This window comes from Paenibacillus phytohabitans (assembly GCF_013141775.1).
Taxonomy (GTDB): Bacteria; Bacillota; Bacilli; order Paenibacillales; family Paenibacillaceae; genus Paenibacillus_AQ; species Paenibacillus_AQ phytohabitans.
Genome location: NZ_WHOB01000097.1, coordinates 1 through 57671, shown reverse-complemented (window position 1 = coordinate 57671; position 57671 = coordinate 1). Strand labels below are relative to the sequence as shown.

The window sequence follows — 57671 nt, the reverse complement described above, 5'->3', positions numbered from 1 at the left end:
GTGCGCCGAGTACATCCGCAACGACCTTCTTAGTGTCAGCGGAGAAGAGCAGAAGGTCGCCTTCTTCAGCACCCGTGCGTTCCTTCACGGCGGCAATTTCCTCTTCGGAGAAGAACTTCACAATCGGGCCTTTGAACTCGCCGTCTTTGACTTGAATCCAGGCCAGGCCTTTGGCGCCGTAGCGTGCAGCATACGGTCCGAGATCATCAATTTCCTTACGGGTCCACGTACCGCAGCCCTTGGCGTTAAGGCATTTCACTTCTCCGCCCTTCTCGATCACGGAGGCGAACACCTTCACACCGCTGGAAGCAACGATATCATTCATCTCTACCAGCTCAAGGCCAAACCGCAGGTCAGGCTTGTCCGAGCCGTATTTTCCGATAGCTTCGGCATAGGTCAGCCGCTGGAACGGAGTGGCAACCTCGACACCAATCGTTTCCTTCAGCAATCGCTGCATCAGGGTCTCCATCATGGACAGCAGTTCATCCTGCGGCATGAAGGAGGTCTCGATGTCGAACTGGGTGAATTCCGGCTGGCGGTCTGCACGCAGATCCTCATCGCGGAAACAGCGTGCCATCTGGTAGTAACGCTCGATGCCGCCGACCATCAGCAGCTGCTTGTAGATCTGCGGTGACTGCGGAAGCGCGAAGAATTCCCCTTCATGCACACGGCTTGGCACGAGATAATCACGTGCGCCTTCCGGTGAGCTTTTGGTCAGAATCGGAGTTTCCACATCGATGAAGCCTTCGCTGTCCAGGAAGTCACGGAAGATCTTGGCCGCTTTCGAACGGAGCAGCAGCGTCTTGTGCATTTCCGGACGGCGCAGATCCAGGTAACGGTATTTCATCCGCAGCGATTCATCCACTTCCACACCGTCTTCGATGAAGAACGGAGGTGTCTTGGCAGCATTCAGTACTTCAATATCTGTAATCTGTACTTCAATCTCACCGGTCGGCAGGTTGCGGTTGATGGTTTCATCATCCCGTTTCACCACTTTACCCGTTACGGCAAGCACGTATTCACTGCGCACCTTATCGGCAATCTGCAGCGCTTCTCCGGAATAGTCAGGGTTGAATACAATCTGTACAATGCCTGTGCGGTCGCGCAGGTCAATAAACAGTACGCCCCCAAGGTCACGGCGGGTCTGTACCCAACCGTTCAGTGTTACTGTCTCGCCGATGCTCGCCGTTGTTAATTGTCCACAGTTATGGCTTCTGGTCATCTTTTATCCTACCCCTTCATGGTTAAAATCACATATACTGACTGCCGCTTGTTTGCGGATACATCCATGCTTAAATTCTAATTCAGTAACTGCGCCAGCTCTTCCAGCTTAACGGTCCGCTGCTCGCCGGTTTCCATCGACTTCAGGGCGATAACGCCACTGTTCAGCTCATCTTCGCCAAGAATGGCCGTATACCGGGCCGACATGCGGTCCGCCGACTTCATCTGTGCCTTCATCTTCCGCCCCAGGTAATCGCGTTCTGCGGAGAAGCCCAGGCTGCGCAGATGGAACAGCTGCTTCGTGATCTCCAGATCTGCGGCTTCACCGAGTGCGACAAAGTACACATCCAGCGGCTTCACTGCTTCCAGCTCTACCCCCTGATTCTCCAGAATCAGCAGAATACGCTCAAGGCCGATCCCGAAACCGATCCCCGGCTGATCCGGTCCGCCGATTTCTTCCACCAGGCCGTTATACCGGCCGCCGCCGCCCACCGTGTCGATGGAGCCGATGCCTGCCGCTTTATACTCAAACGCTGTATGCGTGTAATAATCCAGACCGCGTACCAGACGGGGATTGATGCTGTACTCCACGCCCATCACGTCCAAATGGCCTTTTACCTTAGCAAAATGCTCTGTGCACTCCTCGTCCAGACTGTCCAGAATAGACGGGGCCCCGCCGAATTTATCCTGATCGACCTTGCAGTCCAGCACGCGCAGCGGGTTGCGTTCCATCCGGCGCTGGCAGTCGCTGCACAGGCTCTCTCTCATCGGTCTCAGGAAATCCAGCAGCTTCTCCCGGTACGCCGCGCGGCTAGGCGCGTTGCCCACGGAATTCAGCTCCACTCTGACATCCTTCAGCCCCAGATCAAGATAGAACTGGTATCCGAGCGAAATCACTTCCGCATCGATTGCCGGGTCCACTGCACCGAAGGCTTCAATGCCGAATTGGTGGAACTGGCGGTATCTGCCTGCCTGCGGACGTTCGTAGCGGAACATCGGGCCGATATAATACAGCTTGCTGACATCCGGCTCACCATAGAGCTTGTTCTGCACGTACGCCCGTACGACGCCTGCAGTCCCTTCGGGACGCAGCGCCAGATCGCGGTCGCCTTTGTCCTTGAAGGTATACATTTCCCCTTCTACAATATCCGTTGTCTCGCCTACACCACGCTCAAACAGCCCGGTGTGCTCGAACAGCGGTGTGCGGATCTCCCGGTAGTTGAAGCGGCGGCAGAGATCTCTTGCTTTGCCCTCAACGTACTGCCATTTCTCCACTGCACCCGGAAGCACATCCTGCGTACCGGTTGGTTTCTCGAATCTTTCTTTAGCCACAGCCTATCCCTCCTGAAAATAACCCCTCTTGCTCCTCATGGAACCCATTGTCTCTGCTTCTAAAAACAACAAAAAATCCCCCGCCCTGTTTAATTACAAACAGGGACGAGGGATTATCATAACCAATAATTCACCCGTGGTACCACCCACATTCCGGACTTAAGCAGCTGCGCTGCTCCAAATCCGCTCTAAGCGGTTAACGCCCGCCTACGCGCAATCGGCTACTGACTCTAAGGCAACCTGCTGCTGCCTGCTTTCGCCGTGCGTTCTCGGGGAGGTCATTCATCCGTTCATCAACAGAATCCTTACAGCCGTGCGGATCAGGTGTTGCCGTCCTTCACTTGGACAGCCGCCGGATCAGCGGGATTCCTCTCTGGGGTTGTGGGTTACGGATTACTTGGTCCCGTCATCAAAACAATATAACATACCGTATATTGTTAGATTCTACTGAACCACTGCGCTAAAGTCAAGGAATGAATTGAATTGAGTTAAGTATCGCAGGAGGACTGAGATTCCGTTATTTGAACAAATCCGGCAAAATCGCGGGGCAAGCGGACTCAGATTCCGTTATGTGTCCAGAGATGCCTCATTTCGAGCTCGAATGAACAAGATAACGGAATCTCAGTCCGTTTCATCCTCTAAAGTAAGCTTTTATGGAAAATAAGGGCCTCTCAGTCCGCTTCACGGCCCGCTAGACGATCCACTACACGGTCTGCTTCACGCTGCCAGTTACTGACGCCCTTCTGCTCCAAGCATGCCCGCCATAGTTGCAACAAGTCACAAATCCCCTCTAAAATCCCCCAGCAAAGTGGGGCTTAGGCGTAGAAAGATGAATCAGGTACTTTGCGGGAACCCCGAAACATATAGATTCTGATATTGTGAATAAGTGGAAACGGCTTTGCTGTCCTTGTATAAGGACAGAACCCTTTCAGCGAGAAAATAAGGATAATTTGTAGCGCTGAAGCATGTAAATTCTTAGATTTCAAAAAAAATGACCTGCAGCCGATTGCTGCAGGTCCATCATCATATATTATAAAAAAGGGGGTCATGCTTCTATTATAAACACGCTATATTAAGGAATCATGAATGTAATATTACAGTTGCATTACAGAAAAGAAAGCGTTTTATTGAGTCGTACATGCCTGTGCCCGAACTCTACAGATTAGGTTACACTACAACCCTATTCCCTGTCTAGAGAATTCATGCAGTTTCCGCTGCCCTGCGGGCAAATAAACAGCTCCAGCCTCTCCCTAAGGGAGGACTGGAGCTGAATTGGTTATCCGGATTAAGCAGGGCCTCCTGCTTAATCAAAAATCTCCACATAAGCCTGTTTGCCGCGCAGTACCTCAACAACCTCATTGTAATGATTCTCAGCCACTTTGAGATCCATGACGTAATGCAGGTTCTCCAGATCGCTGTTTTTCAAATCAGAGCCGCTGTGAACCTCTCCCGCCGTACGTTCATCATCTGTCCGGCCCAGATCATCATCAACAGTAACTCCAGGCACAATGGCTGCTCCGGTAAGCGGCCCTGTCGCGCCCCCTGCTGCGTAGACCCCTCCGGCAGCTGTAGCCGAAGTATTATAGGGAGCCAGCGGAATCAGAATATTGCGGCGGTTGTTTCCGCCCGTATCCAGAGGATCTGTCAGCGCCGACACTTCAATTCCTTCCACACCGTATGGAATCAGTGCAGTCTTGGCACCTTCCGCTGCATCTTCCGTGCTGAAATAGGCTTGGATTCTTTTAGTCATTGTCAATCCCTCCCAGTGGTTTGTTTAAATGTATTACAACACCTTAAGCAGCTCACGCACAAATGCGGGCTCATCCTTGGGTGTGCGTGAAGTAATATAATTGCCGTCCACGACGACCTCTTCATCCTTGAATTCCGCACCGGCATTGATAAGATCATCCTTCAGCGGCGGATAGGAGGTAAGCGTGCGGCCTTGTACCAGATTGGCACTGATCAGAATCTGCGGCCCGTGACAGATAGCAGCTATAGGCTTGCCGGCACTGTCCGCATCTTTTACAAATTGCAGGATATCCTGGTCAAGACGAAGGTTCTCCGGCGAAGATCCGCCCGGGATGACTACAGCATCATACTCTCCGGCTTTCACCTCGCTGACCGCTTTGTCGGCGGCATAAGACACGCTGCCTTTTTTACCGAGCAGGGTCTCATTTTTCTTCAGACCGATAATCTCTGCCTGATGTCCTGCCTGCAGTACTTCTTCATAAGGCACCTTCATTTCGGAATCTTCAAAACCATTAGCGAGCAGAAATGCTACTTTACTCATTGAGATTAATTTCTCCTCTCTACGCTATTCTGTTCTCGTCATTCTATTACCCGCATTCCCCGGCTTTCTAACGAGCCCTCACAGGTTTCGCAAATTCCCGCCGGCTAAACACCATTTGTACGCTCCAAAAAACAGAGAAATAAGCCGCCTTCCCCGCACTCATTACGTTCGCGGCAGAAGATTACGGCTTGTTCCCTTAAGCACCTGCAGATCCCTCTGCTCCCCGGCTCCCCTTGCCGTTGCGGAAGCTTCTGTCATCGACCCCGCCGTATGGCCTTGTATACTGTTCCATATCCATGCTTTCTGTGATTGTCTCATGCTACTGACTCCCCGCAACTTGTGAATATTATTCGTTCATCACTAGTTTATCCAGCAGGGCAGACCGCTATCCTATATCAAAAAAGACCCCACAACGTGGAGTCCTCACATCAAGCTGTAAAATTAGACTGGCATATTAAGCCCGCTCTGCTGCGCCTCATTCAAGGCCTATCCCCGGCTGTCCAGCAGCAGGGTAACCGGTCCCCAGTTCGTCAGGGAGACGTCCATCATCGCTCCAAAAATACCGGTCTCCACCTGAAGCCCGCCTCTGCGCAGCTCCTGGTTGAAGTAGTCGTAGAGCCGCTCGGCCTCCGCCGGAGCCGCCGCAGCCATGAAATTGGGCCGCCGGCCTTTACGGCAGTCCCCGTACAGGGTGAACTGGGACACGGACAGGATAGCGCCACCGGTATCCGTTACGCTGAAGTTCATTTTACCAGCCTCATCCTCAAAGATCCGCAGTCCGGCTACCTTGTCAGCCAAATACTTGGCATCCTTCTCCGTATCTTCATGGGTTACGCCGACCAGCAGCATCAGGCCCTCTCCAATCGCTCCGGTTACTGTTCCGTCCACCGTCACGCTCGCATCCCTGCAGCGCTGTACAACAACTCTCATAACATCCTTCAGCTCCTTGCCTTGTTGCCTTCATGCCTTATTGCATAATGCGGTTAACCGTATATACATCCTTCACGCGCTTCACCTTATCCACCACAGACTGCAGGTGATCGGTGTTGCGGATCAGAATCGTCATATGAATCATTGCCATCTTGTTCTTGTCGGAGCGTCCCGTAACCGCTGAGATATTGGTCTTGCTCTCCGACACCGCCTGCAGCACCTCATTCAGCAGTCCGTTGCGGTCATGGCCCGTAATCTCAATATCGACGCTGTAATTGGCCTCCATGCTGCCTTCCCACTCCACTTCGATGACGCGGGCTGATTCCTCCCCGTCCCCTTCGCCCGGAATGTTCGGACAATCCTCGCGGTGCACGGATACGCCGCGCCCACGGGTCACATAACCGATAATATCGTCGCCCGGCACTGGATTACAACATCGTGCGAAGCGTACAAGCAGATTATCAATTCCCTTAACGCGTACACCGTTGGTCGGCTGATTGCGCTTCTCCCCGCTGGATTTGATCTCCTTCATCTCAGAAGTCAGCTCCAGATGACCGGCAGCATCTTCCTGGTCCTTACGCAGCTTCTCGGTCAGCTTGGAGGCAATCTGCGCGGCTGTAATCCCGCCAAAGCCAACTGCAGAGAGCATATCCTCTACATCATTAAAGGCGAATTTCTTCGCCGCTTCTGACAATTTGTCTTCCGTAAGCCAGTCAGAGATCTCCACGTTCAGGCGCTTCAGCTCGCGTTCAATCGCTTCACGGCCCTTTTCAACGTTCTCTTCCCGCTTCTCTTTCTTGAACCATTGCTTAATCTTGCTGCGTGCATGTGAAGACTGGGCAATCTTCAGCCAGTCACGGCTCGGCCCGTACGAGTTCTTCGAGGTCAGAATCTCCACGATATCCCCGGTCTTCAGCTTATGGTCGAGCGGTACGATGCGCCCGTTGACCTTGGAGCCGATCGTCCGGTTGCCGACCTCTGTATGGATGCGGAACGCGAAGTCAAGCGGCACAGAGCCTGCAGGCAGCTCTACAACCTCACCCTTAGGCGTGAACACGAAGACGAGGTCGGAGAAAAAGTCCATTTTGAGCGACTCCACGAATTCCTCCGCATCCTTGGCTTCATGCTGCAGCTCCAGAATCTCCCGGAAGAACGGCATCCGGTTCTCCGGATTCACATTGTTGCTGCTGCCTTCCTTATACGCCCAATGCGCGGCTATCCCGAATTCGGCAGTGCGGTGCATCTCCCAGGTACGGATCTGCACTTCAGTAGGCTCCCCGCCGGGACCCACTACCGTTGTATGCAAAGACTGATACATATTCGCTTTGGGCATGGCGATATAATCCTTGAACCGGCCAGGCATCGGCTTCCAAAGAGTATGGATAATTCCTAACGTAGCATAACAATCCTTAATATTGTCGACGATAATGCGGATGGCCAGCAGGTCATAAATTTCGTTGAACTGCTTGTTCTTGGTGCTCATCTTGTTATAGACACTGTAAATATGCTTCGGGCGTCCCGAAAGATCGCCTTCGATGCCCATTTCATCCAGCTTGGCGCGGATCCGCCCGATAACGCTGTCGATAAACTGCTCACGTTCTGCCCGTTTCTTGTGTACAAGATTGGCAATCCGGTAGTACTGCTGCGGATTCAGATAACGGAGGGCAATATCCTCCATCTCCCATTTAATCGCAGAGATCCCCAAGCGGTCTGCAATGGGACAAAAAATCTCCAGAGTCTCATAGGAAATACGGCGCTGGCTCTCTTCCGACTGGTACTTGAGCGTGCGCATATTATGCAGACGGTCCGCCAGCTTGATCACAATGACCCGGATATCCTGAGCCATAGCGATGAACATTTTGCGGTAATTCTCGTTCTGCTGCTCTTCCTTGGAGCGGAACCGGATGCGTTCCAGCTTGGTCAGACCATCGACCAGCATTGCGCAGGTATCGCCAAATTTCGCGCGAATCTGGTCCAGTGACACCGTCGTATCTTCTACAACATCATGTAACAGCGCTGCAATAATAGATATAACATCCATTTGCATATTGACGACAATATCTGCGACCGCCAGCGGATGCAGAATGTATGGCTCCCCCGATTTCCGAACCTGCCCGTGATGAGCCTGATCGGCAAACTCATAAGCTTCCCGGATGCGGAGAAGATCTTTTTCTTTTATATAGGCGCCGGCCTTTTCGGTTAATTGCTCTATGCCCATTCTCGTCGTATCCGTTTCCCTTCTATAATAAAATGAACCCGCAAGCCGTGCAGAATTTGCAGGTTCCATATGTTCCAAACTGCACTACGCACAGATTAAAGTTGTCTATAATTATGACGCTTACGGAGGATTACGTCAACACTTGCCATAGCGTGGTATTCCTGTAAGGGAAAGGGACAAGAAAAGACAATTTTGTGGCGCGCGCAAAAATGTTGTTGTAAAAAGGCGCCGATCTATTTAATCTAGTAAAGGCGGTTTTTTAGCGCCAGGCTTACATCAAATTAGATCAGAAAGAGAAGTGAACTCCATTGCAACGCGAAATTCAAGTTAACGAAAGACTCCCTTGGGGCCCGGGTTTCCTCCTGAGTCTTCAGCATTTGTTCGCCATGTTCGGCAGCACAGTGCTTGTTCCCAACCTGTTCGGGGTAGATCCCGGCATGATCCTGCTGATGAATGGTATCGGCACCTTGCTTTACATTTGGATCTGCCGCGGCAAAATCCCCGCATATCTTGGCTCAAGCTTTGCTTTTATTTCGCCGGTACTTATGGTCCTGGCTAAACACACAGACGATCATGAGCATGGATATTCGCTTGCACTTGGCGCATTTATTGTTACTGGTGTTATTTTTATTCTAGTCGCTTTGATCGTGCGTTATGCGGGCACCGGCTGGATTAATGTCGTATTCCCTCCGGCGGTTATGGGCGCTATCGTTGCCACCATCGGACTGGAGCTCGTTCCTGTGGCAGCACGCATGGCCGGACTGATTGCTCCTGAAGGTGTGGCCGTCACAGACTGGATTCCGGATGGCAAAGCTATTACCTTGTCCATGGTCACGCTTGGCGTTACCGTACTCGGCTCCGTGTTATTCCGCGGCTTCCCCAAAATCATTCACATCCTCATCGGTATCGTTACCGGTTATGTACTCGCTTATATCCTGGGCCAGGTAAATACTGGTGCTATCTCTGAAGCCCATTTCCTGTCCCATCCAACGATTATCACCCCGTCTTTCGAATGGTCGGTAATTTTCACAATCATCCCTGTATCGCTTGTTGTAATTGTCGAGCATATCGGACACTTGCTGGTTACCAGCAACATTGTCGGCAAAGACCTCACCAAGGATCCCGGACTGGACCGCTCACTGATGGGCAACGGGATTTCCACGGTACTCTCCGGATTCCTGGGGTCCACCCCGAACACCACTTATGGTGAAAATATCGGCGTTATGGCGCTGACCAAGGTGTACTCGGTATATGTAATCGGCGGCGCTGCAGTGATTGCCATCCTGCTCTCGTTCTCCGGAACGTTCTCCTCCGTCATTGCCAATATCCCGCAGCCTGTCATGGGCGGTGTATCACTACTGCTGTTCGGTGTAATTGCCGCATCGGGTCTGCGTATTTTTGTAGAACAGAAGGTCGATTTCTCCAAAGCCACCAACATGATTCTGGCTACTCTGGTACTGGTGGTAGGTATCAGCGGCATCACATTAACGGTTGGCGGTGTACAGCTGAAAGGGATGGCATTGGCGACTATCGTCGGTATGCTTCTCTCCTTGCTCTTCAAGCTGTTTGAAGTTCTCGGCCTGTCCAATGAACAGGAAACAGAGAAATCCGCTCATTAAGCTCCTTACCATTTACCACGTTCAACCTATAATACAAAAAGCGGACTGCTGTCCTTAAATCGACAGCAGTCCGCTTTATATTTCCCGGGAAAAGTTGTCCGGGCGAATTAATCCTCGTAAGTCAACAGGGTAACCACTTCAATATCCGACAGCTTATTGCGTCCGGCCAGAGCCGTTAGCTCAATCAGGAAGGCAGCGCCGACAACTTGTCCGCCAAGCTGTTCCACCAAGCTTACCGAAGTAGCGATCGTGCCGCCGGTAGCGAGCAGATCATCGGCAATCAGAACCTTCTGTCCCGGCTGGATAGCATCAGTGTGTACAGCAAGGGTATCTTTGCCGTATTCCAAATCGTATCCCACTTCAATCGTCTCGTAAGGAAGCTTGCCGCTTTTGCGGATAGGCACGAAGCCAACGCCCAGTGCGTACGCCAGCGGTGCGCCTACTACAAAGCCGCGTGCTTCCGGTCCGGCAATGACATCAATCTCCAGATGGGCAACGAGAGCCTTAAGCTCATCAATAGCCGCACGGTACTTGGCCCCGTCTTTAAGCAGGGTAGTAATATCCTTAAAGCTGATTCCCGGCTGCGGGAAATCCGGAATCACACGAATACTGTCTTTGAAATCCAAAAGTATCATCTCCTAAAAGTTATGAGGATAGGCTATCCTCACCTGAATTCTCTGTAAAAGCTCTTACTCGAAAGCACGCTACACCCGTTACGAGGCGCCTAACCGGCGTGACAGCATGAATTCCTGCAGTTCGCCGCGGCTGCCCTCCATGAAATACTGCTCCATTTCAGCAGTCTTGCCCAGCCTGATGAAGTGCTCTGATGCCGTCAGGCTCTTGGCGGCCGGCTGTGTGACAAAGGTAATGCTGCCGCCGCTGCGTTCAATGAAATCAAGCTCAGCGAACACATCAAGCATCCTGCCCAGCATGCGCACACCCAGTGCAGACTGGCGGCTGAGCCGCAGCAGCACTTCATGCTCGGGGGTTGCGGTTGCTGCGATCGAGGCGATCAATTTATATAATGACTTGAAATGATCCCGCGTAGGAACCTGCAGCCGGTCACGGCCGTCGCGGATCGAATGCAGCAGGGCAATATTCTCTGCGTGGGGAAACGCAGTGAACAGTGCTTCCAGCTGCTCCGGCGTTTCCGGCATATCCAGCAGACAGAGCAGGGTTATCTCTGCTTCGTCATTCCCCGGCTCACCCTGATGCAGCGGTGAAATTCCGGCATCCTCATCGTAGACCCACAGCGACATGCCCTTCAGCTCGCGCAGTGGAGACCTGCGGCTGTTCTGAAATACCGCCGCTGTCTTAACCGGGCTGCTGCCGTTATACGAACGGAGCAGCTCCTGAATATGCGCTGCCTGCTTAACTGCATCGGCAGCACCGCGCAGGTCGAACAGCTGCGCGGCAGGCACTGCAAGATCCTGCAGCATCAGCTGAGGCTTGCGTGAGCCGTTCCATTCATTGACCGACAGCTCCGCCAGTACATCAATGACTGTCCCATCAGGCAGCAGATCAGCCAGGGATCCCTTGCCGAAGGCCACCGCTTCGATCGTTACCTTATCCTGCTGCAGGACAAGCTTCAGATGTTTGCCGTCCTGGCCCATCTTGCGGGTCTCCTTCACAGCAGCTCCGCGCAGTATGAATCTCGGCAGCGGGTTAGCCATCCCGAAGGGGGCAAGCCGCTCCAGTTCAAGCGCAGCCTGCAGTGACAAATCAGCAACCGAGACCTCACCGTCTGCAGCCGTCACGGCTACAAAGTCCTCCGGTGTCAGGATAGATGCAGCATATGCATTAAGCGCTGCATCAAAGTCTTCAAGCTTGTCCTGCGGCAGGCTCATTCCGGCCGCAGCCGGATGCCCGCCGAAATGGTCCATTAGTCCGGCGCATGAGGATAACGCCGCATAGATATCCAGTCCGGGGATCGAGCGGGCAGAGCCTTTGCACATCCCTGTATCCGGGTAAATATCCAGAATAATAACCGGACGATAATATTTTTCCAGCAGCTTAGAGGCCACAATCCCGACAACACCGACATTCCAGCCCTGCTCAGCCAGCACAATAATATCCGGAAGCCCGGTTTGACTGATTCTCTGCTCCAGCTTGGCCGTAGCTTCCCCTACAATTCTCTCCACGACCAGTTGACGTTCCTTATTCAGGAGGTCAAGCTCTCCGGCAAATTGTTCTGCCTCTTCAGCATCTGCGGTAGTGAGCAGTGTGACCGCCCGGCCTGCATGGTCCAGCCTTCCGCTGGCATTAATGCGCGGCGCCATGCCGAAGGCAATATTAACAGCGCTCACGGTGCTCATCGTAATCCCGCTGACAGAGAGCAGCGCCCGGATTCCCGGAAACGGCGAATTCCGCATGCTGGTTAGCCCCCGGCGCACTAGACTCCGGTTCTCTCCAAGCAGCGGCATCAGATCTGCAACGGTACCGATAGCGGCAATCTCACACCATTCTTCAGGAACTTCGCTGCCAAGAAGGGCCTCGGCCAGCTTGTAAGCTACCCCCACTCCGGCCAGCCCCTTGAAAGGATACGGGCAGTCCGGCAGCTTCGGGTTAATGAGTGCATAAGCCTCAGGCAGCAGCTCCGGCGGCTCATGATGATCTGTGACTATGACATCAATGCCCAGCTCTGAAGCGTAGGCAATCTGATGGAAGGCACTGATACCAGTATCCACAGTAATAACGAGAGATACTCCCTGCTGCAGCGCCCAGTCGAGCGCATGATTATGCAGACCGTAGCCTTCATTGGAACGATGCGGGATATAAATGTCAAAAGAAGCGCCCAGATGACGCAGAAGAAAGATCATCAGCGAAGTACTGGACACCCCGTCTGCATCATAATCGCCATACACCAGAATATGTTCTTCATCTTGCAATGCCTTTCGAATCCGTGGTACAGCCTCGGCCATTCCTTTGAGCAGGAATGGATCATGACTATCCTCCGCTCCGCCATCCATGAATACCAGCGCCTTATCGGCAGTATCCATGCCTCTTTGCACGAGCAGTGAGGACAGAAGCGGAGAAATAGAAAGGCTCCGGGCCAGTTCCCGGTTTTTCTCGGGATCGGCTGCCGGAGATTGCCATCTTGTTTTTGAATGAAGCAATACAGCTCACCTTTCTCTCACCTTGCAGACTACTGAAGCAGCGTGGGAATATCATTATCCACGAGCTCATGGTTGCTTTTATAGGGATAACCCGGGTCATACGGCACAACATCCATTTGAACCTCGCCTACATGAACGAACCGGTGCTGCAGCAGCTTCCGGGCGCATTCCGAGATATCCTGGGCTTCCATCACACTAATCCGCGGATTTACGCTGATCTTGACATGAAGATTCACATAACTGCCTTCCTCGATTGCTTTGAGCTGCTCCACCCGGATGACTCCATGCACACGCTGGACGGTCTCAATGAAGCTGGCGGCCTCCTCGGAAGGAAGCTCCTGAATCTTTTTGCTGTAGACAGAGGAAGTAATCAGAGAATAGCCTTTGCGGATAACCAGACATCCGGTCAGCAGTGCGGCAATCGGGTCCATATACAGCATTGGATGCCAATTGAAATACCCGCCCGTCATGGCCAGAGCGATACCTATAAATACGGTTATGGAAGTATATAGACTGAAACGGTGGGTATCCGCATACGCGGCATGACTGCCATCGTTCTTTTTTTTATAATAACGGTACTGATATTGAAAGATAGCCTCTTTGAACACAATGCAAATCAAGACGGTTACAAGTGCCGACTGCCCAGGTGCCGATAAATGTCCTCGGGTTAAATCACGAATGGCCGAGAAAGCAATCTGCAGCCCGCCCATAAGAATAAGCACAGAAAAAAGAATGGCCGCCATCGGCTCTTTATTTCGTTGACCGGCCCGGCTGCCCAATGATCCTGCATACTTGTGACTCTGCTTCGAGTTCCACGGAATAACCCCTGCCAGCTTGGCGGCGGCATCTGCTCCGGAATAGATGGCATCCCCCATCAATGCTTTGCTGCCTGAAAGATAGCCGAAGGCGCCTTTGGCCAGAGCCAGCATAATATCACTGAGTATTCCGGTCCAGGCAACGGTGTCTCTTGCAGCTAATTGTTTGTCATTCATAACGAGGCCCTCCTTACCACTAGCAAGTAATCTCATGATGATGAAACCGGCTTAAGATGCTGATCCAAAGATTCCGAAAAGCCGCGTCGCTTGTGACGCGGCTTTCCTGAAACTTAAGTTTTAGGCTTTGGCCGGGTTGCTCTTTACCGGTGTCTTCTGGCGTTTCTTGAGCAGCAGCCAGAGCGGACTTGCAATAAAGATCGAAGAATAGGCTCCGAAGAGCAAGCCGATTACCATGGCAAGCGAGAACATTTTGATCGACTCTCCGCCCATAATCAGCAGGAAGAATGCGGCAATAAATACCGTAAAGGCTGTATACAGGGAGCGCATAAGGGTCTGGGACACACTCTTATTGACCAGGGCCTTAAGATCCTCATACGACCTCTGTTTACCGAACCGCAGGTTCTCGCGGATCCGGTCGAAGATAACGATCGTATCATTAATGGAATAGCCGATAATGGTCAGCACCGCGACAATGAAGGTTATGTCTACCTCCAGACGGAAGATGGAGAAGACCGCTACAACCATAAATGCATCATGGAGCAGCGCCACGATGGATGCCAGTGCGAACCGCCATTCAAAACGGATACTCACATAAATAATAATCCCGATACTGGACAGAAGCACCGAATAGATCGCATTGCGGGCCAATTCCTTAGCCATCTCTGTATCTACTGTGTTGACTTCGAAGGATGCCTGATCATCAATCTTGGTGATTGCTGCTTTCAGGGTTTCACTCTGAGTATCATCCAGCTCTTCATCGTAGCGGATGTTAACCCGCTGATCCCCGATGGTAATGGTAGGATCATGACCAATCCCGGCTTCATCTAACGCCGGCTGCAGCTGAGCCAGCGTGATGCTCTTGGAGAGGGCGACGTCCACGTTGGACCCGGCCTTGAAATCAACGCTGTAATTCAGGCCGAAGGTCGCCAGAAAGACCAGACCAGCCACCGTAATGGCGATGGAGAAGATATAGAAAAACTTGCTTAAATGTACGAAATCAAGCTCTTTCTTAAAGCGCACTGATGTCACTCTCCTTTACCCCAAATTGCTTCGGCTTTTTGAGTGCGCCGGCTTTAACCAGCACTGTCAGCAGCCAGTGGGCAAAATAAAGGTTTGTTACAATACTAAGTACAATTTCCACGATCAGAATCAGCGCGAAGCCTTTAACCGCACCTGTACCGAAGGCGAACATGACAGCCGCTACAATGATCGTAGTGACATTCGCATCCATTACGGTACGGAATGAAGTTTTGTTACCTGCTTTGACGGAAGACAAAATACTCTTACCGCTGCGCATTTCTTCCCTAATCCGTTCATTGGTAATGATATTGGCATCGACCGCCATCCCTATACCGAGAATGAACGCGGCAATACCGGGAAGGGTCAAGGTAAAATCAGCTATAACGAACACCAGAATCAGCAGCCAGGTATGAAGAATCAGCGCGAAGCTGGCCAGTACACCCGGAAGACGATACATAAACATCATGAAGACCAGAATGATCAGGGAACCTACAATACCTGCTCTAACCGTTTGGTCAAGAGACTGTTTACCAAGTGTTGCCCCTACGCTCTGGGAATATTTCTCCGTAAGCTTCAGCGGCAATGCACCGAGATTGATCGTATCGGCGATCTCACGGGCTTCATCTAATGTATATCCTCCGGAAATAGAAGCTTTTCCATCGGTCAGCACTGCCCTAACATAAGGAGGATCGGACAACAATGTCTCATCCAGATAAATGGCGAGCTGCTTACCCAGCAGACGCTCGGTAATTTCCGCAAACTTATCTTTGTCCTTAATAGAGATGCTGATCTCCGGACGGTTGAGGTTATCGCGTTGCACGTCTGCCGCGCCTTCAACAAAATCACTGCCTACCAGTTCAATCTTGCTGAAGACTCCGGGTGCATCACCATCAGCGGCACTGCGGAAGGTCAGAACTGCCGGTTCTTTCATTTTCTTGCGGACCTCGGCTTCGTCAGTAACGCCCGCAATCTTCAGACGGATGCGGTCCGTACCTTCGGTTGTAACCTCAGGCTCGCTTGTTCCGAGTGCATTCGCCCGTTTTTCCAGGCTCTCCGCTGTTTTTTGCAGCGAAGCACGGGTCAGGGTTCCTCCCGTATCCATAGGCTCGGCGTGGTACAGAATCTCAAATCCGCCCTTCAGGTCAAGACCTAGACGGACCTTGTCCAGCAGCCCGGGAGTTGTAAATCCCATGACGCCCGTTAGAACGACCACGGTAATGATAAAGCTCAACATTCTCTTCATGCTCTAGCTAGTTCCCCTTTCATTACTCAATATTCCTATTATAGCTACGTGCGAAATCACCGTCAATTCAGGAGGAATGACGGTGCCGGATTCACACAAAGAAACGGCCGGTTCAGCTTCTGGGCGCAAACCATCCGTTTGGATAGGAACTGTTGAATTACTCTTCTCTTACTTTACTGCTTCCTGTAGCCGTTTGCAAAAGAAAATCGTTCCTTTTGGCAAATTAGGCCGTCAGTTCAACCCCCGGTAGGCCGCAATGGTCAGGTAATTCATGTAACTGCCTGATTTCAGCGAATAAATATCATTGACCAGTTTATGCAGAGGAGGTCTTCCTTCCTTAACATAATTACGGCTGACACAATCCCAAATATCCTTACCGGTCACATATTCATAGCCGAGGAGGCGGAATTCCTCCGCTTTGCTGATGCACATGGCTTCGATTTCTTCACTAAGCTCGTCATATCTCCATTGTTCCGATTCCACGTGTTGACACCTCCAAAGATTCCCCGTTACGTATGCTCAGAGATAAATATTCGACCCCTCTGCCGCTCTTTCCTTCTTTCGGCCAAAAACTTGTCATATGGAAAGCTTGTCATGGAGTTGACCTGTAGCAGCATATCCTTATACAAGCCTGCTTGGGAGAGGAACAAATTCACCGGAAGTTTTCATCTAATTTGGGAAGAAGGAGTGCCCTTTGAGGAAACAGACCTTTATACAAGGAACATTAATCCTGTTATTTGCAGGCATCATTAACCGGATGCTTGGTTTTATTCCCCGGATTGCTTTGCCGCGGATCATCGGCGCCGAAGGAGTAGGACTATATCAGCTTGGATATCCGTTCTTTATCGTACTGGTAACCGTTATTACCGGCGGGCTGCCGCTGGCAATTGCCAAAATGGTTGCTGAAGCAGAAGGAGAGAACCGGCCCGAGGAGTCCCGCAAAATCCTGCATACGGGCCTGGCAATCAGCCTGACGCTCGGTATTTTTTTCACCATTGTAGCTCTGCTCAGCGCCTCATGGGTATCAAGCGTTATTCTGACCGACCAGCGGGTATATTACACCTTTGTCAGCATGACTCCAATGATTGCAATCGTGGCCGTTTCGTCCATCTACCGCGGATATTTCCAGGGCAGGCAGAATATGCTTCCCTCGGCGTTTTCCTCTGTGCTGGAATCATTCATCCGGATCTTCTTTATGCTTTGGTTTTCCTGGCTGCTGCTCCCGAAAGGAATTGCTTTTGCGGCGGCAGGTGCGATGCTGGGCGTTACTGTGGGTGAGATTGGCGGAATGCTGGCCCTGCTGCTGCAATATTATTATATCGTCAAAAAGGACAAGAATGAGGCTCCGCCTCCTGCCGGAACGGCTGTTTCCGGTAGCTCTGCTGAGTCCGGAGATGAACCGCAGAGACAACCAGGGAGTGTGCTTAAGCGGCTGATCGGCATCTCTGTACCTGTAACCGCCGGACGTTTGATCGGATCCTTCTCGTATCTGCTGGAATCCATCATTACCGTGCGCAGCCTGGCCCTTGCCGGAATAGCCGCCGCGGCTGCAACTGCACAATATGGTTCTCTGCAGGGAATGGTTATTCCGCTGCTGCTGCTGCCGGGTGTGCTCAGCTCCTCGCTGGCCGTGTCCCTCGTCCCTTCCTTATCCGAGGCAGCTGCCAGAAATGACCTGCCCACGATTCATAAAAGAATGCATCAGGCCCTGCGGCTGGCTATGGTAACGGGCGCTCCGTTTGCTGCTGTTATGTACGTTCTTGCCGTACCGTTATGTACACTGATGTACGGCAATGCAGCGGATACGGCACCTATGCTGCGGATGATGGCACCGTTCGCTTTATTCCTCTATGTCCAGGCCCCGTTGCAGGCTGCCCTTCAGGCTATGGATCGCCCCGGCAAGGCACTGATTAATACACTGATTGGTGCGGTCGTCAAAATCCTGCTGATTCTGCTGCTCGCCTCCAGGCCGGAATACGGGATTCAAGGAGCCATCATCGCCATTATTGTCAATAGCCTCCTTGTGACTATACTGCATGGATACAGTGTTATCCGGCTGACAGCCATGTCCTTAAGATGGTCGGATCCGGTCAAAATTATAGCGGCTACGATCATCATGGCTGCCGGAATGTCTTACGTCTATACCTCAGTTCACGTCTCCTCCTCACAGTGGATACAGTTTCTGGAAGCCGCTGCCTGCGGGATGGGCGTATACTTTAGCATTTGCCTGTTATCAGGCCTGATCTCCAGGCGTGATCTGGAGCGAGTACCTTTCTTCAAACGCTGGCGCAGCTAACATCTTCTCCTTATCTGGAGCCGATCGGGTCAATATATATCTGCCCCTTATGATCAATTGAGCATAGGAAAACATCACGGAAATCGGAGACACCCTTCTGGCGGATCTGGGTTCTGAGCCAGAATCTATTCTTGCCGATCATCTCCAGATTGTCGTCCTGCACCTTTCCGTCCATAATCAGCGGAATCGGGAGACCTTCGTAGCGGATTTTGTGCTTCGGAAGCTTAACCGTACTTGAACTGTCTGATTTATCAGAATTATCTGAACTGCGGGAGCTCTGCTGGTCTCCGCTGTTCTGTTCTTTCTGCTCCGCGCCTGAACTGCTGTTTCCTGATTGATTGCTTGAAGATACCCCTTTGTTCTTTTCAATTACAGTAAGCTGCCCGCTGGTTTCAAGAATGGCGAACTCTACATCAGCCGGACTGTCGATGTTCTGCCCTCGGAGCTGCAGCAGCAGGTCATCAATATTATATCTCTGTTTACGCATCTCGCCCCGGTGCAGCTTGCCGTCCGAAATAAGAATACTCGGCTTGCCATCCACCAGCAGGCGAAGCTTCCGGCTCTTCAGACTGAGCTGTGCGACCAACACCTGAATCAGAACCAGCGTTGCCATGGGCACGAACCCGTCATAGATGGGCCGCTCGATATCTTCAATTACAAACACAGCAATCTCAGCAATCATAATTGAAATCGTGAGGTCAAACACCGACAATTTGCCGATCTCCCGTTTGCCCATGATCCGCATACTCAGGAAAATGAAGATATACATCAGCACGGTCAGAAAGATGTGGGCAGTAATATGCTGGAACAACATATTCTCTTCGCTCCCCTTCCGCTTCTCACCCGGCGGCTGAGAGCCATAACGGGCGGATTAATGTACCCCTATTCTGACCTGCCTGCCAAGGGAACATTCGGAAGCCTGCTGATTAATTACTGGTAAAAGTCCTGTCTGCCATTCTTGTACTATTGGGGCAAGCCTTCCCATACAATGATTAGTACCAGCTCAGGCAGGACACTTTTTTCAAAGCCCAACCAGAAAGTACCGCAAGCAAACTTAGCGTATGCTTTCCAAGCCAGTTTGTAAGGAGCCCGTCCAGGAAGTAACGCAAACAAACTTTTAGGAGGTTTTACCCATGTCGTTAATTAGGCGTCTATTCTCATGGAAAATATCTAGTCCTGTATTGTCGGGTTTATGCCGGTCGTTCCTGTGGATGCTGCTGGGCGCATTCGTTCTCTCCCTGCTGCTCTGGGGCAGCGGACTGCAGGAACAGGATCTTACCATGTACACCTATATTGTACACGGCATAGCTGCCGCTTTCGGAGGCTTGACCGCAGGCGGCAGAGCTTCAAGCAAAGGCTGGTATCAGGGAGCACTCACTGGCGCATTCTATGGATTGATAGTTCTGCTGATCGGATTCCTGGCGCTGGACAGCGCACCGGCAGGGATTGATTTCCTCTGGGTACTGGCTGCAGCAGGCATTGGTGCACTCGGGGGAATATTTGGGGTTAATTTGCAGAAATCCTAATTAATATAATTTTTCGAAATTTGAAACCTATCCTTGAAAATATGTTACACTGAGTGCATCTGACTTCATATGAGGGATTTATCAAGGAGGCTTTGAATGCTTTGCTTTACCAGTCCATGAATCTTGTAGTTGTATACACCGTTGCCATTGTAGTGGTATTGATTTGGATCGGCGCCCGGCGCAATCCGCTAATGGCCCTAGTTGAAATCGGGAGAGAGCTGCTGCGGTCCTATAAATTCACTCTGATTATTATAGGAATGTTCAGCGTGCTTGCTCTGAATAAATATGAGCTGCAGATCGAGCGGAAGATGCACCTGACTTCGGATTACACAGCCTTTGTCTTTGGTCTCGAGGGCCACTTTGTCAGACATGTGCAAGAGCTGTTCTATACGCCTTGGCTGACCCCAATCATCGTCTTCTTCTATATCTTCATGCTGCAATCGGTGCTCGCCGCCTCGCTCGGTATCTATCTGCTGGATAAGAACCGCGTGATGCTCTATGCGACCTGCTACACGATCATGATAACCTATGCCGTTGCTATTCCCTTCTATCTGTATTTTCCGGTAAATGAAGTGTGGTCCTATCTGCCCGCAGGGGTGCGATTTACCATGCTGGATGTTTTTCCGAAGTTTGAACAGGAGTACCGGCCGCTATCGGGCCTTAACAACTGCTTCCCCAGCCTGCATACTGCCATTTCCGTATCCATGGCGCTGCTGGCCTACCGTTCCGGCAACCGCCGCTGGATGGTGATTAGTACAATTTCGGCCGTTGCTATCGTCTTCGGAATATTCTATCTCGGTATCCACTGGCTGACCGATATGCTCGGCGGCACTTTGCTGGCTGTTCTGTCCACAACTGTCGCAGTGCAGCTCGCCAAACTTACCCTGCGCAGCGGGGAAGAACGGCTGAGAGTACGAAGCCGGGCTACGGATGTGCGTTAACATCAACCTTTGAACTGTATAATGCAAAAAAAACCGGCGTTCTCTTTCGAGAGACGCCGGTTTTTATGTAATTTGGTGCAGACAAATCAATCTTTGTCTTCTACTTCCACGACAGAGTGACTGATCGAACCCCGGTCAAAGGTCAATCGGGTCACGTCATTAACCCGCAATACAACGATGTCATCAGAAATCTCCATAATTGTTCCGTGAAGACCGCCGATAGTAACTACCTTATCGCCTTTTTTCAAAGACTTGAGCATTCCGTTGCGTGCTTTGGTTTTCTTCTGCTGCGGACGAATCAGCAGGAAGTAGAAAACAACAAACATAAGTACAAATGGACCTACCAGGCCAAGAATATTGCCTCCGCCGCCTGAAGCTGCTGCCAGTTGAAAATGTGACATATCATTCCCCCCTTTCCAAAAAATTTAACATATCACCCAGTACTTTTAGAAGCCTTTTAGATTATCATATAATCCGTATTGTGCAAAAAACTCATCGCGAAAATCAAGCAGCCGATCTTCCATGATGGCTTCACGCACTTTACGCATCAATTCCAGCAGGAAGTGTAAATTATGGTATGTCGTTAACCGCAAGCCGAAGGTTTCGTCGGCTTTGATCAGATGGCGCAAATAAGCGCGGGAATAATTCCGGCAGGTATAGCAATCACACTCCGGATCAAGCGGCCCGAAATCACGGGCATACTGCGCGTTGCGTACAACGAGTCTTCCCTGACTGGTCATCGTCGTTCCATTGCGGGCAATACGGGTAGGCAGAACACAATCGAACATGTCTATTCCGCGGATTGACCCTTCCAGCAGCGCATCCGGTGAACCTACGCCCATTAAATAGCGCGGTTTCCCTTGCGGCAGCAGTGGAACTGTATAATCCAGCACTTCATACATTAGCTGCTTGGACTCTCCGACGCTGAGCCCCCCAATAGCATACCCCGGGAAATCCATGGAAGTCAAATCTGCCGCGCTCTGACGGCGCAGATCCTCGTGCATGCCCCCCTGTACGATTGCGAACAGCCCCTGATCATTAGGACGTGCATGGCTTTTGAGGCATCTTTCTGCCCAGCGGGTGGTGCGTTCAAGTGACTTTTTGACGTATTCATATTCTGCCGGATAGGGCGGGCATTCATCGAAGGCCATCATAATATCGGAACCGAGTGCATTCTGGATTTCCATCGCTACTTCCGGCGAGAGAAACTTCTTGTCCCCATTTAAATGGGAGCGGAAATGAACGCCTTCTTCGGTAATCTTGCGCATGTCGCTCAGCGAGAATACCTGGAAACCGCCGCTGTCAGTCAGGATAGGCCGGTCCCAGTTCATGAATTTGTGCAGACCGCCGGCTTCGCCGATGATCTCATGGCCCGGACGAAGGAACAAATGGTAGGTATTACTCAGAATAATCTGCGCATTCATTTGCTTAAGCTCTTCAGGGCTCATTGTTTTGACGGTGGCTTGTGTGCCTACCGGCATGAAGGTTGGTGTTTCAATGATTCCATGTGGAGTATGGACTCTTCCGAGCCTTGCTCCGGACTGCTTACAGGTCTTAATGTGTTCATAAGTGATTGCTGCCATAGGTTTAACCCTTCCTCTTGCTTAATAAATGAACATTGCATCGCCAAAGCTGAAGAACCGGTACTGCTGCTTAATCGCTTCTTCATAGGCGGCGAGAATATGCTCCCGGCCGGCCAAAGCGCTCACCAGCATGACCAAAGTAGACTTCGGCAGATGGAAATTGGTAATCAGTGCATTGACGACAGTGAATTCGTAGCCGGGATAGATGAAAATATCCGTCCAGCCGCTTGATGCCTTGAGCGGTCCGCCCGCCGCTTGTCTCCCGGCCGTCTCAAGGGTCCGGCAGGAGGTGGTGCCGACAGCGATAATTCTTCCGCCTCTGGCTCTCGCGGAGTTCAGCATCTCTGCTGTCTCTTGGGATAATTCGTAATATTCGGCATGCATCACATGCTCTTCCACGGTTTCTACCGACATCGGACGGAAGGTGCCGAGACCTACATGCAGGGTAATATAAGCGATATTCACACCGGCCGCTGCAATCTGCTCCAGCAGCTCTTGGGTGAAATGCAGTCCCGCCGTAGGGGCGGCCGCCGATCCTTCATGCCGCGCGTAGACTGTCTGATAACGTTCGCGGTCATCCAGAGTTTCCTTAACGTACGGAGGAAGCGGCATCGATCCGAGCCTGTCCAGTATCTCCTGGAAGATTCCCTGATAGATAAAGCGCAGCGTCCGGCCGCCCATATCCGCTTCGTCCTCTATTACGGCGCGAAGCTCTTCGCTAAAGATGATCACCGCTCCGGTCTTCAGCTTCTTGCCGGGCTTAACCAGCGCTTCCCAGCGGTCTTCACCGAGATTCTTCAGCAGCAGAACCTCTGCCTTCGCCCCGGTATCCTCCTTGACACCGAACAGTCTGGCCGGAATAACTCTCGTATCATTCAATACCAGTGTATCTCCGGGACGGAATTGCTGCAGTATATCTGTGAAATGCCCGTGTTCCAGTTGACCGTTCTCCTTGTTTACGAGCAGCAGTCTGGATGAGCTGCGGTCGGCAAGCGGAGTCTGGGCAATCAGTTCCTCCGGCAAATTAAAATCATAATTATCTACATTCATGATGGGATCTTCATTCCTTAACTATAGTAACGTTATTAAAATAGTGTTGCAATATTTGACGATAATCATACCCGCTATCTGCCATGCCCTTTACGCCCCATTGGGACATGCCCAGGCCGTGCCCGTTGCCCCAGCCGATGAAATAGAATCCGGGACTGCTGGTGACCACTCTGGAAGATTGATCAGCACCCATGACTACGGTTCCGCTGCCATTTGCAGTAACTTTGCCGGTTGCAGAGAGCACTCCAGCGCTTGTCGAACTGCCAATTGTGGCTGTAGTGCCGTCAGCGCCTAGTACAGTATAACTGCCTGCCGGGACAATATCAAACAAAGTACTGGGCAATCCGCCAAAGGATGAACGGAACAGATCCGGGTATTTCACCTGCAGAATCTGGCCGTTAGCCTTGACTTCCACCGCTCTCCCCGAAGGGCCGCGCTTAGTCACCTGGAGACTGGTTATGGAAGACGGAAGAGCGTTGCTTGTTTTGCCGGACAGGCTTTTGAGCAGCTCTGCCGAGGTATACGGCCCTTTGATCCAGCTGTAGCTGCCGGATTCATAGACCTGGCCCAGCACTACGGCGTTATCGCCAGGGTTCAGCTTGCCTGCGGGAGTAACACTGCTCTCAATAATAGGCAAAGGCCGGATATTCACATCCTTGGTGGTTGCCGTAGCCAGCGGAAGTCCAGCCGCCGTTGTGTTCCCGGTCAATTTGATATTGTCTTCACGGGCATAACCGGAAATGCCGCTGTTCAGCAGCACATAATACCACTTTTTAGATGAAGCAACTGCCGCAACATCCTCGGCACTGGCTACACTGACGAAGGTATCGCCGCCGTTGTTCCATACTTCAGACGGATCTGCAGTAACGCCGCCGCCGTTGGAAGAGAACACGGCTTCTACTATTTTGCCGCCGCTCATCAGCACTTCGCCTGCAGTAGCATCCACTGCCTTGGTAATGACCGGAGCTTCAGCGCCTATGCCGTTATACACCTGGCTCAGCGTGGTATCGACAACATTGGCTACATCGAAGCGGTTGCCCTGGGCCAGTGCATAGCTGCGCGCCGCAACGGCCTGGGCTTTGAGCGCCTCTTCCGGCCAGCCGGATGAAACCTCTCCGCCGACAACCGCATACAGATATTGCTCCAGCGGCACTACGTTGATTACCGACAATGAACCGTTCAGATTGCCCAGCTCCAGATTGCCGCGGTAAGTACGCTTGGATCTCTCCGTAAGCAGAATCCCCTTCTCATTGCCGGCGGCCGTGAACTTCGCGTCGCTTCCGGATAACAGATAATGAAAGGCCTGGACTTCACTGCTGAAATCAAGTCCTGCATCCATCCGGATAATCAGTCCCGCTGTACCTGCCGCCACCGGCGACAGAACAAGCTGCGGGAGCAGTGCAGCTGCCGAGGCAGAGACCGCTGCAAGATCGCTGTCGCTCGCCGCTTCGCCTACCCAAACTTCAGTCCGTGCACTGCCGCCTTCTCCGGACACGAATACCGGCCAGGCATCGAACCCGGCAGCGGTTAGGCTGCCGACAACCGCCTGCGCTTCCTCAAGAGTCGCGTAGGAACCTGCGGACAGATGTCTGGTCCCGGCAACAGCCGGGGTCTGTCCTTCCGGAAGGCTTACTCCGGCTTTCATCACGGAGGTCAGCCCCGTTTTGGCGGCAGCTTCACTGGCATAGCTTCCAGTATATAGCTGATACACCTTGGCTCCGCCCCGTGATGCCATAAACAGCTGGGGTTTATCAGAGGTAGCCTGGAGCTTCTTGGCTGCATCCGCTGCCACCTGCCAGGTTGGCGTTTCCAGCACCTTCACCCGGTAACCGTCCAGACTGACACGGACTTTATTCTGGGCAGGAACCGACAATAGAGGTGTTCCGGCCTGCGAGAGCAGGCTGAAGCCCAAATCGGACTGCAGCGTGACCAGCGGTACGGTAGATTTATATTTGCTGCCAATATCGGCATACAGTGCAACCCGGATCGCCCCGCCGGTATCGGCGTGAGTGGTACCCGCAAAGGTCAGAAGGCTGCCTGCTACCAGTGATACGGCCAATACTCCGCGGCCCAGCAGCCCTAACCCTGTTTCTTTCCACCTGGCAAGATTCATTGTAGGCCTCCTAAAAAATTTTGAGAGTATCTGCTGCCTGACTAGGCTTCGTTCCAAACCAGCTTCGGAAGCATACTCTTAATTGTGTTATACAAAAGGTATTCTAGACTGCAACCAATTAAGCACCCGGTCGGGCGCTTATGTGACGAACGGTTTATTCAACTTCTCGCACCTAATCCATTGCAAAGAGCATTCAAATTCTTAAGCTTCTCACTTGTATAGATCCCCTAGATATCTGGCGGTTGGGACAGATTGTTGTATGAAATACAAGATTTGTCCCGCCAAACCGCTTGGAGGAGAAGAAATGTTGCCTTTGATACAACAATTCGGGAATTATAGCCGGGATCATACGAAAAATGTTGTATTATGGGCAGCCTCAGTTCTGCTGCGGAGGAAGCGGAAGTCCCAGATGATGATAGGCCGCCGGGGTCACTATGCGCCCGCGCGGCGTGCGCTGCAGGAAACCGATCTGCAGCAGATAGGGTTCGTATACATCCTCAATAGTCTGGCTCTCTTCGCCTATCGTAGCGGCGATGGTATCGAGCCCGACCGGTCCGCCGCGGAAGGAGCTGATCATCGACTGCAGCATCTTGTGGTCGATGTTGTCCAGTCCGCGCGGATCTACCTGAAGCATCTTCAGCGATTCAGCGGCAATCTCCGGCGTAATAATACCGTCGCCGCGGACCTGCGCATAATCGCGCACCCGCTTCAGGAGACGGTTGGCAATCCGCGGAGTCCCACGGGCCCGCAGGGCAATCTCTTCCGCAGCATCGCCCAGAATCTCGATGCTGAGCAGCTCGGCGTTGCGGGCTACGATGAAGCTCAGCTCATCGATTGTGTAGTACTCAAGCCGGCTGACTACGCCGAATCGGTCGCGCAGCGGAGCGGACAGCAGCCCCGCGCGTGTCGTTGCTCCAATGAGCGTGAAGGGCGGCAGGTCCAGCCGCACCGAGCGGGCACTTGGGCCTTTGCCGATCATAATATCCAGCGCGAAATCCTCCATCGCCGGATACATGACCTCTTCCACCGTGCGGTGCAGGCGGTGGATCTCATCAATGAACAGCACATCGCCTTCCTGGAGGTTGGTCAGCAGCGCGGCCAGATCGCCCGGCCGCTCAATTGCCGGACCGGAGGTGGTCCGCAGATTCACACCCAGCTCATTGGCGATAATATTCGCCAGCGTCGTTTTGCCCAGACCCGGAGGCCCGTACAGCAAGACATGATCCAGCGCTTCGCTGCGCATCTTGGCTGCTTCAATATATATTTTCAGGTTTTCTTTCACCTGGTTCTGGCCGATATATTCACCCAGATAACGGGGCCGCAGACTTAATTCAACCGCCTGCTCGTCCATCATCAGATTTGCCGATATAATCCGGTCATCCATTATTCCTCACTCCGTTCTTCAGGGACCTATTTGGCAATATACAGCAGCCCCAGCGCCTTCTTCATCAGCACATCAACCGGTCCGGTATCCGTACCTTCTTGCTTCATCTTCAGCCACACGCGGTCCAGCTCAGCATCGGTATAACCCAGTGCCCTCAGGCCGTCGCGAGCCTCTTCCCACGGTAGGGCCTCCACCTTAGCCTGGGCTTCAGCCGCTACAGCGAACAGGCCTGTCTGCAAGGCAGCTCCGCCGAAGCCGTCCAGCTTGTCCTTCAGATCCAGAATCATCCGCTGCGCCGTCTTCTTGCCGATGCCCGGCAGCTTCGTCAGGAAGGTGATATTCTCCTGATAGATCGCCGAGATCAGCTGATCCGGCGTTCCGCCGGTCAGAATACCCAGCGCCACGCGCGGGCCGATGCCCGATACCTCGATCAGCTTGCGGAACAGCTTCTGCTCCTCACGGGTCGGGAATCCGAACAGGAGCGTCGCATCCTCACGGGTCTGATAATGAATGAAGATGGTCACCGGACCCTCCACCTTGGCAAAAGCATACGGATTCGGGCAGAAGACCCGGTATCCTACGCCTTGAACATCCAGTACTACATATTCTGACTCCAAATGTACAACCGGTCCTCTTAGGAAATCTATCATTTTCGCAATACCTCATTTAATTTGGAATTAAGACTCACGGAATGGGCGTGGCATACCGCCACCGCCAGTGCATCCGCCACATCATCGGGCTTCGGTACAGCCGACAGCTTAAGGAGCAGCTTGACCATCTCCTGAACCTGTTTCTTCTCCGCCTTGCCGTACCCTACTACTGCCTGCTTCACCATCATAGGGGTGTATTCCGCCACCGGCAGCCCGCGCTGCACGGCCGCCAGAATCAGCACTCCGCGCGCCTGCGCCACCGGCAGCGCCGTTGTCACATTGCGGCTGAAGAACAGCTTCTCTACCGCAACCGCATCCGGCTTATATTTATCAATCAGCTGCACCATGCCTTCATAGACATGCAGCAGGCGTTCCTCTTCCGGAGTATGCGCCTCAGTCTGGATGCAGCCGTACTGGACCGGAGTCAATTTGTTACCAACCTTATCTACAAAACCAAAGCCGACAATCGCCAGCCCCGGATCAATCCCCAAGATGCGCAAGATCCTTCTCTCTCCTCTGTGCCAGGGCAGAATAGCCCCTGCGGGTTCATCCATGAATCCGCCCTAAAGCGAACATATGTATTCCTTCTACCCATTATAACAAAAAAATTTCCCCGGGGAGACAAAAACTTTGTCCCGGAGAAATTAAAATCAGGCTGCTATTTCAAACAAAAAAACCCGTGAGCCTCCTGCCCACGAGTCTTCAAACAGTTATGTCCTTCACTTCATTCCGCATGCATCACCTGTTCCGCCGAGTCCCTCGCATAGTCGCTGAAGGTAGACAGTACACTGTTGTACTCCTCCAGGTCCTGTACCCGGATGCCCTGATGAAGCTGCTCCCAGATCCCCTCCGGCAAAGAGGATTTCATCGAGCCCATATCCAGCTGAAAGAAGGTCTTCATCACCTTTTCCGACGTCGGCGGTCCTTTGAACAGCGTCAGATTCCCCTGTTCATCCACTCCGAAGTAGGCCTCTTTTTTGGTTAGAGGCGACAGGTCATTGACTCTCTGCTCCAGCCACAAATCGCCTTCCCTGCTGAGCCATCCGCTCCAATCGGAATGCTGTCCGATCATCATCTTCAGCTGGGCCGGTGTCTGCTTGCCGGGCAGTGTCTGCACCTCTTCGCCGGATACATAAATTGTCTTCAGGTGCACCGTTCTGCTGACCGCTTCCCGGTTGACCGCTTCAAGCAGCTCTTTGCTGTCCATCACTGCAGCTTCATCTTCTGCTTCATTCCCTGTATGGTTATAAACGGCTGCCACAGCCGGAATGCTGCTGCCGGGTTCCCGGTCCTGCTCCTCTATTCCGCTTAGTGTTCCAGGCAACGTCCAGGCTGTATGCTCCAACAGCAGGCTGATCTCTTCCGGAACCTGCATGCCACGCCAGGCCAGCACCGTAAGCGCGATGCATGCCGCCCCCACCCAGGGAGCCTTTTTCCAACGTCTCCACCGCCGCCACAGTTGTTTTTTCAAGCGAAAAGCATTCACGTTAATCCCTTCATTCTGGTTTTTCCCTATTGTGACCTGTGAAGGGAGCATTTATGCGTTTTTGCTTGAAATTCATTCCAAGCGGAATTAATCTGTGTCCAGCGGATTCTCAATGGCTCCGAGGAACAGGACCACCTGAGTCTGCACATCCTTGATCATGAACAGAAACGGCCGGTTGACCGTCATTTCAAAGGGCGTATCTGCCGGAGGGGCTGATCCTGCAAGCATCTCGATCACAGTGGAAGCCGCCGCCTCCGTCCCCCGTTCATTCACATCGATGTAGGTTTTGTGGATGACCTTGCTGAAATAAATCGGGCGATTCAGGTCCGCCAGCAGCGGGAAATCCCCCTGGTCCGGGTCGAAAGCCAGCTTCACACCCAGCGCCTGCAGAACCTTTGTAAGCTCTGCCCCGTAGCCCGCTGTAAAACGCGGCAGCCGCAGCGTCCCCCGGGCACTGGCGAAGCCCTCATCAAGCGGGAGGCTGCCCGCCGCAAGCTGATCCGCAAGCTCCTGCAAGGAAGATTCCCCGCCCGGCAGGATTACGGTCATCTCCATCTGGCCCTCTCCATAAGGAAGCTTCACAGCCTGCCAGTCCTCATTCTCAGCATACTGAAAATATCCGCTCCGCTTCATCATCATTGCCCGCACTGCTGCCCCGTCCGGGGGATAGAAGTCTGCTGGCGCAGTTGCCTCCTCCGGAAACACATCACTCCAGCCGGCTTTGAGATACAGCGCGTTGACAAGTACCGCCACAGCCTGCGGTCCCGGCGGCTCCGTGAGCATTTCATTAATTCTATGCTCCGTGTGGTCCGAGACCCAATCATTAATCTGCGTCACAGATTTCTCTGCAGCTAAGTCTGTCGCCCTGATCTCTGCGTTATAGAAATCCTTACCTGTCTTGAGATAGTCCTTGCGCAGCGGCAGCCCCTTCATGCCCCAGACCGAGTTCGCGATCTTCAGCTCAATTCCCGGTCCGGCGTCATTCAGCAGCTGCAGCAAAGCCTGATGGCCGGTATTCAGCTGCTCCCGCTCATCAGGTGCATAGCCCAGCAGCGTTCCCAGCTCCTCTGCCGTCTCTCCGTCCGCACCGTTATAAGCAAGGGCCAGCGCAGCGGCAACACTATAAGGTGACACCGTCAGATTCCCGCCGCCCGGCTTCCACAACTGGCCAAACAGCATCGCGCCCAGCCGGTTACTTCTCTCGGCCAGTCCGAAATCAAGCCCGGCTGCAGCTGCCTGTCTCTCTGAATAGCTCATTTTGGAACCTCCTTTACTGCAGCCGGCCAGGAGCAGCACGGCTAACAAGAGTACGGATATTCTTTTGATCATCATAGCTCCCTCCTTGAGTTCATCCGAAGCGGCAAGGCTATGTACCAGATGCCCTTTCACATTCATGGACGATCCCAATTGGAAAAAGTTGCAAATGACCGGCTCAGATATTCATTAGAAATTCGGCACCACTGGCAGCTTAATATGGCTCGGATACTCCTGGTTATGGCAGATCGTCTGCTGCACAATGACCGCTTCCGTATCTTCATACGGATTGTTTCCGGTGTTTGTGTTAGGAAAGGCCACGAATTTGCTGGAAGAAGTGACGGTGAAGCGGACCCGGTGTCCCGCGGCAAACGAGTGGGCGATGTTCTGCAGGAAAATATCGTACCGCTCCACCTGCCCCGGCACCAGCAGCTGCGGCTGTTCCAGCCCGTGCCGGTATTTCGCCCGCACGATGTAATTGGACAGGCGGATGGAATCTCCTTGTTCATTCACATCACTCAGCGTCACGACCCAGTCCGTATCCAGACCCGAGCTTGCCGCATAGATGACCGCAGACAGCTCACCGGCAATGGTCAGCTTCTCCGCCAGCGGCTCACTGGTATAGACAACGATATCGCTGCGCAGCTCATGCTTCCGCATATTCTCCGGCTCCCGCTCGCCGCTGTCGGCAACCGGGTCAGCCGGATTATAGATGTAAGTGTCTGCTGCTGAATGTTCCTCCGGCTCCATAACCAGCCGTCCATCGCCCAGTGATGAATTCGCCCGGCCGTCTCCGCCCAGATAGAACGGAGTTACCTTTGCTTCTGCCGGTGTCCAGTCCTCCGAGGTTCTCCAGCGGTTCTCGCCCACCACATAATAGGAAGCACGCGGCTCCTGGTCGATTCCGTTCGGAATCCCCTTCAGGAACCGGTCGAACCAGCGCAGCACAGATATATCATAATCGTACACCACTGCATCATTGCCGAAGGATACGTCCAGCAGATCCCGCGCCCGGTTCGGTCCGTGCTCCCAGGCACCTAGGCGGATTTTGCGGCTCTTCACATCATGCTCCGTCAGCATCCGCCAGGTCTCCGATACCCCCGGGCTGTCACCGTCATACCAGCCGGAGATCACATACATCGGAACCTTAACCTGATCTCCGCGTTCGGTGAACGTACAGTTTCTCCAGAAATCGTCATACTCGGGATGCTGGCTCCACAGCTCCCACGGCCCCGAAGTGCGGCCGATCATCTGCTGCGGAATATCCCTGATGGGTCTGGCATCGACCGCAGCTTCAGGGTCCACTGTAATGCCGCCAAAAATATCAAAGTCCGTCCGCGTCCCCACCGACTGCGCAAGCGTCCAGGACAGCAGCGGCCAGGAGCAGAGCGTTCCTCCTTTGCGCGCGGTGTCCACGAACGGCGAACCTACATTAACCTCATCCACCACCGCCAGCAGGTTCGGGTGACCGCTGGTAGCGGCTGCTACAACAACATAGCCGAGGTAGGAGGCGCCCCACATTCCAACTTTGCCGTCAGACCATTCCTGGGCAATAATCCAGTCAATGGTATCGTAGCCGTCATCGCGTTCATTGTAGAACGGGATCAGCTCACCTTCCGAATCCGCGCGGCCGCGTACATCCTGGGAGATCACGGCGTAGCCTTTATTCGCCCAGCGCATGAAGATTTCTTTTTTACCATTCCGGTCGTAACAGGTTCTCACCAAGATAGTTGGCACCTTCGTTCCCGGCTCAAGACCTTCAGGAAGAAATACATCGGTAGCCAGCTTCACGCCATCCCGCATCGGCACAAGATACGTTCCCAGATCGTTCACACCATATTCCGGCTGCGACAGCAGCGGTTCAGCATAGAGGGCGAGCGGGGTCAGCTGCTCATATCCTGCCTTAACGATCAGCTCAATGCCATAGCGGTTAGGGGTCAGAAAGGCGATCACCTCCCCGTCCAGCGTTACAATATCCAGCGCCGTGCCCCCGCGGTAAGCCCATACCTGCGAAGTCCGCTCTACACCGGAGATCTCCGCCTGATAGGTAATATGCTTCTGATATTTGTCCCCGTTCTTGAGGATAACCTCGTCCCCGGCCCATTCCGCATCGGTGTACACATGAAGCTGCCCCGCGATCCGCGTCAGCGGAAGAACATATTTCGCGCCAGCATCCAGCACATTCTCCTGCATCTGTGTGCGTCTGCGGGTGTCAACCTTGGCGTGCATGACCTCCTTGTCCGTGAAACGGATAGTGCCGCTATATATCCCCGAGCAATAGAAGTTGAAGCTTGTCTGCTGTAAGTATGAATTCATCTGTAAAAGTCCCCTATCCGCAAATTTGTTCGAACACACGCAGCCAGTTGCCGCCCATAATCTTAGCGATCTCTTCATCACTGTACCCGCGCGCCACCAGTCCCCGCGTGAAATTGCTGAAATAACTGTATTTCTCAAGCCCTGCTACGGTTTCCGTGGAGGGACCATCCCCTTTGGCGAACCCCAGCTTAGGTGCAATCTGCTCCTTGAAAAAGACCAGTGACCACTCCAGGTCACTCATAGGCCAGTCCGTTCCGATACCCACATGCTCTACGCCTACCAGCCTGATCACATATTCAATATGGTCCAGTACATGCTCAATGGTGGTATGGTCCGGATCTTCATGCACAAACCACGGCATCGCAAAAATACCAATCACACCGCCGGTCGCAGCAATCGCGCGGATCTCCTCGTCACTTTTGCAGCGCATATGCGGGTAGATAGCTTCCACGCCGGTATGCGAGGCGATAACCGGCGCCTTTGAGGCCGCACAGGCATCCAGGGTGGTCTGTCTGCCGCAATGTCCGGTATCGGTGATGATTCCCAGCGCATTCAGCCGCTCCACAAACCGCAGGCCGTATTTGGACAGCCCGCCATTGCCCGGCTCCGCACAGCCGGAACCTATCAGATTCTGGTTGTTGTACGTTAGCTGCAGAATCCTTAGACCAAAGCCATGCAGCGCATCGAGCAGCTCCAGATTTTTCCCCAGCGCATCCGTTTCTTGTGCCGTTACAATCCCTGCCTTCCTGCCCTCCCGTTTAGCCCTGCGGATATCCTCCGCCGTCAGTGCCTTCACCAGCCAGTCTGCGGAATCGAACTGCAGCTGAACCTCGCCCATACTGGTAATCATGCTCTCCGTATCATTCAGGTGCAGCTCACGGTTCCCCGCCGTAATGCCGGACTTGTACCATTCCTCTTTGTACTCCGCAATCTCACCACTGGCCGACAGCCGGGTAATGATCTGCGCCGGCATGGCGCTATAGACCATCGGTTCATCCTTGTACGGCTCGCACAGCTCCTTCACCTTAAGCGAGACGCTCTCCGGGATAGCGCTTGGGGATAAGGGCCCCTGGAACAGCAGATCAATATTGATATTCTCCTCATGCAGGCGTTTCGCCCGCTCCTCCTGTTCAGCACTCAGTCCGAACTCATACCAGCCTTCCCGTTCCTGTAAATTCACTTGATCCGGCCCCTCCTCTATGAAACTACCTATTTACTTGATGCTCGCTCGTCCCCGCGGTGAATATTTGGGCTTCCGGCTGCCGCCGCTCCTGCCATTTCAGAAATCGCTTGCTGAGGCTTTGCAGTAACCAATTACGCTAAGCTTAACTGCACTTTATACAACTAAAACGTCTGATTTTCAACTGATTATCCGTTTAGTTGTATTTCGTGCAATTAAACTGACCAATGTAGTTGGTTATCACCCATTCGGGCAGATTTAGTTGTACAGATTACAGTTATAAGAGGCAATCAGCTCTTTTCTCTGTTTTTAATTGTACATTATACAACTATCACTGAAGTTTCACTTCGAGCTGAATACATCCATTGCCGCTTGCTGCATTGTTGAATCGACACACTTCATTAGATCTGATGCTGGACTAGTTACTCTTAATAAGAAATGCCGAGACCTATTTAAAATGAAATCTCCACGCCTTTATGCAGAGCAACCGCCTGTTTATAAATATAGAAGGCTGCGGCAAGATCCTGAACGGCAAGCCCCAGTCCCTTAAAAAGCGTAATCTCATTGCCGCTTCCCCTGCCGGGGATACGCCCCTTAAGCAGCCCGCCAATTTCACCAATAATATGGTCCGCCGTAATCGCCCCTTCGCTGAGCGGGATCAGATAATCTCCCGCTTCATGGACCGCTGACTCCAGCCGGTCCACATAGAGCCTCGCCCCGGCTACCAGCGCCGTGTCCAGCTCCCGTTCATGCGCCCTGCATGCGCCGATCGCATTGATATGCGCGCCTGGCTTCACCCAGGCGCCGTGCAGCACCGGCTCGCCCGCCGCCGTTGCCGTACAAATAATGTCCGCGTCCGTCACCGCGTCCTGCACAGACAGCGCTGCCGTGATCTCTGCGTTCCACCGGCTGCTCATGGCATCGGCGAACGCCCGGGCCTTGCCCGGCGTTCTGCTCCAGACTTTGGCGCGCTTAATGCCGCGCACCTGCAGCATAGCTTCCAGATGGCTCCGGGCCTGCTCCCCGGTGCCGAGAACCGCCAGGGACTCCGCCTCTTCCCTGGCGAGCAGCTTCGTCGCCGCCGCACTGACTGCCGCCGTGCGGATGGCTGTAATCGACTGGCCGTCTACCATGGCCAGCGGCACGCCGGTGGCGGCGTCGAACAAAGACACCATCCCCTGATGCGACGGCAGGCCGCTCCCGTGGTTGCCGGGGAATACGCTGATGATCTTGGCACCAGCGATCCCTTCACGCCGCAGATACCCGGGCATCAATCCGAGCACATTCCGCTCCTCCAGCGGCAGGACCTGGCGGAGACTCTGCACAGCCTCCCCCTCCGACAGATCAGCGTGGACAGTTTCCATCACAGCGATGCAGGACTCCATCGTTAGAATCTCCGTAACTTCCTTACCGTTTATTATCAGCACCTATAGACCCTCCCGGATTCCTGGTATCAAAAAATGATTCAAGCTTATCTTTCTATGCCATCATTTGCTATACTCTATATTAGCGAAAAAAGTTAAAAACTAAAACAAAGGGGATATCCTTGATGATTATTCAGCCAAAAACACGCGGCTTTATCTGCACGACTGCTCACCCGGAGGGATGTGCCGGACAAATACAGGAACAGATTGACTATGTACGGGCACAAAAGAAACTTACCGGTCCGGCCAACGTGCTGGTCATCGGCGCTTCTACCGGCTACGGGCTGGCTTCCCGGATTGCTGCCGCATTTGGTGCAGGTGCCAACACCATCGGCGTCTTCTTCGACAAAGCCGCTGAAGGTGCCCGCACAGCATCCGCAGGCTGGTACAATTCCGCTGCTTTTGAGCAGGAAGCGGCCAAGCTCGGCCTGAAATCATTCAGCATCGTCGGCGATGCCTTCTCGGATGCCATTAAGACCAAGACCATCGACCTCATCAAAGCTGAATTCGGCACCGTTGATCTCGTTATCTACAGCGTAGCTTCCCCTCGCCGCACCCATCCCGTTACAGGAGAAGTCTTCTCTTCGGTGATTAAGCCGGTTGGGGAAGCTTACACGAACAAGACGATGAACTTCCACACCGGGGAAGTATCTAATGTTACTATAGAGCCGGCAACGGATGACGAAGTCCGCCAGACGATCGCAGTTATGGGCGGAGAAGACTGGGGCATGTGGATCAATCAGCTGCAGGAAGCAGCCGTGCTTGCAGACGGTGCAACAACCGTGGCCTATTCCTATATCGGACCTAAGATCACCCATCCCATCTACCGGGACGGAACCATCGGCCAGGCGAAGAACCATCTGGAACAGACGGCGATCTCGCTGAACGAGCAGCTCTCTGCTACAGGCGGACGGGCCTTCGTCTCCGTGAACAAGGCTCTGGTTACCCAGTCCAGCTCCGCCATCCCTGTGGTGCCGCTGTATATTTCCGCACTCTATAGAGTCATGAAGGAAAAAGAACTGCACGAGAACTGCATTCAGCAGATGTACCGCCTGTTCGCAGACCACCTGTATAATGGCGGTGAAGCAGCAGCAGACGGCAGCCACCTGATCCGGATTGATGACTGGGAGATGCGCGAGGATGTGCAGATCGAGGTCATGAGACGCTGGAACGAGCTTGAAACGGATAATGTTCCTGAACTTGCGGACCTTAAAGGCTACCAGGATGACTTCTTCCATCTGTTCGGCTTCCGCACCGAAGGCGTGGATTACGAAGCCGAGACCGACCCTGCTGTTGCTATTCCCAATATGGTATAAGCGTTCCGCCCAATACATGAAGCCGTTCCCTTCACCGGGAGCGGCTTTTTGGCGTGCAGATTCCAGGTTATCGCTCCAATTCGGGCATAAAATAACGTTTGACTTTAGATAATCCTTGCAGTATTTTATATCTAAAAGATATATCTTACAGATTGGATGCGTGCATATGGCTGCTAACAGAAGCAAGACAGGTTACGTGTTACTGGGACTATTAAACGAAGAGAACTTGACTGGGTATGAGATCAAAAAAATTGTAGATACCCGGCTTTCCTTTTTTTGGAGTGAGAGCTTTGGCCAGATCTATCCGGAACTGAAGCGGCTGGCTGCGGGGGGCCTGATCGCTGTGTGTGAGGAACCTGTTTCTGTGGAAGGCAAGAACAGCAAACAAAGCATCAAGTACCAGATAACCGCATCCGGAAGATACGAATTACAGGAATGGCTTAAGACACCGGTGGAAAAAGAAACCGTACGCTACGAGCTGCTGCTTAAGCTGTATTTTTCCAATTCCTCCTCATCCGCCACCATGCTGGAGCATGTCCGGGAGTTTGAAATCAACCACCGGCGGCAGCAGCAGCTGTTCGGCAAATTCGAGGCGCAGCTGAAGCAGAATCTGGATGTTCACAGTAATCACAGCCGCATTCTGATGGTCCTGTCCTTTGGCCAGAAGCTGTGGGAGTCTTATGCGGACTGGTGCGGGCAGACCATAGCTTTGCTGGAGCAGGAAATCGCAGAACAGGAGAACCCGCCGAATGAATAAAACCGTGGATTTGTATTACTTTTCCGGTACGGGCAATACGAAAGCGATTGTAGACTTCGTGTGCAGAACCCTTAAGACCTATAACATCCGCATCTCCCTGAACCTGATCGGCAGCGGATATATGCCAAGCAGTCCGGTTAATGACCTGTGGCTTGCCTTCCCGGTCAATTCGCAGTCCGTATCCCCGTTCATCTGGAGATTCCTCCGGCGGCTCCCGAAGAGCCAGGGCACCAAAGTATATGTGATCGCTACGCTCAATAACTCAGCCCATATTCTGGAGCCGCTCTATACCCTGCTGAAGAATAAGGGCTACATCCCTGTCTCCGCCTGCGAGATCAGTATGCCTAATAATATGCTGAATGCTGAAGCAAGACCGGAGGAGGATCAGGCCCGGCTGAGCGCAGCCTATCAGAAAGCTGAGACTTTTGTCCATCAGGCACTTGCCGGTGAATCCGCCTGGAAGTCAGAGTATCCCGGGTCGAAGGCCGTCTCCGTTCTCTCCAGAAGAACCGTGCTGCCCTGGATGTCGATGCGGCTGATGCTCAGATTGCGGACAGTCCCCTCCAAGTGCATCAGTTGTGAATTATGCGTTCTGCAATGTCCCACCGGTAATATAGTAGTCGTCGATGATCTGCCATACCATGGGTACAAATGTGATTTCTGTATGAAGTGTGCGGCAAACTGTCCGCGGAACGCAATCGTAGTATCAGGCAAAGACAAACTTCATTTCCGCAATGCCAGAATGCATAAATCTACTTTGGAACTATAGGATGGAGAGTTCACATGGGTCTGCACATTAAAGGATTCATCATACCCTTATTAGTATTGCTTCCGAATCTGATCTTCATTTTCTTCCCGCCCCGGAATGCTCCTGATTCTTTGGCCTCTACACCCCTGATCTTCACGATCTTGGAGCGGGCAGGCCAGATCACTTGCTTCATGATGCCTATTCTCCTGGGCCGTAAGCTTGCAGAGCAGTCCCTTGGCCTGTCTGCCGTGCTGATGGCTGTCTGCCTGCTGATTTATTATGTATGCTGGGCCCGCTTTTACTGGAATGCGAGAGAATTTGCCGTGTTATTCACGCCTTGGCTTGGAATTCCTATTCCTATGGCCGTCTTTCCGGCAATCTACTTCATGCTGCTTGGGTTCTGGCTTGAGTCCTGGCTGCTCCTGATCCCTGCATTCCTGTTTGCCGTGGGTCATTTGGTGAACAGCTGGAATGTTTATACTCAGGTCCGCTAGAAGCCCGCTGGTACCCGCCTCATAACATATCGTCCTGTCTTTCTTTAGATAAAAAACCGCCATTCCCATCAGGCTGAAGTTTTTGCAAACTTGCCCGGAGGATGGCGGTTTCTTTGTAGATCTATTAAGCTTCTGATACAGAAGCTGCAAGCCAGTCCGTTAACCGTGTCGGCGCAATTCGCGGATGATCTCCGGCCGGAACAAGCGAGTGATCCTGCAATGCTGTTCCGAAATAACGTGCCTCCGAATCGCCGACCACCTGACGCACATCCCCCTTAGCCTTCAGCGCTTGCCGGACGAATTCATCCAGAGGCAGCTTATCCGGTCCGGCCAGCTCGGCTATCCCGTTCACTGGGGCTTCAAGGGTATAATCAACCAGCGCAGCTGCTACATCCTCAGAGGCTATGGGCTGTACCCAGGCTGAAGGCAGGCGGACGACATCCCCTTCTGTAGCGGTATAGGCAATGCCCTCGGCGAAGTCGAAGAACTGAGTCGCACGCACGATGGTGTAAGGAATGGGGGAAGCCTGGATCAGCTCCTCCTGAGCCATTTTTCCGCGGAAATAACCGCTCTGCAGCAAGCCGTCAGTCCCCACTACAGATAGCGCCACATGATGCTTCACTCCTGCTTCAGCTTCAGCAGCCAGTAGATTTCGGGTCGTTGTCGCAAAGAATTCCAGCACAGCATCGTCTGCGAACGAAGGTGAATTTGCTACATCAACAACGGCATCAGCCCCTTTAAGCGCTTCTGCCAACCCCTCACCAGTCATAGCATTGATGCCCAGATAAGGTGATGCAGCCACAGTCTCATGACCCAGCCCCTGAAGCCGGCTCACCAATTGCTTTCCAATAAGTCCGCTGCCGCCAACCACTACAATTTTCATGTCTATTTCCTCCTGGTTTATAGCCTATATCCATAGGCCGGTATTTAGTAAACGCTTTGCAACAGACACAAACCGCCCTGCCACGGGCGCTCTGCCTCCATCCTATTTTCTTTGCTGTACATCCTGTAGACAAACTAGACCGGAGTTCCGTGACAAACAGCTCTCTCCCCGCGTAACAGGTTCCGGCACCGTTCCTACTAAACCGCAATTCACCTAATAATTCGCGCAACAAACCAACATAGCAGCAGGCTTATAATAACCATAAGAACAATATAGCGATATTATGGAGGTTATTATGAACTGGAAAAATGCGATTGAGCACACGCTCTCTACCACCCGCCTTAACATCAAGCGCTTTGGTGACAAATCTCCAATTGTAAGCCTGGGCGACGGCAAATATCATCTGACGGACCATACCAGCTGGACGGAAGGCTTCTGGTCCGGCATTCTGTGGCTGAGCTATGAATACAGCCAAGACCCTGAGATTCACGCCGCAGCCATCCGGACGGTTGAGTCCTTCAACAAGCGCATGATTGCCGGGAAGGAGCTTGATCACCATGATATCGGCTTCCTATATTCGCTGTCCGCCAAGGCACGCTGGATCACCGAGAAGGATGAAGCTTCGCGTCTGCTGGCCTTGCAGGCAGCTGATGTACTGATGAAGCGCTGGCGCTCTGCCCCGCAGCTCTTTCAGGCCTGGGGACCGGAAGGGGATGCAGACAACGGCGGCCGGATTATTATCGACTGCCTGATGAATCTTCCGCTGCTCTGCTGGGCCACTGAACAGACCGGAGATCCCAGCTACGCCGAGCATGCCCGGATTCACGCCGAGAAAAGCCGCCGCTTCCTGGTGAGGGGAGATGACTCCTCCTACCATACTTTTTATTTTGACCAGCAGACGGGGAATGCCCTGCGCGGAGGAACCGCACAAGGTTATCAGGACGGCTCCACCTGGACGCGGGGACAAGCCTGGGGGGTCTACGGCTTTGCTTTAGCTTACCGCTATTTTAAAGAGCCTCATTATCTGGAAACCTCCAGAAGAATGGCCCGCTATTTCCTGGAGCATCTTCCCGCCGACCATGTCGCGTATTGGGATTTCGATGCCCCGCAGGAGGAGTCCACTCCACGCGACAGTTCAGCGTCCGCCATCTTTGTATGCGGTCTCCTTGAGCTGCTGGAGCACCTGCCGGAGGAGGACCCGGAACGGGCATGGTATGAGGAAGCCGTCAACAAATCGATGGATTCTCTGCTGAACCGCTACTTTACCGCCGGCAGCCCGTCGGAAGAAGGCTTGCTGCGTCATGGCTCCTATTCAGTCAGAGGGAATTCATCTCCGGATGATTTCATGATCTGGGGGGATTACTTCTTCCTGGAGGCGCTGCTGCGTCTGCAGCAGGGTGTTCCGGGGTATTGGTACGAACGGGGATAGCATGTACTGCATCTTCATTGACTAGAATCTGATCTGCTGGTGCGCAACATCAACTGTGGCATCCGGTTGATACCCTTTATACCGGCAGCCCCCCTTCCGTGAGGCCTGCCGGTTTTTGCTGCACGAAATACAACATTCCCCTCATCAAATCGTCCCAAATCCGGAATTGTTGCAGAAAATGCAGCAATTCTCCTCCTCCAAGCGGCTTAGCGGGATGATTCCTGTATTTCATACAACAATTCTCCCGAACGCCCTGGTATCCGGGAACCAAAGCTGTATTACTTACAACATTTTAGAAGGGAGGATTGGATTTTCACAATTGCCCTGACACAGAGCCATGGATTGGCTGGTTGTTTGCTTAGTTGTTTGGTTGCTTGGTTCGTTCGTTTTTTGCTTACTTGGTTCGTTGCTTGGTTCTTTGCTTACTTGCTTGGTTCGTTGGTTGCTTGGTTGGCGATTGTAGTCTTATAAGTGTGGCCGAAGTCGCAGTTTTATTTTTAGCAGCCTTCTATTTATACTGGAGTTAGTAGTAATAGATTAATAGCAGGTAAGAATGATAGATAAGGGAGCGTCACTGAACATGAGCAGGAACGATCATCCGCCCGAGGGAATGGACCCCGGTTTGTTTATGTACAAATTTAAATATATTGACGGGGAATCCCTCTATTTTCATGCGCATAGGGGAATTGAAATCCTGTACATTTACAGCGGCTGCGGTGAGATCATGGTGGAGAATCAGACCTACCCTATTGAGGATCATACACTGGTTTTGTTTCAGCCCTATCAGCTGCACCGTGTAATGGTTCCTCCGGCAGAAGGCCGTTCCTATATCCGGACCAATCTGACCTTTGATCCTGGTTTCATGGACCATTATCTTTCCGCGTTTCCTATCCTGGGGCAATTCTTCCGGAACCTGTGGAGGGGCAGCCTGCGGCAGCCGGTATTCAACGGAATGAATGACACCCGGATTCCCGAGGTGCTGAAAGAGCTGCACCAGTGCACCGAGCACGCTGCTGCCGGACAGGAAGAGAACACAGGAATTCTCATCCTCCAGCTTATCCGGCTGTTTCAGACCCGGCTGCCTGGTGTCCTGTCCGAAGACAATCTCCTTCATTCACGCGGTAGCTCACATGTCCAGCGGATTACCGAATGGCTGGATGAACATTACAAGGAGCCATTCAGCCTTGAGGCGCTGGCTGCCAGCCTGCATCTGTCTCCCTACCATATTTCGCATGTATTCAAACAATATGCCGGCATCACACTGTCCGAATATCTGATGCAGCGGCGTGTCAGAGAAGCCTGTATCCTGCTCGCCAACACCAGCCAATCCATCGGGGAAATCGCGGTAGAAGTAGGTAATCTGTCCCCGTCTTATTTCAGCCAGATGTTCAAGAAGAATAAAGGAATCTCCCCCGAGAAATACAGGAACAGCATCCATTGAATCTATAACGCGGTGAACCGCTTTTAGTGTTTTAAGTTAACAGGCAGGTTAATGAAACCACACAGTTCTTCGAATCGTATAACCATTATTCAAATTTTCCCAATACAGCTCATACGGAGGTGAACTTGACTGGAGCATTTTTATGACTTGGTTCAATTGGCATTCTCAATTGCGCTCATCTCTTCCTTAGTGTTAATTCCATTCACCCATTTTTCTTTACAAGAGATACACTGGGGTCATGAAACAATTGCTGCAGCCGGTTCAACCTGGTATGTGGCTGTCAGACTGTCTCAACCGGGCAGCATTCAGAAGTGGATAGTACGTACCGTCAGACGAAGAGAAGCACCTGATGATGAAGACCATAGTCCTTCCCCACATTGATATCCATACTTTCAATTAGGGAGGACAACGATGAAAAAGATTATGTTGCTACAAAAATGGGCCAAGCCCATTCTCGTCATCTTGATTGGAGTTATTCCGGTCATTATGCTCAGCGGGTGTTCGGCAGCATCCCAATCCAATCCGATTAATGCCGGTTCACCAGGGATATTTAACCATTTTTTCATTTATCCATTTTCGCTCTTAATCAAATTTTTTGCGGATACCTTTCACGGAGACTACGGATTAGCGATCGTGCTGATGACATTCATCATCAGACTTGCGATCCTGCCGCTCATGATGAATCAAACCAAGAAACAAATGGTTATGAAAGAAAAGATGGCCGTCCTCCAGCCGGAATTAACTGCACTTAAGGAGAAGTATAAGAACGATGTCAGTACGGATGCCAAAAAACAAGAGCAAACCGAGATGATGCAGCTCTACCAGAAGCATCAATTCAATCCCTTAAACATGGGGTGTTTACCGATGCTTCTCCAATGGCCGATCACTCTCGCATTTTATTATGCCATTCGCCGTACCCCGGAGATTGCCGCTCACGATTTTCTGTGGTTTAACTTGGGGACAACAGATATGATTTTGCCGCTGATTGCGGCTGCGGTGTATTACGTTCAGTTCCGTGTGTCTCAATCTCTTTCAGTACAGCCTCAGCAGAATCAAAATAGCCAAATGGCTTTTATCGGATTGTTATCACCGGTTATGATGGGTTTATCTTCTTTTGCTATGCCCGCTGCGTTGCCGTTATATTGGGCGGTAGGCGGTATATTTATTATCGTGCAAACGGTGATACTCAATAAAATGTACACGAAGCCAAATGCAGCGGGTAAAAATCTGCCTGCCAGTGTAGAAGATTTATAAGATTTCAACCAGTCATAGAACAATACTAAATACAAGGCATCTGAGGCGCAGCCTCGGATGCTCTTTTTTTACCTTGGTGGCTCGTTAACGTGGGAACATAAATGCTCCTCTTAGATTCCCAGCCTGCTCAACTGTAAAAGCGCCCTTCCCGCAGGAAGAGCGCCCTCGAAGCTTAGATTGGATTTACGGCAATACCGAGAAGATAATATCGTCGAACAGCATATAGGCGAAGCCGCTGGTATAGAAGCCGACCTTGCCGGACGGGCGGTGCCCCGGATCGCTGCCGGAGAGCCTTGGCGAGCCGTCCACAGATACGGCAATATCTCCGTCCCGGGCCGTCACCTTCACCTCATACTCCGTATCCGGCAGCAGGTCATGTCCAGGCAGGACCGTCTCGGTCAGCTTCTGCCAGGCTGTGTCATACAGGATCCAGGCGGAGGTTCCGTCTGCCCGGGTACGGTAGCCGATCCGGGTGGATCCGGAGCTGTCCTGGCGGTCGAAGATGTACAGGATGCCGTTATCCGGCATCACTGGCGGCGTCTTCAGCTTGAACTCCAGCTGATAAGAAGTGAAGCTGCGGTCGAGCAGGCCGGTAGCACCGTTCAGCAGTTTATATCGGCGGTTCCCGTCCGGATCAGCGGCGATGCTGCGGTTGGGATCTACCGGCCAGCCGTTGCCCCCGTTCTCGAAATCCGTCTCATGCATGATGCTCGAGACGGTTACTGTAATATCCGTCTTAATGAGCGGATTTACCGTTGACACAGCCGAGATAAGGGTCTCCCCTTCGTATACGGCGTGAACCACTCCCGTGCTATCCACCGTGGCAACCGCCGGATTGGCCGACTGCCAGGTTACGCTTGTGTCCGGCGTATCCGCAGGATCAAAGGCCAGCTGCAATTGCCGCTGTTCCCCGGCGGCTATACGCACCTTGCTCTCCGCAGGAATGATTCCGGCCAGCGTAGTCGTAAGTGCCTTGAACTGAATGTCATCGAAGTGCATCTGGCTGACATTGCTGACGTAGAAGCCGACCTTCCCCTCCGCATTATGTCCCGGATCGTTGCCCTTCAGGCGGAAGGCTCCATCCAGATAGACGCTGAGGTCGCCCCCCTTCACTAGCATCTTAACCGCATACTCCGTATTCGGCTGCAGGTCATGCCCGGGCAGCTTCACCTCCTTCAGCACCGTCCAGGCCGAATTGTACAGCAGCCAGGCGGAGCTTCCGTCCGCCCGCGTCTTGTACCCGATCCGGCTGGAGCCGCTGCCAACTTGACGGTCGAAGATATACAGGGTCGCATTATCCCCTATAACCTCAGGTGTCTTCAGCTTGAAGCTCAGCTCGTAATCGGAGAAGGACTTGGCACTGAGCGACGAGGCTCCGTTCAGAATCTTGTACCAGCGGTTCGTGCCAATCTTCTCAATGCTGCGGTTGGCATCCTGGAGCCAGCCGTTCGCACCGGATTCGAAATCCGTGAAGTCCATCACGCCGTCCCCTGCCTCCACGTTCACCGTAACCGTGGCCGTCAGCAGCGGATTCTCCGCCGAGGCTACCGTAATGACCGTGCTGCCGACCGCCTGGCCGGTTACAATACCTGCCGCATCCACAGCTGCGATACCGGGATCGGCCGAAGTGAAGGTCAGGATGGGATGATCCGCGTTCCAAGGAAGCACCGCCGTGCGCAGCTTCAGCGTTTTCCAGCGGTCCACGGTAACTTCGCTGTCATAGATGGCTACTCCCTGAACAGGATAGCTGTCCGTGCCTGCTGTCGTGCCAGCTTTGCCAGTAACGCCGATGTCGTTAAACGGAATGTCTGGGAACCCGGGAATGACATCGAAGACATCTGCATCCGGCCGCAGCGACAGATCGCCTCCCGCCAGGTCGGTGAAGCCGGGATCTGCGGCAGTCACCCAGTTATTGGCGTACTGGACCAGCCCGAACTTGTCGTATGCCCCGTACACATTGGTCGTTACACTGCGCGGAACCGACGGGTTGTAGACGACATTCCCCTGGAACGTATTGGTGTCGGGATAATACCTGTTCTCTGTGAAGAAATCCGCCAGCTCGGGGTACTTCGTCAGATACGGGGTTCCGGTGAAATTATTGTTTGCCGCGAACAGCGCCTGCCACTTCGGCATGTAGTTCAGCGGTACCTGATCATCCGGCTCATCGCCCAGGAACATATCCGCATAATCATAAGGAATTTTGCTGTCGATAAAAATATTGTTGCGGGTCAGGATATGCGCGCCGCCGTTGTTTTTAATAGCCGAATTGCCCATCTTGTAAAAGATATTCTCGTCGATAGTCAATCCCATCGTGAAGTTGTCGGGATATACCCCCTCCACTCCGGCCTTGCTCTCGCCGATGTTATGAAAGTAATTGCGCCTGATGACCGTGCCCCGCTCATGGGGCTGCTCGCCGGCATTCATGTAGATCGCGCCGAGATCCGAGAAGGTGGTGCATACATCATAGATCTCGTTATACTCCACGGTATGATCATTGCCGAAGATTAGCACGCCCGGATGGGGCGCATCATGCAGCTCATTGTGCGACATGCGGTTGCCGACGCCGGACAGCAGCACCCCGGGATTGTAGGCTTTGTGATAGTAGGCAAAATCGTGAATATGCGAATTCTCCACCACATTGTTCCCTGGCGCAAGCGTCGTTTTGTTGCCGCCCGCCAGCGTGACGGCGGTGCCGCCGATATGATGAATATGGGTGCTGATGATGGCGTGGTCCGTTCCCGGTGCTCCTTCAAAGTTGTTGTAATAGAACCGGCTCTGTGTGTTAACAAGTACCCCGCTGTTGGTAAAATTGCGGATCTCGCTGTTCAGAATACGCATATGGCTTCCGCCCATGAACACTGCAGCAGAATCGCGGCCATTCTCAAGCACAAGCTCGGAGAAATCAATGTACGAAGCATTGAGCGCGTTAATCATCGGACTCTTCAGCATCGTCACTTCAATATCCGGGTTATCCGCTGCAAACTCGGCGTTCGGCAGGAAATACAGCTTGCCCGCCTGGCGGTCGATGTAATATTCGCCCGGCATATCGATTTCCTCCAGCAGATTTTGCGCAAAATGGAAGTCCGGATACCAGTTCTTGAAGATGCCGCTCATTTCCCCGTAACGGAGGGTGATGCTTCGGGCAGCCGTGTCAATGGAAGCAATCTTGTTATACGACCATTCCCAGCTGTAGCCGAAGATCCCGTCCAGCCAGATATCGTCTGCCTGGGTCCAGTACTGGGGCCGGTCATACGTATAGGTGAAGGTGCCGCCACGCGTATGCACCTCCCCGTTCGGGTCCTTCCTTGTCGGGCCGGGATCAAGGATTTCATCCATCTGGACGGTGCTCTCATTGGGCCAGCGGGCCAGCGTCATGCCCTGCCCGGCCACATACAGCTCCATCGGCGGCACCTCGCTCAGATCATTGGCCAGATAATAGCCATGACGGCTGAGCTGACCGTAATCAGTGATCCCGAGCGCTGCCAGATCCGCCTCCAGCACTTTGGTTCTAGCCTCTGTACTTATAATACGGCTGAGCACCGACGTGTCCGTAACCGGAACGAACGCTGACTTGGCCAGCTGCTCCGAACCTGACAAAGTCACGGACTCACCCGGATAAGCCATGTAAGTGACCGGCTTGCCGGCTTCGCCTGAATCCTGCTGCCGCAGCTCAAAGCTGGACGTCCGTTCATACCTTCCTTCGCGCAAATACACAGTGACGCCGCCCTCCGGCAAGCCATCCTCCGCTTTCAGCGTCCGGATGGTATCCCGGGCTTTTTCCAAAGTCAGAAACGGGGCATTCTGCGTCCCATTATTGGAATCGCTTCCATTTGTGGCGACATAAATGACCGCCCCTGGAGTCGTGCCCTCCGCTGATACAGTACCCGCAATCGGCGGGGCAGGATTGATCGTGAACAACATACTGGCGGCAAGGGCTGCAAGCAAACGTTTTCTAACCAAGGCTCCTCTTCCTTTCCGGTTGGAATGATAACGGCTCCGCCGGTATTCTATCTTGGCGAAGCCGTCCATGAGCAGCAGGTTCCAGTGATCTCCTCCAAAGGTGCAGGTATACTCTCTATGAGGCTTATTTCTTCAGGCCTTTATCCTTAAGGAATTGCTCGAATTGTTTGGTTACCTCTTCTACATATTTCTCTTCGCCCGCTTCCTTCAGCTTGCCGTATAATGCAGGCCAGGTCTCTTCGAAGTCGAGTGTTCCGGTAACCAGTCCCCGTTTATATTCACCCCAGACCGCATTCAGATTGGCGATCTCCGTATTCACCGGTTCGGAATTGAACTTGAAGGCACCTACAGGATTGACCTCTGAATCGGAATTGATCTTTTTGGTCTCTTCCCAGACATTCTCCGGCTGCCCTTCTTTCAGATAGGAGTTGAATACGCTGCCAAAAACCCAGTCCATATTCGGCAGATAACGGGAATCCGCCTTTGCCTTGATGTACTCCCCATTGGTTCTGTCATAGTGCTCACCAACAACACCATTGCAGAGCAGATTGTACAGCTCCTTATCGGTATTCACCAGATTCAGGAACATCATCGCACGCTCCGGATTAGGAGCCGTACGGCTGATCGACTGGTTGGTCGTAGCCGAATAGCCGTTGGAGAACCAGTCACTAAGCGGAACCGTGATAACCTCGTTGCCGCCGTTTTTGGCCTTCACCTCAGCTTCCACACCCGGCTTCAGAGTAACGTTGAAATCGACCGCAATTTGGCCTTTCACCAGATAATCATTCATTTTTTCTGTAGCTGCATCCTTGTAAATATAGCCTTCCTTATACCACTTGCTGGCCAGCCGGAAATTGTCCAGCTCTTCCTCAGGATAGCGCTGCAATGTATACGTAGGATCATCTGTTTTGATATAGAAATGGTCATCGAGCCCCGGAACTACCCAGTATTTGTCGTCATGGGACTGCGGATTAATGAAGGAAGTGCCGAATAGGCCAAACGGAATGATGTCCGGTTCATTTTGCTTGATTTGGGCCAGGAACGGTTCAATATCGGCAATTTTTTTAATGGAAGCGGTATCAAGATTGTACTTGTCAGCGAAACGTTTCTGGATAATAAATCCGTAACGGGAGCCGTTGATCTGCTGGTTCGGGATACCGTAAATCTCCCCGTCGACCGACAGACCGTCCCACATCACCTGCGGCACATCCGCCTTCAGCTCCGGCGCGTATTCATCAAGCAAGGCATCCATCGGCTGGATAGCTCCTTTGCGCACCAGCTCTTCGGGCTTCAGCATGTAGCCGGTCCAGAGAATGTCAAACTTCTCGCCCGCTGCAAGCACGGTGTTCATCTTCTGCACGTAGTCCCCGATGGCAACAGGCATCAGCTTCACTGTGGCATTAATCTTCGCCTTCACCAGCTTGTTGACTTCCTCCTGCACCTTCTCCTGATCAGCCTGCAGCTGCGACAGCGGATAATACCAGGTCAGTTCGACCGGCTTCAGCTCGCCTGCATTTCCTGATTCCGGGGCCGCACTTTGCGCGGTTTCTGCTCCACCGCTTCCTTCGGTACCTTTCCCGGCATTACTGTTGCCGCCGTTATTGTTGCCTCCGCAGCCGGATAGCACCGATGAGGCGAGCAATACGGATGCCAGAACTCCAAACAGCTTCTTTTTCATGTAAGTGACCTCCTGTACTTTGTACATGTAATTGTATGTTAACCCTTTAGGGAGCCAACCGTAAGCCCTTTGACGAAAAACCGCTGGAAAAACGGGAAGATCACCAGCATCGGTCCGCCGGCCAGTACAGCAATCGCCATCCGCGCCGAGCTGTTGGGGAAACTCGATAGATCGATGCCCAGCTGTCCGGTAAATTCAGAGTTCGTAGTGAGAAATTCGATGCTGTTGAGCGTCCGCACCAGTAGCAGCTGCAGCGGCACCTTGTTCGGATCGTCGATGTAGAGCATCGCGTTGAACCATTCGTTCCAATACGTGAAGGATATCAGAAGACCCAGAGTAGCCAGCGCAGGCGTAGACAGCGGCAGAATAATCTTGAAGAAAATACGGAATTCACGCGCCCCGTCGATTTTGGCCGATTCAATGATCTCCAGCGGAATTTTGGACATGAAGCCTTTCATGACCATGATGTTGAACGGTGACAGCAGAATGGGCAGAATCAGCGCCAGCAGGCTGTCTTTCAGATGCAGATATTGCGTAATGAGAATGTAGGAAGGAACGAGCCCCCCGCTGAACAGCATGGTGAAAAATACATAGAAGGTCGTCGCCCGGTTATACCGGTAATCTTGCCGTGAGATCACGTATGCAGTCATCGCAGTCAGGAGCAGACCGGCCAGCGCACCAATAATGGTCACCGTGAAGGTTACCCCGTAGGCCCGGAGCAGAATGTCAGGAGCGTCCAGCAGATAGCGGTAGGCATCCAGACTGAAGGTTGTAGGGATAAACTGATACCCGTTTTCGGTCAGCGACTTCTCATCCGTCAGCGATACGGCGATGACCAGCAGAAACGGCAGGACGACCACAATCGACAGCACCGTAAACAGCAGATTAATGAACAGCTTGGAAAATTCGAATTTCTTGCCCACGCTAAGGGCACCTCCTTACCACAGGGAATGTTCAGAATCAATTTTGCGCACGATTCCGTTTGCCGTCAGCACCAGCACCAGACCCACAACCGACTGGTAAAAGCCTGTAGCCGCGGACATGCTTACATTGCCGACTTCACGCAGCGCACGGTACACATAGGTATCGATGATATCTGTAGAGCCGTAGAGAAAACCTGAGTTGTTCGGGATAAAATAATGCAGGCCGAAGTCGCCGCGGAACATGTTGCCGATAGACAGGATCAGCATAATGATGATGATCGGGGCCATCAGGGGGATTGTGATTTTGAACGCCATCTGCCGTTTGGTCGCCCCGTCGATCCGCGCTGCCTCGTAATATTCGCTGTTAATGCCAATAATGCCGGCAAAATAAATCAGCGTGTTGAACCCCACCACTTTCCATAATTGAACCAGAATGAGAATCACCGGCCATGGCCCCGCATTCTGGTACCAGCTCACCGGATTCAGCCCGAAGGATTCCAGAGTGCGGTTGATGAAACCATCCGAATGGTTCAAGAAGGCATAGGCCACATAACCCACAAGTACCCAGGAAAGGAAGTGTGGCAGAAACAAGGCTGTCTGGTAGAACTTGCTCCACTTGGCCTTGATTTCGTTCATCAGAATCGCCAGCAGCAGTGCTGCCGAGGTACCCACCACAATGTAGGCGGTATTATATAGAACCGTATTACGGGTTATCCGCCACGCCGTATCCGTAGTGAATAAATAACGGAAATTATCCAGTCCCACCCACTTGCTGCCGAAGATGCCGAGATCATACCGGTAATTTTTGAAGGCGATAATCAGGCCGATCATTGGAATATACGCAAAAATCAATTTGTACAGGAGTCCCGGCAGCGAGAGCAGAAACAGCTCCCGGTTGTTCCGGAAATGGTGAAGCTCTCTTCCAATCCGCGTTCTTCTGCGCGTTCCCGGCGGCGTACCTGAATTTGCTCTTTGTTCCGCTAGTGGAACCTTATTCAACATAACCAAAGCCCCTTCCTTTCCTTCCTTAGCTGCAGCTGGTTGCCTGTGTACCAGGCTTTGCATGACTAACAATAGCGTGAATCAGGCTTCGGCGTTACTGTACAATTGCAAGATTGCTGTAAAGAGGGGCTGTATTGTTGCCAGTTTCCTGTTCCGGCCGGGCGAAGCCATACGTGGCGCAGCAAAAAGCCCGCTAAATGAACATCGCTCATTTAGCGGGCCTGGCTTAAGGCTGAAAAAACTTGTTTATTTGCTTTTGTTTACTTGCTGCGGTCAATGGCAGACTTCAGGCGGTATTCCTTCGGTGTCGTTCCATAACGGCGTTTGAACAGGCGGTAGAAATAGCTTTCGTTGCCGAACCCGACCTTTTCCATAATCTCTGTAACGGTCAGGTCCTTCTGCTCCAGGTACTCTTTGGCATAGGCCAGGCGGGCTGCATTGATCTGATCCACGACTGTCGTGCCTTCCTGCGCTTTGAATACCTGTCCCAGATAGACCGAATTCATCTTGAGCATATCGGCAATCCGCTGTACATTCAGATCCGGATCGGCGTAATGCTTATCAATAATTTCCTTCACTGTTTCGGCCAGCAGCCGGTTCTTATCCTCCCGCCCGCTGCGCCGCTGCTCAGCCACCTCGCGCACAACCTCCAGAAGTACGGCCTCAATCTCATCCAGCGTCTCTTTTTCCAGAATACGCCGGTTAACGGCCTGCAGGTTGACCGATACCGGGTTGACGTTGCGGTTATTCATCTCGCCAAGCGTATTGCTTAAGGTGACCGCAAGATGAAGAACCGCCGAGAACATATTCTCGTAGCTGAAGCTGCCGAGCAATTCTCTCCATTTGCGGATCGTCTGCTCTGTCTCTGCCAGATCCCCGCCCTTCAGTCCTTCTGTCAGCTGCCGTTCCAGCTCCTGCGGGATACGCAGCGATTCATTCCGCTCATTCTCCCGCAGCATTTCAGGCTCAATCACTGCTCCCTTGCCGAAGACCATCCGGTAGTTCGAGTGACGCATGGCCAAATTGTAATGCCGGGTGATGCAGCGGTAATCCGTGAACACTTCGCTCAGCGTAACCGTAAAGGTAATATGGTAGTAGTCAAAAATCGTCTGCTGAAGCTCCCGGAAGCGCTCTTCCAGCTTCGCAAGTGTCCCGGCTCCGCTGCCGGTGATGAAGACCAGATGGCCGCTTTTCATATCAGCCGCTTCACAAGTGCCTTCCAGCCGCAGCTGCTCCTGGCCGATATTGGCAATGGCAAAGTACAGCAGGGATTCCATCGGCAGCCCCGGATCTGCCGAAAGCCCCTGCAGATTGTCGATCTGCACCAGCGCCAGCCGCAGCGGCGACGGATAGGCGATGTCTATTCCGTGCTGCTCCCTGATCTGGAGGAATGCCTGTTCATCGAGGCTCTGGCTTGACCCGATCAGGCTGCGCAGCTGGTAGAGCTTCGCAATATTGGACTGCGAGGCCCGTTCCAGCTCCAGACCCTTCAGCTTGCTGATCATCTCGGTTACATTCGCCGCAATCAGCGACAACTCATCCTTCGCCTGCGGAGCACCGCGTACATCCTGCGGCACCAGCGTCAGCAGCTGGCCCACCGGCTTATACAGCCGCAAGGCAAAGCACACGGATAGCAGGATAGCGAGCAAAGCAACAGACAGCGTGACCGCGATCTCCGTCCATTTCATCTGCCGTACGCTGCCCAGCACAACATCGTAATCCTGCATGCTGACGATCTGCCAGTTATTCAGCGCTTTGCTCAGATAAGTGACCTTGTACTTCCTGTCTCCATACGTTTCGTTAAAAGAATTAAGCGGCGTGGCTGAAGAAGCAATCCGCGGCAGCAGGTCCGCCTTGATGTCAAGACCCGCCGGAAGCAGCCCGTCGGTTGAAATTAGCACCTCGCCGTCACTGTCCGTAATGAAGAGGACATCATCTTCCCGCTCCGCCACATGATTAAGCGCTTTCATATTATCCAGCATCCAGCCCGGCTTCACCGTCAGAATCAGCACATTGTCATTAATGGAACCGAGAGTGTCCCCGTCATATATAAAGATCGCAAATACGTCTATCCCATCATCCTTTCCGTCAAGGTCCAGCGGAATCAGCTGCAGCTTCGGCAGATCCGCCCGCGAGGCCATATAGTTCTTAAGGGAATCGTACAGGAGACTATTGTTAATTTCATGGTTAAGCGACGAGAAGAACCGGTGCTGGGCCCCATTGTAAAAGACGGCAGCATGCAAATACGGGGAAGCTGCCACCGTATGGTTGAGGCGCTCAATCTTGAGAATGCTCTGCCTGTAATCCGCACCGGACTTCAGGGCGAGCAGCTCTTCGTCATTGTACAGCGAAACCGCCAAATCCTTCACGATACCATTCATATTCTCAATATTGTAATTGATTTGGGTCAGCAGCTTGCGGTCGGCTTCGTTCTGCAGGCTGAGCACCTTGCCACGGGCATTCGAGTTCACAAATAGCGAAGCCACAGCCAGTGTGGCAACAACAAGCATAAAGCTGAGTATAATCCGCTGTAAATATTTCCGCGAGCGGATCGTCTGTAGTACATTCATAGGTGATCTCTCCCGGCTCATAGGGTGACCTTAATATAATCCCGCGCCATTTTGCTTGTCAATCCGCTTTTCCGCGGGCCGCCTCCCCCGATTCCTCCGCACCCGGCAGCGTATCCGGCTCTGCATCGAACAAATTCCGCAGAAGTGTCCGTGCGATTACCCCGTGTCCCGCTGTGTCCGGATGGATTCCGTCGCCATAGCTATACGAGGCATTCAGTGACCGCTCCTGCCGGATATGCTCCAGCAGCGGAATGCGCAAATCGATGATGCCGTCCGCAGGACATTCACCGGACAGAAGCCAGCCCGCATAACACTCCAGCACCTTGTCATAATCCTTGTAAGGAGCCAGATAGCTGAAATCAGCCGCATCCGCCGGCTGCAGCCGGCCGTTCATGGACGGAGCGTCGAATGGCGGCGGTGTCATCAGCACAACTGCAGCGCCAGCTTCACGGATTTGTGTGCTCAGCTGCTGCATCCCCGCCTGATAGGCTGCGAAACGCTCTTCCGACAAGGGATGATAAATCCCGTCATTCATCCCATAGCAGGCTACGGCTACACCCGGAGACGCTGCCGCAAGCTCTCTTGCCAGCCGTTCATGGATGCAGGGCCGCGGGAACGGATGCGCCGCTTCGCTGAGGCTCGAGGCTGTCTCGCTGGGGACACCGCACGGGATGAGCTCCACCGCCAGATCCGGGCGGTGCTGCTTCAGCCATTCCCGGATTAAGCGGATATACAGGCCATCCGCCGTAATGCTGTCCCCGAGGAACATAATCTTGAGATTCGCGGTTTTTTTTGTCACGCTATCGATAATCGTATTAATATTTAAAGGCAGCATATCTTCCCTCCTGATCATTGCCATTTCCCCGGCTTGGCTTATGCCAAGCGGTTCTACTGCAATCTAATGGTAGCGCCCCCTGCCTTTTTCTGCCTTAACGATCCCGACTTTCTTTAGCATGATATCGACATGACAGCGCTCTTGGCAGCACCCGAAGCGGCCCTTAGATTTCCTCCGTATCAGTAGAGGCAGCTGTATCTTCCCTCTGACGCAGCCGCCGGCGGTACGCTCCGGGAGTCAGTCCAAACCTCGAACTGAACAGGCGCGTCAGATAGTTGGGATCTTGAATGCCTACCCGTTCGGCAATATCCGAAATACCCAGCACCGTACCGCCCAGCAGCTTTTTGGCTTCCTCCAGACGCAGATGAAGTACATATTGCAGCGGCGTGGTGCCGATATGCTGTTTCATGCACCTCGTAATATAATCCGCCTGGAAATGCAGTTCCTCTTCAAGTCCGGCAAGATTGAACGGCTGTCTCCAGTGGACATCCAGGTAGCCTGCCGCTGCCCGGGCCAGCCGGACCGCCGGCTCCGGCTGTGCAGTCCGTGTGCATTCCGCCTGAAGCGCCTCCAGCAGCCCGGCCAGCAGCAGGTGGAGACGCAGCGCATTACCTGCACTCAGCCTGCTGTGGATCTCGTTCATCTCATGCAGAATCGGCTCCAGCGTCTCTACGTCGACTGTGGCGTATTTTGGCATATACAGACGCTGCTGTGCAGAGGGTTCCTCATCCTCCACCGTTCCCTTGGCCAGCAGGGATGACCAGGGAATATCCTCCCGCCGGATATATGCCGGCTTAGATTCATGGATGAAGTGCACCCAGTATATTTCTGTATCCTCCTCACACGCCCGGTAACCTTCATGCGCCAGTCCCGCCTCCAGCACCAGCAGCTTTCCCGGACCCACCGCATACTCCTTGTCCTCTTCTCTCATATAGAGCGTTCCGTGCTTCACCAGCAGCAGATCATACACACCGAAGGTACGGGCGAAATGCCGGTCTCCCGGCGGCCAGACGGCATGTCCCACCGTGACGAATTGCGGCAGCGGCGGAATCGCTAATTCCAGACACAGCACTGGCTATCTCTCCTGTCCAAGTCGATTTTGTGCTATTCAAAGTCTATAATATCACTGGCTGCCCCGCCATAAAAGAGGTACATTGACTGGGAATCCGCTTTTCATCCAAATCGTATAAGGGGCTGTGTATCCATGCGTTTTCGTCAGGTCCACCTGGACTTCCATACTTCCGAATTCATTCCCGGCATCGGCAAAGATTTCTCCAAATCCCAGTTTCAATCCATGCTGCGTGCCGGTCATGTTGACTCTGTTACAGTGTTCTCCAAATGCCATCACGGCTGGGCCTATCACCCCAGTGAAGCCAATGAAATCCATCCGCATCTCTCCTTCGACCTTCTGGGGGACATGATCAGTGCGGCTCACGAAATCGGAGTCAAGACACCGGTATATCTGTCCGCTGGCCTTGATGAGAAGCTGGCCCGCCGCCATCCCGAGTGGCTGATCCGTGATGCAGAGGACCGCACACGCTGGGTGAAGGACTTCATGACGCCGGGTTATCATGAGTTTTGCATGAATACACCTTATCTGGACGTTTTGCTGGCGCAAATCCATGAAGTAGTTTCCCGTTATGATGCTGACGGTATCTTCCTCGATATCGTCGGCGGCCGTAAATGCCGCTGCCAGTACTGCGTCTCGGCACTGCAGGCAGCCGGCCAGGATCCCCGCGATGAAGCAGCCGTTACTGCCCTCGGTGAACAGACTTATCTGAATTATGCACGCCGTGTCCGGGAGACGATTGACGCGGTAAAGCCAGGCCTTCCGGTCTATCATAACAATGGTCATCAGCAGCGGGGCCGCCGTGATCTTGTCCAGGTTAACAGCCACCTCGAGCTGGAGTCGCTCCCAACCGGAGGCTGGGGCTACGATCACTTCCCGCTGTCGGCACGGTACGCCCAGACCCTGGGCATGGAATTTCTAGGCATGACCGGCAAATTCCATACCTCCTGGGGAGAATTCGGCGGCTACAAGCATCCGAACGCCCTGCGGTATGAGGCCGCGCTCAGTCTCGCCCACGGTGCGAAATGCTCCATCGGTGACCAGCTTCACCCTTCGGGGTTTTTGGATGAAGCGACCTATGCCCTAATCGGCGCTGCCTATGCCGAGGTAGAGGCGAAGGAGCAATGGTGCAACGGAGTGGAGTCCGTTGCGGACATCGCTGTCCTGTCCCTGGAGGCAGCGCGTGAAGCCTGTCCCGGCGGACAGGAACTGAAGGGACATCGGAATCTGGCTGATGCAGGAGCAGTGCGTATACTGAGTGAAGGGCACTACCTGTATGACATCGTAGATACATTCAGTGATTTCGCCGCTTACAAGGTGCTGATTCTGCCGGATGAAGTACCGGTACGGCCGGAATTGGCTTCTGCTATTGAAGCCTTTATCGCAGAAGGCGGCAAAGTGTTGGCCACCGGCCGTTCAGGACTCAATACGGCAGGTGATACCTTTGCGCTGAATCTGGGAATCAGCTGGCTGGGAGCCAATACCTACCGGCCTTCTTACTTTAAGCCGTATTTCACTCCCGGCGCCCTCCTGTCTGCTTCCTATGTTATGTATGGTGAAGGTCAGCTGGTAGAATTGCGGGAAGGACAATCGCTGGGTCACCTGGAGAATCCGTATTTCAACCGCGATGTCTTTACTTTCTGTTCGCATCAGCATACACCCGGTACCAGAGAAGATAATGGACCGGCCATGGTTGAGAGCAGCAGCGGTATCTACATCGCCTGGGATGTGTTCAGCGACTATGCGGAAGGTGGCCACCTTATCCTCAAAGAAATGGTGCTGCATGCGCTGTCCCGGCTGCTGCCGCGTCCCACCCTGCGCACTTGTCTGCCGGCCCGGGGAATAACGACCCTGCAGTACCAGCCGGCGGAGAAGCGCTATGTGCACCATCTGCTCTATGCCGCCCCTGTACTGAAGGGCCGTATCGAAGTCATCGAGGACATCGTGCCGCTGCGGGACATTTCTGTCAGCCTGAACCTTCCGTCTCCTGCCCAAGTCCAGCGGGTCTATCTGGCTCCCTCGATGACTGAACTGCCTTTCACAGCAGGCCGAAACGGTGAGCTCACATATATGGTTCCTTATCTCGAGAATCACCAGATGGCAGTGATAGAGCTTGCCCCTTAAA

47 protein-coding genes (1 of these 47 running past the window's edge) are annotated in these 57671 nt (G+C 52.9%); 12 read left to right on the top strand and 35 right to left on the bottom strand.

The genetic code is table 11. The features are described 5' to 3' along the window. From aspS to GC101_RS33830, 7 genes are all read right to left on the bottom strand, one after another. A protein-coding gene (gene aspS, locus GC101_RS33860) for an aspartate--tRNA ligase (protein ID WP_042139534.1) crosses the window boundary here: on the bottom strand, positions 1–1222 show its 5' portion. The gene continues 557 nt to the left of window position 1, outside the view; 1222 of the gene's 1779 nt are visible here — the first part of the coding sequence; it begins with the start codon at positions 1220–1222; the stop codon falls past the left edge of the window. Between the two features lie 77 nt (positions 1223–1299). Further along, the gene (hisS, locus tag GC101_RS33855; RefSeq protein WP_171720880.1) at positions 1300–2553 is read right to left on the bottom strand and encodes a histidine--tRNA ligase; all 1254 of its coding nucleotides are present in this window, start codon (positions 2551–2553) and stop codon (positions 1300–1302) included. A gap of 1303 nt (positions 2554–3856) precedes the next feature. Continuing rightward, positions 3857–4303, bottom strand: a complete 447-nt coding sequence (locus tag GC101_RS33850) for a hypothetical protein (protein WP_039294513.1) — start codon at positions 4301–4303, stop codon at positions 3857–3859. A gap of 33 nt (positions 4304–4336) precedes the next feature. After that, the gene (locus tag GC101_RS33845; protein ID WP_171720879.1) at positions 4337–4843 is read right to left on the bottom strand and encodes a type 1 glutamine amidotransferase domain-containing protein; all 507 of its coding nucleotides are present in this window, start codon (positions 4841–4843) and stop codon (positions 4337–4339) included. Positions 4844–5005: 162 nt separating this feature from the next. Continuing rightward, positions 5006–5161 carry a hypothetical protein gene (locus GC101_RS33840; protein WP_156118723.1) on the bottom strand — a complete coding sequence of 52 codons (156 nt, stop codon included), beginning with the start codon at positions 5159–5161 and terminating at the stop codon, positions 5006–5008. Between the two features lie 168 nt (positions 5162–5329). Next, positions 5330–5773: a D-aminoacyl-tRNA deacylase gene (gene dtd / locus GC101_RS33835; RefSeq protein WP_171720878.1), complete on the bottom strand. Its 444-nt coding sequence runs from the start codon at positions 5771–5773 to the stop codon at positions 5330–5332. A gap of 37 nt (positions 5774–5810) precedes the next feature. Beyond that, on the bottom strand, positions 5811–7991 hold the full coding sequence (locus tag GC101_RS33830) for a RelA/SpoT family protein (RefSeq protein WP_171720877.1): 2181 nt from the start codon (positions 7989–7991) through the stop codon (positions 5811–5813). A gap of 308 nt (positions 7992–8299) precedes the next feature. On the opposite strand from GC101_RS33830, the gene uraA reads away from it, so the two are divergent. Next, the gene (uraA, locus tag GC101_RS33825; protein ID WP_171720876.1) at positions 8300–9610 is read left to right on the top strand and encodes a uracil permease; all 1311 of its coding nucleotides are present in this window, start codon (positions 8300–8302) and stop codon (positions 9608–9610) included. 107 nt (positions 9611–9717) lie between these two features. On the opposite strand, the gene GC101_RS33820 is transcribed toward uraA, so the two are convergent. From GC101_RS33820 to GC101_RS33795, 6 genes are all read right to left on the bottom strand, one after another. Then, a complete protein-coding gene (locus GC101_RS33820) occupies positions 9718–10236 on the bottom strand; it encodes an adenine phosphoribosyltransferase (RefSeq protein ID WP_039294499.1) in 519 nt (172 codons plus the stop codon). An 87-nt stretch (positions 10237–10323) separates the two neighbouring features. Then, on the bottom strand, positions 10324–12726 hold the full coding sequence (gene recJ / locus GC101_RS33815; RefSeq protein ID WP_171720875.1) for a single-stranded-DNA-specific exonuclease RecJ: 2403 nt from the start codon (positions 12724–12726) through the stop codon (positions 10324–10326). 29 nt (positions 12727–12755) lie between these two features. Further along, positions 12756–13718 (bottom strand): cation diffusion facilitator family transporter, encoded by a 963-nt coding sequence (locus tag GC101_RS33810; protein ID WP_171720874.1) that lies wholly within the window; start codon positions 13716–13718, stop codon positions 12756–12758. Positions 13719–13838: 120 nt separating this feature from the next. Then, on the bottom strand, positions 13839–14741 hold the full coding sequence (gene secF, locus GC101_RS33805; RefSeq protein ID WP_171720873.1) for a protein translocase subunit SecF: 903 nt from the start codon (positions 14739–14741) through the stop codon (positions 13839–13841). Continuing rightward, on the bottom strand, positions 14731–15984 hold the full coding sequence (gene secD, locus GC101_RS33800; protein ID WP_171720872.1) for a protein translocase subunit SecD: 1254 nt from the start codon (positions 15982–15984) through the stop codon (positions 14731–14733). Before secD ends, secF begins: the two co-directional genes overlap by 11 nt. A gap of 231 nt (positions 15985–16215) precedes the next feature. Beyond that, positions 16216–16467, bottom strand: coding sequence for a post-transcriptional regulator (locus GC101_RS33795; protein ID WP_042238721.1), 252 nt, complete (start codon positions 16465–16467; stop codon positions 16216–16218). A gap of 211 nt (positions 16468–16678) precedes the next feature. Here GC101_RS33795 and spoVB point away from each other — a divergent pair, with 211 nt between their 5' ends. Continuing rightward, the gene (gene spoVB / locus GC101_RS33790; RefSeq protein ID WP_171720871.1) at positions 16679–18280 is read left to right on the top strand and encodes a stage V sporulation protein B; all 1602 of its coding nucleotides are present in this window, start codon (positions 16679–16681) and stop codon (positions 18278–18280) included. Between the two features lie 10 nt (positions 18281–18290). Here spoVB and GC101_RS33785 read toward each other — a convergent pair whose 3' ends face one another. Further along, positions 18291–19094, bottom strand: coding sequence for a YetF domain-containing protein (locus tag GC101_RS33785; protein WP_171720870.1), 804 nt, complete (start codon positions 19092–19094; stop codon positions 18291–18293). Positions 19095–19413: 319 nt separating this feature from the next. Here GC101_RS33785 and GC101_RS33780 point away from each other — a divergent pair, with 319 nt between their 5' ends. Continuing rightward, on the top strand, positions 19414–19806 hold the full coding sequence (locus GC101_RS33780; protein ID WP_039294476.1) for a TIGR04086 family membrane protein: 393 nt from the start codon (positions 19414–19416) through the stop codon (positions 19804–19806). A gap of 92 nt (positions 19807–19898) precedes the next feature. Continuing rightward, a complete protein-coding gene (locus GC101_RS33775) occupies positions 19899–20747 on the top strand; it encodes a phosphatase PAP2 family protein (protein ID WP_246354636.1) in 849 nt (282 codons plus the stop codon). Positions 20748–20833: 86 nt separating this feature from the next. On the opposite strand, the gene yajC is transcribed toward GC101_RS33775, so the two are convergent. The 12 genes from yajC to GC101_RS33715 form a co-directional block, all read right to left on the bottom strand. Beyond that, positions 20834–21148 (bottom strand): preprotein translocase subunit YajC, encoded by a 315-nt coding sequence (gene yajC, locus GC101_RS33770; protein ID WP_042238731.1) that lies wholly within the window; start codon positions 21146–21148, stop codon positions 20834–20836. A 45-nt stretch (positions 21149–21193) separates the two neighbouring features. Then, on the bottom strand, positions 21194–22330 hold the full coding sequence (tgt, locus tag GC101_RS33765) for a tRNA guanosine(34) transglycosylase Tgt (RefSeq protein ID WP_039294470.1): 1137 nt from the start codon (positions 22328–22330) through the stop codon (positions 21194–21196). Positions 22331–22351: 21 nt separating this feature from the next. Next, positions 22352–23380, bottom strand: a complete 1029-nt coding sequence (gene queA, locus GC101_RS33760; RefSeq protein WP_171720869.1) for a tRNA preQ1(34) S-adenosylmethionine ribosyltransferase-isomerase QueA — start codon at positions 23378–23380, stop codon at positions 22352–22354. Between the two features lie 10 nt (positions 23381–23390). After that, the gene (locus GC101_RS33755; RefSeq protein ID WP_171720868.1) at positions 23391–25493 is read right to left on the bottom strand and encodes a SpoIID/LytB domain-containing protein; all 2103 of its coding nucleotides are present in this window, start codon (positions 25491–25493) and stop codon (positions 23391–23393) included. A gap of 376 nt (positions 25494–25869) precedes the next feature. After that, entirely contained in the window at positions 25870–26877 is a 1008-nt protein-coding gene (ruvB, locus tag GC101_RS33750; RefSeq protein WP_171720867.1) for a Holliday junction branch migration DNA helicase RuvB, read from the bottom strand. 26 nt (positions 26878–26903) lie between these two features. Then, positions 26904–27527, bottom strand: a complete 624-nt coding sequence (ruvA, locus tag GC101_RS33745) for a Holliday junction branch migration protein RuvA (RefSeq protein WP_171720866.1) — start codon at positions 27525–27527, stop codon at positions 26904–26906. Continuing rightward, on the bottom strand, positions 27524–28027 hold the full coding sequence (ruvC, locus tag GC101_RS33740) for a crossover junction endodeoxyribonuclease RuvC (protein WP_039294456.1): 504 nt from the start codon (positions 28025–28027) through the stop codon (positions 27524–27526). The genes ruvA and ruvC overlap by 4 nt, the downstream gene beginning before the upstream one ends. Before the next feature lie 224 nt (positions 28028–28251). Continuing rightward, positions 28252–28998: a BofC C-terminal domain-containing protein gene (locus GC101_RS33735; RefSeq protein ID WP_171720865.1), complete on the bottom strand. Its 747-nt coding sequence runs from the start codon at positions 28996–28998 to the stop codon at positions 28252–28254. A gap of 102 nt (positions 28999–29100) precedes the next feature. Continuing rightward, positions 29101–30345 carry a serpin family protein gene (locus GC101_RS33730; protein ID WP_171720864.1) on the bottom strand — a complete coding sequence of 415 codons (1245 nt, stop codon included), beginning with the start codon at positions 30343–30345 and terminating at the stop codon, positions 29101–29103. A 111-nt stretch (positions 30346–30456) separates the two neighbouring features. Next, the gene (locus tag GC101_RS33725) at positions 30457–32583 is read right to left on the bottom strand and encodes a CocE/NonD family hydrolase (protein ID WP_171720863.1); all 2127 of its coding nucleotides are present in this window, start codon (positions 32581–32583) and stop codon (positions 30457–30459) included. Positions 32584–32596: 13 nt separating this feature from the next. After that, a complete protein-coding gene (locus GC101_RS33720; protein ID WP_171720862.1) occupies positions 32597–33763 on the bottom strand; it encodes a membrane dipeptidase in 1167 nt (388 codons plus the stop codon). Positions 33764–34215: 452 nt separating this feature from the next. Beyond that, positions 34216–35190: an ornithine cyclodeaminase family protein gene (locus tag GC101_RS33715; protein WP_171720861.1), complete on the bottom strand. Its 975-nt coding sequence runs from the start codon at positions 35188–35190 to the stop codon at positions 34216–34218. A 122-nt stretch (positions 35191–35312) separates the two neighbouring features. Between GC101_RS33715 and fabV the strand changes: the two genes are divergently transcribed. The 4 genes from fabV (at position 35313) to GC101_RS33695 (ending at position 38502) form a co-directional block, all read left to right on the top strand. Next, on the top strand, positions 35313–36503 hold the full coding sequence (gene fabV / locus GC101_RS33710; protein ID WP_171720860.1) for an enoyl-ACP reductase FabV: 1191 nt from the start codon (positions 35313–35315) through the stop codon (positions 36501–36503). A 166-nt stretch (positions 36504–36669) separates the two neighbouring features. Then, entirely contained in the window at positions 36670–37260 is a 591-nt protein-coding gene (locus GC101_RS33705; protein WP_171720859.1) for a PadR family transcriptional regulator, read from the top strand. Continuing rightward, on the top strand, positions 37253–38029 hold the full coding sequence (locus GC101_RS33700) for an EFR1 family ferrodoxin (RefSeq protein ID WP_171720858.1): 777 nt from the start codon (positions 37253–37255) through the stop codon (positions 38027–38029). The genes GC101_RS33705 and GC101_RS33700 overlap by 8 nt, the downstream gene beginning before the upstream one ends. Positions 38030–38043: 14 nt before the next feature. Beyond that, positions 38044–38502 (top strand): hypothetical protein, encoded by a 459-nt coding sequence (locus GC101_RS33695; protein WP_171720857.1) that lies wholly within the window; start codon positions 38044–38046, stop codon positions 38500–38502. A 124-nt stretch (positions 38503–38626) separates the two neighbouring features. Here the strand turns inward: GC101_RS33695 and GC101_RS33690 are convergent, their stop codons facing one another. Next, positions 38627–39385 carry an SDR family oxidoreductase gene (locus GC101_RS33690; RefSeq protein WP_171720856.1) on the bottom strand — a complete coding sequence of 253 codons (759 nt, stop codon included), beginning with the start codon at positions 39383–39385 and terminating at the stop codon, positions 38627–38629. 295 nt (positions 39386–39680) lie between these two features. Between GC101_RS33690 and GC101_RS33685 the strand changes: the two genes are divergently transcribed. Continuing rightward, positions 39681–40814 carry a glycoside hydrolase family 88 protein gene (locus GC101_RS33685; RefSeq protein WP_246354635.1) on the top strand — a complete coding sequence of 378 codons (1134 nt, stop codon included), beginning with the start codon at positions 39681–39683 and terminating at the stop codon, positions 40812–40814. 76 nt (positions 40815–40890) lie between these two features. Here the strand turns inward: GC101_RS33685 and GC101_RS33680 are convergent, their stop codons facing one another. Next, on the bottom strand, positions 40891–41046 hold the full coding sequence (locus tag GC101_RS33680; protein ID WP_171720854.1) for a hypothetical protein: 156 nt from the start codon (positions 41044–41046) through the stop codon (positions 40891–40893). A gap of 348 nt (positions 41047–41394) precedes the next feature. On the opposite strand from GC101_RS33680, the gene GC101_RS33675 reads away from it, so the two are divergent. Continuing rightward, positions 41395–42255: a helix-turn-helix transcriptional regulator gene (locus GC101_RS33675; RefSeq protein ID WP_171720853.1), complete on the top strand. Its 861-nt coding sequence runs from the start codon at positions 41395–41397 to the stop codon at positions 42253–42255. Positions 42256–42666: 411 nt separating this feature from the next. Beyond that, positions 42667–43509 (top strand): membrane protein insertase YidC, encoded by an 843-nt coding sequence (gene yidC / locus GC101_RS33670; RefSeq protein WP_171720852.1) that lies wholly within the window; start codon positions 42667–42669, stop codon positions 43507–43509. A 183-nt stretch (positions 43510–43692) separates the two neighbouring features. Here the strand turns inward: yidC and GC101_RS33665 are convergent, their stop codons facing one another. The 7 genes from GC101_RS33665 to GC101_RS33635 all read right to left on the bottom strand — a co-directional run bounded on the left by GC101_RS33665 (position 43693) and on the right by GC101_RS33635 (position 55549). Continuing rightward, positions 43693–47469, bottom strand: a complete 3777-nt coding sequence (locus GC101_RS33665) for an Ig-like domain-containing protein (protein WP_246354634.1) — start codon at positions 47467–47469, stop codon at positions 43693–43695. Between the two features lie 124 nt (positions 47470–47593). Next, entirely contained in the window at positions 47594–49147 is a 1554-nt protein-coding gene (locus tag GC101_RS33660) for an ABC transporter substrate-binding protein (protein ID WP_171720850.1), read from the bottom strand. Positions 49148–49185: 38 nt separating this feature from the next. Beyond that, on the bottom strand, positions 49186–50070 hold the full coding sequence (locus tag GC101_RS33655) for an ABC transporter permease subunit (protein WP_171720849.1): 885 nt from the start codon (positions 50068–50070) through the stop codon (positions 49186–49188). 15 nt (positions 50071–50085) lie between these two features. Then, positions 50086–51072: an ABC transporter permease gene (locus GC101_RS33650; RefSeq protein WP_171720848.1), complete on the bottom strand. Its 987-nt coding sequence runs from the start codon at positions 51070–51072 to the stop codon at positions 50086–50088. A 260-nt stretch (positions 51073–51332) separates the two neighbouring features. Further along, positions 51333–53642: a helix-turn-helix domain-containing protein gene (locus GC101_RS33645; RefSeq protein ID WP_171720847.1), complete on the bottom strand. Its 2310-nt coding sequence runs from the start codon at positions 53640–53642 to the stop codon at positions 51333–51335. A 58-nt stretch (positions 53643–53700) separates the two neighbouring features. Then, a complete protein-coding gene (locus tag GC101_RS33640; protein WP_171720846.1) occupies positions 53701–54477 on the bottom strand; it encodes a GDSL-type esterase/lipase family protein in 777 nt (258 codons plus the stop codon). Between the two features lie 163 nt (positions 54478–54640). Continuing rightward, positions 54641–55549 carry a helix-turn-helix domain-containing protein gene (locus tag GC101_RS33635; protein WP_171720845.1) on the bottom strand — a complete coding sequence of 303 codons (909 nt, stop codon included), beginning with the start codon at positions 55547–55549 and terminating at the stop codon, positions 54641–54643. Between the two features lie 132 nt (positions 55550–55681). Between GC101_RS33635 and GC101_RS33630 the strand changes: the two genes are divergently transcribed. Continuing rightward, positions 55682–57670, top strand: a complete 1989-nt coding sequence (locus GC101_RS33630; RefSeq protein WP_171720844.1) for an alpha-amylase family protein — start codon at positions 55682–55684, stop codon at positions 57668–57670. Position 57671 lies beyond the last annotated feature (1 nt).

Bases quoted from the DNA above. Each gene is read 5' to 3' on its own strand.
- GC101_RS33640 (WP_171720846.1), bottom strand. From the start codon at position 54,477: ATGCTGCCTTTAAATATTAATACGATTATCGATAGCGTGACAAAAAAA.
- GC101_RS33675 (WP_171720853.1), top strand. From the start codon at position 41,395: ATGAGCAGGAACGATCATCCGCCCGAGGGAATGGACCCCGGTTTGTTT.
- GC101_RS33700 (WP_171720858.1), top strand. From the start codon at position 37,253: ATGAATAAAACCGTGGATTTGTATTACTTTTCCGGTACGGGCAATACG.
- fabV (WP_171720860.1), top strand. From the start codon at position 35,313: ATGATTATTCAGCCAAAAACACGCGGCTTTATCTGCACGACTGCTCAC.
- GC101_RS33660 (WP_171720850.1), bottom strand. From the start codon at position 49,147: ATGAAAAAGAAGCTGTTTGGAGTTCTGGCATCCGTATTGCTCGCCTCA.
- queA (WP_171720869.1), bottom strand. From the start codon at position 23,380: ATGAATGTAGATAATTATGATTTTAATTTGCCGGAGGAACTGATTGCC.
- GC101_RS33845 (WP_171720879.1), bottom strand. From the start codon at position 4,843: ATGAGTAAAGTAGCATTTCTGCTCGCTAATGGTTTTGAAGATTCCGAA.
- GC101_RS33705 (WP_171720859.1), top strand. From the start codon at position 36,670: ATGGCTGCTAACAGAAGCAAGACAGGTTACGTGTTACTGGGACTATTA.
- GC101_RS33755 (WP_171720868.1), bottom strand. From the start codon at position 25,493: ATGAATCTTGCCAGGTGGAAAGAAACAGGGTTAGGGCTGCTGGGCCGC.
- GC101_RS33725 (WP_171720863.1), bottom strand. From the start codon at position 32,583: ATGAATTCATACTTACAGCAGACAAGCTTCAACTTCTATTGCTCGGGG.
- secD (WP_171720872.1), bottom strand. From the start codon at position 15,984: ATGAAGAGAATGTTGAGCTTTATCATTACCGTGGTCGTTCTAACGGGC.
- GC101_RS33630 (WP_171720844.1), top strand. From the start codon at position 55,682: ATGCGTTTTCGTCAGGTCCACCTGGACTTCCATACTTCCGAATTCATT.
- GC101_RS33650 (WP_171720848.1), bottom strand. From the start codon at position 51,072: ATGTTGAATAAGGTTCCACTAGCGGAACAAAGAGCAAATTCAGGTACG.
- ruvB (WP_171720867.1), bottom strand. From the start codon at position 26,877: ATGGATGACCGGATTATATCGGCAAATCTGATGATGGACGAGCAGGCG.
- GC101_RS33840 (WP_156118723.1), bottom strand. From the start codon at position 5,161: ATGAGACAATCACAGAAAGCATGGATATGGAACAGTATACAAGGCCAT.
- GC101_RS33690 (WP_171720856.1), bottom strand. From the start codon at position 39,385: ATGAAAATTGTAGTGGTTGGCGGCAGCGGACTTATTGGAAAGCAATTG.
- tgt (WP_039294470.1), bottom strand. From the start codon at position 22,330: ATGGCAGCAATCACTTATGAACACATTAAGACCTGTAAGCAGTCCGGA.
- GC101_RS33780 (WP_039294476.1), top strand. From the start codon at position 19,414: ATGTCGTTAATTAGGCGTCTATTCTCATGGAAAATATCTAGTCCTGTA.
- GC101_RS33850 (WP_039294513.1), bottom strand. From the start codon at position 4,303: ATGACTAAAAGAATCCAAGCCTATTTCAGCACGGAAGATGCAGCGGAA.
- GC101_RS33680 (WP_171720854.1), bottom strand. From the start codon at position 41,046: ATGAAATACAGGAATCATCCCGCTAAGCCGCTTGGAGGAGGAGAATTG.
- yajC (WP_042238731.1), bottom strand. From the start codon at position 21,148: ATGTCACATTTTCAACTGGCAGCAGCTTCAGGCGGCGGAGGCAATATT.
- GC101_RS33685 (WP_246354635.1), top strand. From the start codon at position 39,681: ATGAACTGGAAAAATGCGATTGAGCACACGCTCTCTACCACCCGCCTT.
- yidC (WP_171720852.1), top strand. From the start codon at position 42,667: ATGAAAAAGATTATGTTGCTACAAAAATGGGCCAAGCCCATTCTCGTC.
- GC101_RS33730 (WP_171720864.1), bottom strand. From the start codon at position 30,345: ATGATGATCAAAAGAATATCCGTACTCTTGTTAGCCGTGCTGCTCCTG.
- GC101_RS33645 (WP_171720847.1), bottom strand. From the start codon at position 53,642: ATGAATGTACTACAGACGATCCGCTCGCGGAAATATTTACAGCGGATT.
- GC101_RS33830 (WP_171720877.1), bottom strand. From the start codon at position 7,991: ATGGGCATAGAGCAATTAACCGAAAAGGCCGGCGCCTATATAAAAGAA.
- dtd (WP_171720878.1), bottom strand. From the start codon at position 5,773: ATGAGAGTTGTTGTACAGCGCTGCAGGGATGCGAGCGTGACGGTGGAC.
- GC101_RS33785 (WP_171720870.1), bottom strand. From the start codon at position 19,094: ATGTTGTTCCAGCATATTACTGCCCACATCTTTCTGACCGTGCTGATG.
- GC101_RS33810 (WP_171720874.1), bottom strand. From the start codon at position 13,718: ATGAATGACAAACAATTAGCTGCAAGAGACACCGTTGCCTGGACCGGA.
- ruvA (WP_171720866.1), bottom strand. From the start codon at position 27,527: ATGATAGATTTCCTAAGAGGACCGGTTGTACATTTGGAGTCAGAATAT.
- GC101_RS33695 (WP_171720857.1), top strand. From the start codon at position 38,044: ATGGGTCTGCACATTAAAGGATTCATCATACCCTTATTAGTATTGCTT.